The following is a 43072-nucleotide window of genomic DNA, read 5'->3' on the forward strand; positions in this document are numbered from 1 at the left end:
GGAATTGAAAGATGAGCTGCTGATTCAATTCTTTATAAACGGCATTCAAATCAATTTTTGTATCAAAGCCTATCGTGTCAAGCATCGTTGTGTCCTGAACATATTCATCAAGGTCGTGTCTCGGCACGTCGTGAAGCGGATACTTCAGAATGAGAGGCTCCTCTTCTTTTCCTTTTTTCATTTTCAGAATCAGGTTTTTTCTTTTATCTTTAAGGTTTCTGCCGCATTCAGCCGGAATGCAAAACCTTTCAGATGTAAGCTGCCGTCAGATTCGAGCTCCATTTCATCAATCCGCGTGACGAACTTTTTCTGCAGCAGCTTTAAGGAGAAATTCCCTTTCTTCGTCGTGTAAGGGAAAAAGTACATATGATGAGCCTCATCTTTATAAGAAGACAGTTCAATAGGTTCAAGGCTGGATTTTAACCGTTTTTTACTGATATCACTGTCATCATTGATAAAGGAGACATAGAAATCCAGACATCCTTTGCCGTCCGTATGGTCAGATAGCAGATCCGTGCTCATGACAGCATGGTACTCTCCGCCCTCTCCGGCCAACCGTTTCAGAGGGACGGAAAGTTCCGCTTTTGTTTTACGATTTATAATCTGAAGAGAAGGCTCTTCCCCTGCAGTGACATTTTCACAGGATATCGTAATGCTGAATGTCTCTTCCTTTATGTTAAGATGTTTTAACTTGTATCTGACAGGATTTTCTATACCCATAAAATAAGTCTACTCCTCTGTTTCAATTAAACATATCCAATCACAATCATCATTTTGTTACTTTCAGTGAAAGGTTCTCCTTCACCGTCCGGTAGAATTGATATTGCAGTCCGTTCGCTTCTGCCGTCACCTTTTCACCGTCTTCTCTGTTTAACATGACACGTTCATAATCGTTATAAATGACATACATAATATAACCGCCAAGTCCGACTTTTTCAATGTCACTTAACGGGATTTCAAGGACGTACCGCCCGTCTCCCAGTGACTGAACCGGAAACTGGTGGTGTACTTTCATGTTATCTCTGTGCTGAAACTGAATATATTGGGCATTATTTCTGTCCTGTCCGAACAAGCGGAACGTAACGGTGAATTTATGATCGGCGAACACCGCGCTTTCCGTTTCTCCGTGCATGCGAAGTTCGACCAGTTTATTTTCTTCATCCGTCAGCGGGCTTTCTAAATAAGCCAGTCCGTCTTTCGTCACGATGTTTTTATCGGGCTCTTTTTTGGACCAGCGGAACAGCTTTTCGACCTCATCATACCGTTTTTGAGTCAGCAGACGGTAGGCTGTTTTATGAATCGGATGAAAAAATGTCTCGGAAATATCGTATTTCGTCTTCTTTAACACATTCAGAATTTCATTGAATTTATTGTAGTAGGCTTCTTTGTTTTCGCTTTTCAGGAAGTGCATCCGATCGAAAAGCCGCGTAATGGAATCGAATTCGATCAGGCGGTTCATCGCCATCTTCTCTTTTTCAGTATCTAATTTTTTGTTCAGAATATACTTCATTACGGCTATGTTCGTGTCGGTTTTTTCCATTATATTGGTCTGCTTTGTCAGCGACTCATTATTGTCCATTCTGTTCAGATAATAGACCGGTTCGGTTGACGTTGAAATATCTCCGCACGCCAAAAGAACATCCATAAAAAATTGCTTATCTTCAGCAAATTTCATTTCCGGATATCTGATATCATTATCTTTTAGAAATTGTAAGTTCATCATTCTTGCCCGCGGGCCCAGATGATAGAAAATATGCCGGATTGAAAAAGGCGATACCTTCGCTCTGTTCAGCGAAGACTCATGTTTCCCGATCGTTTTTTGACCGTTCACCTGCATTTCGATCGTTTTTCCGACCGCATAATTTACATGATCTCTTTCAAGCATGTCGAATAAGATTTTAACTCCGTTCGGCGCAAACCAATCATCCGCATCCAAAAATGTAATGTACTTCGCATTTGCCAGCTCAATTCCCAAGTTTCTCGGATAAGCCGGAGTTCCCGTGTTGTCTTTCAAAAAGACGACTGTAATATTTTCATACAATTCGGCGTACTCAGTCAGGATGTTTCTGGAATCATCAGTAGAGCAATCATCGACCAGAATTAAAGAAATATGCTGAAAGCCGATGTTTTGAAGGATCACTGAATCAACTGTTTTCCTTACATATTCTTCTGCATTATAAACAGGAACGACTACCGCTACCTTTTTCTCTTCCGCCAATGCTTCTTTGTTTAAAATGGTATATTCGCGTTCTTCTACGGACGGCTTGGACTCTTTTTTATTCAACTTAAAAAAGTTACTAAGATTCATCTTTAAATTCTCCTCTTATTGTCTAGCTTTTTTTCAAAAGCGCATAACAAATATAGCGAAAATAACCTTATATTACAAGAAGTACTCCCTATCCGGAGGGAGTACTTCTTTATCATCTGTATATCCGAATGTTTCAATTACACCCCGGCAATTTCTTTTTTAATCTGTGTGGTGGAAATGCCTTCGGTTCTAGGGAGATAGATGACTTCGCATTGATCTTTAAGGAAATCGAATTTGCCTTCCCAATCGTCTCCCATTACGAACACGTCGATGTTGTGATCTGCTACGTCACGTACTTTTTGATCCCAGCTGTTTTCCGGAATGACTTCGTCGACATAACGGATCGTTTCCAGAATCAGCTTTCTGTGTTCATAGCTGTGGTAGGCCTTTTTTTGTTTTTGCAGGTTAAACTCGTCTGTTGAGATGGCAACAACTAGGTAATCTCCAAGCTGCTTTGCGCGCTCAAGCAGTTTAATATGACCCCAATGCAGTAAATCAAACGTTCCGTAAGTAATGACCTTCTTCATGAAACAAAAGCTCCTTTCTATCATCATACGTATAACAAGCAACTGCCCTGAAATGCTGCGCAGCTGTATCCTTAATCACTAAAGTGCCAATTTCGTACTCATGGAACCTCATTATATCACATAGCCCTGAAAAGGTTAAGCCAATGTAAAACGAAGTTAAATTCCACTTATTAACAAATGTTATTACAATAGGAGTTTAGCAGGGTTTTTGCGCGGTTGATTAAAGAAATTGTTATCTTATTTATATTTTTGTAAAACTATTGTTAAGTTTATCTGAAGGTATTATGTTAAAATAAAGCTTAGCCTAAGTCACGAAAAAATGAAAGAAAATCCCGTACAAAAAGGAGGACGGCAGATGCAGACTGAAATGGTGCACAACCTTTCTTATGTTAATGGAAATTTACAGGAGTTTATTTCATATTTAGACACTTATTATATCGCACAGAAGCAAGGAGCCGTCATTGCGACGGTCAACCCTGAGATCGGATATGCTGCGGCGAAAGACAAAGGTTATCATCAAGTCATTTCTTCCGCGGATTTCGTCCTGCCGGATGGTATCGGCGTCGTGTTAATGTCACGTTTGACGCAGCACCCGCTGAAATCAAGAATTGCGGGATTCGATGTGTTTCTGTCGCTGCTCGGTCTCGCAAACCGGCAGTCTAAAAAAATATTTTTATACGGAGCTAAGCAAGACGTGCTTGACGCCGTTTTGAACCGGATCGGCAAAGAGTATCCGAATATTGAGGTTGTCGGAGTCAGCAACGGTTATGAAGCGGATAAACGCTTCGTCGCCAAACAGATTTCCCGGGCGAAACCCGATCTCGTGTTTGTCGCCTTAGGATATCCCCATCAGGAACAATTTATTTATGAATACAAACATCTTTTCCCTCAGGCTGTATCGATCGGTTTGGGCGGAAGCTTTGATGTGTTCAGCGGAACGGTGAAACGCGCCCCTGAATGGATGATCAAAACGAATCTGGAATGGCTGTACAGACTGGTGACGAATCCGTGGAGATGGAAAAGGATGCTGAACATTCCGAAGTATGCTTTTACCGTTTTGAGAAATAATAAATCAAATAAAAGCCTGTATTCCAAGCAGGCAGAAGATCAAACGAAACAGCTTTAAACAAATAAAACAGCAAAAGAGATTGGTAATCTATGAACTTGCGATCTTTATTCGCCGCTTTTTATTCTATATATCTGTCTGTTCTCGGCGTTTTGTTCAAGCCTGTAAAGCCCAAGAACCATCTGACCCTGCTGGTATCTTTTGAAGAGAATGCACAGGCTCTCATCCGCTCTTACAAAGCGCACGCTGAATCGCTTTCTTATGAAATGACGGTTTTGTATACGAGACACGCCGTCAGTCTGAAAAAAGAGCTGGAAGGTCTCGGCTCTTTTTATCTGAACGAAAAACATCCGCTGCATCTTTTGAAGGCGGTTTTGATCCTTTTTAAGAGCAAAGCGGTGATAACGGATAACTATTTCCTCATGACAAGCGTATTAAACCGCCGGCCGCAAACGACATGCATTCAGGTATGGCATGCGAACGGCTCTTTGAAAAAGTTCGGCCTTGAGGATGTGACGAATCAAAACCGTCCGGCATCAGATATCAGCCGTTTTAAAAAAGTGTACCGCTCGTTTGACTTTGTCACCGTCGGTTCAGACGCGATGGCTGACGTTTTTAAAAAGTCGTTCGGCATACGGGACGGCCAGCTGTTAAAAACGGGTGTCCCCCTGACTGACGTGTATTATGAAGAACACAAGCCCGAACTGAAGCACAAATGGCCGAAAAAAATCATCCTGTACGCACCGACATTCAGGGATTATGATATGCAGTCCTTTCGGCTGCCATTCACCGAAGAACAGCTCACAAACGCGTTAAACGGAGAGTATATGCTGCTTGTAAAGCTTCATCCTGCCGTTTTGCATCATATTTCGGCTTCGTTTGAAAGCGAATTGATCAAGAACGTGTCTGACATGCGTCTTCATGATCTCTTGAAAGCGGCTGATATTTTAATTACGGATTACTCTTCCGTGCCTTTTGAATTCGCGCTCTTAAATAAACCGATTTTCTTTTTCACGTATGATCTGGAGGAATATGATCGAAAACGCGGTTTAATCGACAATTATACTTCCGTCATTCCCGGAAAAGCTTGTCATGACAGCGAAGCTCTTCTGGAGGAAATGACGAAAAAGCCATTTCGTGCAGAAGAAATGAAGCGGTTCTCGGACAAATGGAATATGTATTCAGATGGGAATTCGAGTGAAGCGTTATTAAAATTTGCGGAAACAAAAATGAAAAATTGCGCTGAAGCACCTGCCTGAATCTGAGGCGGGTGTTTTTTGCATGAAGAAAGGGCTGAAGCATACACTTCAGCCCTTTTTTTATACTTTCATATACACGGGAACATCATAGTAAAGCGTATAGTCATCCAGCAGTGAGTATAAGCTGTACATGCGGTTTACCTGCTTATACGCCCAGCCGATGTCTGTCGCATACTGATGAGCCGCGACTGGAGACCATCTCATTTTATACAGCGTATCCTGCTCGTATGAAGGATTGTGAATATAAGACGCACCGATAAATTGGGCTCCGCCGATAATCGCGGCTTCCGGAGTAAACCAGCCTTGCTTATACGCGTATTGTGCACCGTAGTAATTCGGGTTGCTGTCATAAGCCCCGATGCCGTACATGTTGTAAACCTTTTTACCATTATACATAATGCCGTTCGCAAGCTCTGACGTGCCATTGCCCGTTTCAAGCAAAGCATGCGAAATCAAATACACTTCATTGATGCTGTATTTGCCGGCGGCTGTAATAAAGGCCTGGCCTTTTCCTGTCAGTATTCCTTTATTGACCAGCACTTTTTGATTCAGTTCCGATGCGTTCAGTCCGGCTGTCTGAGAGAGCTTCAGAAATTGAAAGTAATACTTGCTGTCTTGTGCGAAGTGAGCCGGATTGACGTACTGCCCGACTTCGTCACTGCTGGCGTTTCTCCAGCCCATGCTGAGTTTGGCCCAGCCGTTTGTCTGGCCTGTGATGCTGACTTTATCGCCTTTTTTCAACTGCCCGATAATATTGCCGGAGCTGACTTCCGGAGTTGACCGGACGTTCAGGACGTCGGCTGTGACCGTTCCGGAGGCCGTATTGATGTACGTAAGCGATGCATAAGCCGCGGCATCAGTCTGCGGGCTGACCGTCATTTGTTTTTTGACCATATCTGCCAGCGAGATGTTGTAATTGGTATTCATGATTTGCGGTCCGTTTTTATTTTCAGAATAGCCATCGTCCATCCGTACAGCTTTTTCAGCTTTTGGGAGGCGGCGTCCGCTGACTGCGCTCCCGTGAATTGATCGCGAATGCGGAGTTCATAAACCGGATGGCTTTCACTCGTATAGCCGGCCTGTAATTGTTTGGCGCTGAAAAAGCTCATGCTTTTATTTAAAACGGTTTTACTGCTGAATGTTTCGGTTTTGATGACGTACTGTGCAGAGCCGGTTTTCCCCGTCTCCTTCACAGTGCCGGCCGCTTTGTTTTGCTTGAAAAAAGCAGTCACGCGGTCAATGTCTTCCTTCTTAAGCAGCGGTGCCGTTTCAATTCTGAATTGTGTATACGCCGCTTCACCTGTTTTCTGTGCGGAGGCGGATACTTTTTTCCCTTTGAAAAAATCCAGCGATTGATTGATCTTTGCCGTATCAAGCAGTGATTCGGTTGTGACTTGGTACGTTGTGTCCGTCTGCTTGGATATCGTTTTTGAAATGGCAGTCAGTTTATATCCCGCCAGCAGATTCAATCCTTTTTTTATCTTCGACTGGTCTGCCGTCTGCTGAGAAAGCAGCTGATATTTGTTTTCTGCTGTTTTTCCCGCCGCTGTTCTTGCCGTCTTTACATGCTGCTGGCGGAAAAACGCCTCCGTTTGATCTGCCTTTGCAGCGGTAAGCTGCCCTGCCGTGATCCGGTAAACGGACACTGATGCTGTCTTTTTGACAGGCGATGCGTCGCAATGCCATTTTTTCTTTTTAAAGAAAGCTTGCACGCTTTGCAGCTGCTTAGCCGTCAGTCCGCTCATCACGGCCGTGTAATTATTTTTCTTGCCGGCTTTTTGATAGCTTCCGCTGACGCCCGTATTCTTCTTGATTTGGGTGATAGCATTTTGTACGGCGCTTACTCCGTTAAAATATCCTGACTGCACATTATACACAGTTGCTGTTTTGCTTTGGGCATACTTTTGAACGTTCCCTTTGACGCCCGTTTTCTGCTGCAGCTGTTTCACTAAACCTGCCGCATTATTTGCATTTGAAATGTCAGAGGCTGTCACGGTGATATTCGGACTGGCCTTTGCCGTGACTTTCAGCGACGATTGCAATCCTGTTTCCTTTTGAAAATCAGTTTGAATCTGAGCGGCTTTTTGATCGCCGGAGATTGTTCCCGATTGGATCTGAAACCGGGCTGTTTCCCGTTTGATCTGACGGTATGACGCTTTCACGCCCGTCTGCTTCGTCAACCCTTGCGAGAGCGCTTTTGCATCTACATCGGCCGCCATCTCAGAAGTCACGACCTGCATATACGGCTGTTTTGTCCCCGCCGGCTTGACGGCGCCGGTCACGCCCGTTTTTTTCGTCAGTTCGGCAAGAAGATTTTTCGGCTGCCGCTCGTCTGACAGAACGCCTGATGTGACGGTCACGTAAGGCTGTTTGCTTCCGCTTGCGCTGTAAGTGCCGGCCACGCCCGTCTGCTTTGTAAAATCTTTCAGCACGGTTTTCGCATCCGTTTCATCGTGTAAGCCTGAAGCTGAGATTTGATAAGTGAGCGGCGCATTTCCGGCTTTCTTTGCGTCAGCCTGCCACCCCGTATCCTTTTTCAATTTCGCTGCCGCTTGAAGCGCCTCGTTCTCAGAAGCAAATTGCTGCTTCGTTTCCAGCTCGTAAACGGAGTAGTCGCTGTATGCGGCATCGGCGTGCTGTGTAACGGTGCTAAAGACAAGGAAAACGGCGGACAATAACATAGGTGCAACAAATCTCTTTTTCATTCCTTCTCCTCTTTCTGATTCAATTGGTTTCTATCAAACTAGTTTATTTATCGGCCGGCCTTCTTCATTTTTACAGAGAGAAATCACCCAGTTTTCCAAATAAAAAAAACTTAATCCCAGAGCTGGGATTAAGTTTGGTTTTATATATGAGAAACGATGATCGTGCAATCTCCGTTTATCGTAAAGTCAGGCATCTGATCCGGCAGTATGAAATGCGCGCCTTTTTCAAGCTTGGCGGACTTGCCTTCAAAGATAATGGAGCCGCTTCCTTCTGTGACGCTGCACAGCATAAACGGAGCGTCCTGGGTCATTTCCGCCGTCCCGCTGATATCCCATTTGTATACAGAAAAATATTCTCCCTGCACAAAGGTTTTAATGGTGACGCCTTTTCTCGTTTCAGTTGATTCATCCAAAAATCCGTCCACATGAGGAACGGTGGCGGCGTTGACGGCATCGCGGATATGCAGCTCACGCGCCCCGCCGTTTTGATCTGTACGCCCGTAATCATATATCCGGTAGGCGGCGTCTGAATTCTGCTGTATTTCCAGCACGAGCGCCCCGGCGCAAATGGCATGGATGGTTCCGCTCGGCACATAATAAAAATCGCCGGGTTTGATCTTCACGCGGCGCAGCAGGCCTTCCCAGTCACCGCTGTTAATCATGGTGACAAGTTCCGCTTTCGAACGGGCCGTATGGCCGTATATGATTTCCGCATTTTCTTTACAGTCAATAATGTACCAGCACTCAGATTTCCCCGTTTCGCCCTGTCCATGCTCCTCGGCGTCATAATCGTCAGGGTGGACTTTAACGGACAGATGATGTTTGACGTCCAGTATTTTCGTCAGCAGCGGAAACCGGTCCCCTTCCGTTCCGCCGAATAATTCTCTATGCTGATCCCACAGTTCCATCAAGGTTTTCCCTTGATACGGACCGCTTTTGACCGTGCTCATTCCGTGCGGATGGGCTGATATCGCCCAGCATTCGCCGGTTGTTTCTGAAGGTATGTCATATCCGAATCGTTCGCGTAATAACGTGCCGCCCCATATTTTTTCTTTACATACAGGCTGTAGAAAAATCGGCTCTTGCGTCATGTTCGTTCCCCTCCCCTTAAAAAGCGGCTCATATCCCATTCCCCCTGTGTCTTTTTTAAAACACGGAGGGAGCCGCGGTTTAAACAATATGTATAAAATGGCTGACCTGCTCATTATACCATTCGGATGGGGCGGAATGCTCAGTCATTTCCTATTCCAGAATAAAATGCCTTGTTTGTCGCAAATTAAAATAACTGATGGAAAGGGGGGAACATTATGACGATACATGCGGAGCTCGGCAAAAACCTTGAAGCGCTGAAAAAACGGATCGGCCAAAGCGATGACATGATGTTTTATTCGTTTACGTACGGAAACGGCAAATGTGACGCCTGTCTTATATATATAGACGGACTGACCGAGAATCAATTGCTTGCGGAATATATTATTTCGCCCGTGCAGGCGGCCGCCCTGCATCAAGAGGAACCGGCTGAAATACCGCCGTCATCCATCTCTTTCGGCTATCGTCACACCCGGCTTTCTTCACTTAAGGACGCGGAGGCAGACATTTTTTCCGGCAAATCGGTTTTGCTGGCGGAGGGATGGGAGGAAGCCCTTTCGTTTGAGACGGAAACATTTAAAATGCGTGATATTGAAGAACCGGCTTCAGAAGTGCTTGAACGGGGGCCGAGGATAGGTTTTGTCGAAAAGCTCCGAACGAACACGGCGCTTTTGCGCGAGCAGTCCGGTGATCCCAACCTCCAGATCAAAGAGATCACACTCGGCGAACGGACAAAAAAGCGGATCGCCGTTGCTTACATTCGGGATATTGCGCCTGATGATGTTGTAAAAGAAGTGATGAAAAGACTGGATTCGATCACCATTGATGACATTCCGGAATCAGGAACGATCGAGCAGCTTATTGAAGATAACACGTATTCCATTTTCCCGACCGTCTTGACGACCGAACGGCCCGACCGGGTTATGGGCGCTCTTTTGGAAGGAAGGGTCTCCATTCTTGTAGACGGAACGCCTTTTACCCTTTTGGTGCCGGCTACCATTGATGAATTTATCCACTCACCTGACGATTATAATCAGCGGTGGGTTCCGGTTAACTTTCTCAGGCTGCTTCGGTATACATGCATTTTAATCACGATTTATTTACCCGGCCTTTACATATCGCTCGTTACGTTTCACACGGGGCTTTTACCGACGAGAATGGCGGTGACGATTGCCGGAAGCAGATTGAATGTTCCGTTTCCCCCTTTTGTTGAAGCGTTTATTATGATTTTTACGATTGAGATGATCAGAGAAGCCGGACTCAGGCTGCCGAAGCCGATCGGACAGACGATCGGCCTGATCGGGGGCGTGGTGATCGGGCAGGCCGCCGTTCAGGCGAACATCGTCAGCGCGATGATGGTCATTATCGTATCCGTTACGGCATTGGCTTCTTTTACGGCGCCCTCCTATGCGTTCAATTTTCCGCTGAGACTCATCCGTATTTTTTCGATGATTTTGTCGGCGATATTAGGTTTATACGGACTGATCATGTGTTATCTGCTTGTCGTCGGCCATCTGATGCGCCTGAAAAGCTTCGGCCAGGACTATCTTATTCCGATCATGGCGCAGCCGGGACAGGACTTAAAAGATACGATCGTCAGACTGCCGACGCCTCTTTTGAAAAAACGGCCGACCAGAAAAGAGACGAAAGATAAAATCAAGCAAAGGTGATCACCATGAAAAACCGGAAGACAAGCTGTCGTTTATGCAGACACTTCTCATGGTAAGCGGAACAATGATCGGAGCGGGCGTGTTAACACTGCCGCGCTCCGCCGCAGCAGCGGACAGTCCGAGCGGATGGATCATTATTCTTGTGCAGAGTCTCGTGTTTATCGGCATCGTCCTGCTCTTTATGCCGTTTTTGCAGAAAAACAGCGGGGAAACCATTTATGAGCTGAATCAAAGCATCCTGGGCCGCGCCATCGGTTCTCTTCTGAATTTATTCATCAGCTGTTATTTTGTCGTCACCGTCTGTTTTCAAGCCCGTTTTCTCGGTGAGGTCATCAATTACTTTTTACTGAAAAATACGCCGATGGGTGTCGTCATATTCATCTTTCTGGCGGTCGGCATCTACCATGTGACCGGCGGGGTCTATCCCATTTCAAAACTCTATGCCTATCTGTTCCCGATTGCGATCGTCATTCTGATTGTGCTGCTCATATTCAGCCTGAGACTGTTTAAGCTGGATTTCGTCCGCCCGGTCATGGAAGGAGGCTACAAAAGCTTTTTTGAGCTGTTTCCGCGGACCCTTCTGTATTTTTCAGGACTTGAGGTGATTCTTTATCTGGTGCCGTTTATGAAAAATCCGAAGCAGGCGAAAAAGGCTGCCGTCTTCGGCATCGCAGGCGCAGGCTTATTTTACAGCTTTACGCTGCTTGTCGTAATTGGCTGTATGTCGATCGCTGAAGCCAAAACGGTGACATATCCGACCATTTCCCTGATTCACGCCTTGGAAATCCGCGGTATTTTCATCGAAAGGTTTGATATCTTTCTTTTAATTACGTGGACATGCCAGCAGTTCACCTGTATGCTCGGTTCTTTTAAAGGAGCGCATCTCGGATTAAACACCATTTTCAAACTGAAAATAAAACAATGCCTGGCTGCTGGGGGGCTTATTGGCAGTGACATTCGGCCTTTCAATGTACCCCGATGATATCAACAGTGTGTTTGCATTCGCGAATATTCTCGGATATGCGTTTTTTGCCGTCATTATGATTCCTTTTCTCATCTGGTTTGTCAGCTGGATGAAAAAAATAGCCGGGAGGAAACAGACGTCATGACACATTTCGTAAAATGGGCGGCGGCGCTTTTCATACTGATGACGCTTTCAGGGTGCTGGGACGCGAAGGAAGTCGAAAAGCTGTCTTTCGCCCGGGGGCTGGCGATAGACGAGACGAGTGACCGCCGATATAAATTAACCTATCAAAACCTGCTGCCCCAAAGTGAAAACAGCCAGGCTTCCGGCCGGCCCGTGTTTGTCAATGTGACGTCGCGGGGGGATACCATTCTTGAAGCCGTCAGTGAAGTCGCTTTAAAAGATCCGCCCGTTTACAGCGATCATTTAAAAGTGCTGATATTCAGCGACAAATTGCTGGCCGACCAAAATATACTGCAGATGATGAATCATTTTATCCGCGATGATGAATTAAGGCGGAGCAGCTATCTCTTCGCGGCAAGAGGCAAAGCGTCCGATATTCTGACGGAGCCGACGCCGAATCAGCAGCAGCCCATGCCCGCGGAAAAGCTGATCGACCTTACGAACAACGGCGGCTACAACGGGAAGATTTTAAAACCGCTCCGAATCGGGAGAGCTTCGATTTACTGCCATAATAAACTCAGTTTTCTCATTCAGGCCGTCAGCAATCAAAAAGGAAAACGGTGTATGACGGAGCGGCCATTATCAAAAACGGAAAACAAAACAGATTGGCGGGCTTTCTGTCATCATACGAAGTACAGAGCCTGAATTGGCTGATGGGGACGATACGGGGCGGCGTGCTGCCCGCTTTGGATAAAGGGGGGCATCCGATTACCTTCGAGATCAAAAAATCAACATCCTCCATCACCCCCCTGCTGAAAAACGGGAAGCTGTCATTTCATGTAGCGGTGAAAACAAAAGGCCTTTTGTCAGAGGATCAATATGCCGGAGAAGATTCATTCGATCAGCACTATTTAAACGGGCTGGAAAAGGTTTTCGAAAAAAAACTGAAAAGCGATATGAAAGAAGTCATCGATAAGCTGCAGAATCAATATGAAACGGACCCTGTATTCTTTTCTGACAGAGTCCGCATTCAATATCCCGACTATTGGAAGAAAGTGAAGCACCGCTGGGATGAGACCTTCTCCGAAGCGGCCTTTGACTATGATGTTTCCATTCAGATTACCAACTTCGGAACGATGGGACGGTAGCCTTCAGCGTGTTTTTTCGACACGAAGGAGAATTTGATAAATCCTGCTTTGTTCGGGCAGCTGTGTCACCGGAAATTGCATCGATTGCGCCATTCGTGTGATTTCCTGTAAAAACAGCTGCACCCGCTCATCCACGTGAACATACGTATAGGACTGCTTTTTCACGTCAAATGTCTCTTCCGGAAAGAGCGTGCGCACCGTCTGCGGCGTAAAAAACCGCAAGTGGGTGCGGTCGAGAATGCCGGCGTCTCTGTATGTCCAGTCACCGAGCAGAAGCGGGAACAGCGCTTCGGCGTGGGAAATATTCGGAATGCTGCAAACAATTGATCCGGCAGGCGACAAATAGGATGAGTACGTTTCAATGACGCGCCACGGGTCTTTTAAGTGCTCAAGGATGTCCGCGAAAATGATGCAATCAAAAAAGCCTTCCGGATAAGGCAGCTTCACTTTTTCGACATCTTCCTGCAGCACCGCTTCATAATGACCTTTTGCCGCTTGCGCCGCCAGCGGGTGCAGTTCTATTCCGTACAGTTCGCAAGGCTGTCTGTTTTGAAGTTCCAGCCCCGTAGCTCCCGCACCGCAGCCGACATCAAGTATCCGTTTCGCCTCCCGGGGAACGAGCTCCGCAATTTCCGGTCTCGGATGAGTAAAGTACGTAAAATCAGTGCCCCATTTTTCCGTAAAACGCTGGCGGTTCTCCGAATATAACTGATTGATATTGATATCCTGATTAGCCGTAAACGTCGCATGCCCGTGGTGATGCACAAAGGCATCGAGAGCGATGTGCAGGCTGTAGCCTTTTTGCAGGGCGCGCAGACATAGGTCATCATCTTCAAAAGAACCGTATCCGAATTGCTCATCGAACGGGCCGATGTCTTCAATGACGCTTCTTTTCACCAGAAGACAGAAGCCGACAAGGCGCAGCACCCGCTTTGTATGATGCTTTTCCCGGGCGCAATACGCCTCCGCGAATGACTCCAGCTCATCAAGCGATTGATACGCGTCATGGATCATTTGCGCGCCGCTGACATAGTTGCTGACGGGCCCGACCATACCGGTTTTTTCAGATTGATACAGCACCCTCAGCATGGAGGTGAGCCAATTTTTCGTGACCATCGTATCGTTGTTCAGAAACAGCAGATTTTCTCCCCCTGCCGCTTCGATTCCCTGGTTGCACCCCTTGGCGAACCCGAGGTTTTTTTCATTAAGGACGACTTTGACGTCAGGCAGATTTGATATGTATTCTCTCGTTCCGTCTGAGGAACCGTTGTCAACTATAATCAGTTCAATCTTATCTTTGTCGGTGTATCGTTCAATGCTGGCCAGACATTGTTTCGTCAGCTCAAGTTCATTATATGTAAGGATAATAATACTCGTTTTCACCGGCATCCCCGCCTTTATCGTGACTTTATACAACGTATGACATATCCCCGTCATTTATGTGACCGGGCACCCGCTCGGCATCCGTTTTGAGGGGCCGGTGAATAACCGCCCCCCTAAAACTGAATATTACGGATGAACTGTCCGCCGATTTGATTCTGATCCCGAGCCTCCGTTACGGCTTTTCAGATCCTGCTCAATTTCTTCAAGGCTTTTCCCCTTCGTCTCGGTCACTTTAAACCGGACGAACAGGAATGCCAGTATCCCGATCGCGGCATAAATGAGAAATAAATAGCTGATGCCGACTGCTTCCATTAACATCGGATAGGTTAATGAGACAATCAATGTTCCGGCATGCAGCATCAAAGTGGAGACACCCGTCCCGATACCCCGGACATGCAGCGGGAATAATTCAGGAAGCATGACCCACACGGCAGGCCCCCAGCTGACCGCAAACACAATGATAAACAGGCCTAAACAAATCACCGTTGTCCATGATGCGGCTGCTGAATGTTCAAAGAAAAGATTGACCGCGGCCAATACGAGCAGACTGATGACCATGCCCGCATTTCCAGCCAGCAGCAGCGGCTTCCGGCCGATCTTATCAATGACTTTAATAGCCGCAAGCGTCATGATGACATTGACGGCGCCGATTCCGACCGTTCCCAATATAGACGCGGAATTGCCGAACCCGACACTGGTAAATGTTTTCGGTGCGTAATAAATAATTGTATTTGTCCCGATGAATTGCTGCAAAAAGGCAAGTCCGAGGCCGGCAATCAGCGCGGGTCTCACCCACGGCTCAAACAATTCTTTCAAGCCGCCTTCGTTTTCCTTTTCCGCTTCTTTCATCTGATCAATCTCATCATCAATATTCTTCGTTCCCCGCAATGATGAAAGGATTTCTCTTGCTTTCTCTTCTTTGCCGATCGTAAACAGCCAGCGCGGGCTTTCCGGCATAAATAAGATTCCGATCAGCAGAATGACTGACGGCACAACCGCAAGTCCAAGCATCCAGCGCCAAGCGCCTGCATCGGCAAATATATAGTTCACGATATAAGAAACGAGGATTCCGACCGTAATCATCAGCTGATTCAGCGAAGAAAGCGCCCCCCGTTTATGCTTCGGAGCCAGCTCCGATAAATAGAGCGGGACGATCGTTGTAGATGTTCCGACAGCCAGTCCGAGAATAATCCGGAAAAGAACCATCACCCCTGTATTCGGGGCAAAAGCGACTCCTAAACCGCCTATACAAAACAGCAGCGCCGCTCCCATGATGGCCTTCCGCCTGCCGAACCGGTCGGTCAGTTTGCCGGCGAATCCCGATCCGAGAATCGCCCCCGCCAATAACGAACTGACGACGAGGCCTTCTGTAAAGGCGTTCAGTCCCAGTTCTTTTTTCATAAACAAAATAGCTCCGGAAATGACCCCGGTATCATATCCGTATAACGCGCCGCCGAGTGCGCCGAAAAAATAGAGCCATTTATTCGAGTGTATGCTTTTCATGTTATATAGACTCCCTTCATCCAACGCTGTATCCGCGCGGAATTGTTCTACTGCTTCTTTTGCCTGTTTCCGATTGTTTCAAACCTTCCGCACCGTTAATATCCATTATTTTACTGATTATTTTTTACAAAGCGCCGAAACATTTCCCGCTTCCTGCCGTCCAATATAATGTGAACCTGATGCAAAAATAACAGTAGATGTTGTCGAAATAGAGAGAAAGATTTAGAATTTTCTCATTTGCAGAGTTGCTCCAAGTCAACAATTATGGTACGCTTCACAAAGAATAGAAACGAGAGGTAATGATATGGAAGAACGATCTCAACGCAGAAAAAAGAAAAGACGCCTCAGAAAATGGGTGAAATTTGTACTGGTATTCGCCGCTTTCTTATTGGTGATCGCCGGTTCCGTCGGCACCTACGCATTTGTGAAATTGAATAATGCAACCAAAGAAGCGCACGTCAGCCTTGACCGCGGCGACCAGTCCGTAAAACGGATCAAAGAATTTGACCCGAAGAAGGATTCTTTCACCGTATTGCTTTTAGGAATAGACGCCCGTGACAATAAGGGCGAATCAGTAGATGACGCAAGAAGTGACGCCAATGTGCTCGTCACCTTCAACCGGAAAAAGAAAACAGCGACGATGCTCAGCATTCCGCGGGATTCCTATGTCAACATTCCGGGTCACGGCTATGACAAATTCGCGCACGCACATGCTTACGGCGGTTATAATTTAACTTATAAAACAGTAGAAAACATGTTTGATATTCCGGTAGATTATGTGGTTGAGAGCAACTTCGACGCGTTCCGCGATGTCGTCAATGAGTTGAACGGCGTTACGGTAAATGTGAAAAGCCAGAAAATTGCCGATCGTATTAAAGTCGATACAAAAGGAAAAGTCGTGCTGAAGCCGGGCGTCCAGACGCTTGACGGTGAGCAGGCACTGGCTTATGTAAGAACACGCAAAGCGGACACCGATCTGATGCGCGGACAAAGACAGATGGAAGTGCTGAGCGCCATTATTAAAAATCTAAATCGTTAAGCTCGATCCCATCTTATGACGATATCGTCGACAGCTTAGGGAAAAACTTGAAAATGAACTTATCTCTTAATGACGCCATCGGTCTGTTCCCGTTTATCACATCGCTGAAATCGGTGAATTCTTTGCAGCTGACAGGTTCAGACAGCTACATTTACACTCCTCAGTACGGCAAAAATATTTATTACTTCAAGCTGAATGAGGAAAACCTTCAAGAAGTAAAAACGAAATTAAAAAATGATTTAGACGCGTAAGATGTCACGGCGGGATTAGCAAATCCCGCCGTTTTTCTGTTGAAAAAAGGACATGAAGGTATAGCCTTTTAACTGACGGCTTTCTGCTGATTTCGCACAAAGCTGAACATACTACATGAAGCAGCTTTATTTTTAAGGAGGGCATCCATACATATGAAATTGATAGCCATTGACTTAGACGGCACATTACTGAATTCGGACAGTGTGATTTCTCCGGAAAACAGAGCGGCTTTACAAAGAGCGGATGAAGCGGGCATTCTCGTGGCCATCTGCACGGGCAGAGCCACGTTTGATGTAAAAGCGCTCTTAAAGGATTTGGATATTCCGATCATTGCTGCAAACGGCGGGACAGTCCATGACAAAGGATACCGCCTCGTCAGCCGCCTCTTAATGGATCAGCAGGCCGGAAAGGATATCGCCGCTTATTTAACGGACAAAGACATTTACTTTGAGGTCTATACAGATGATCATCTGCTGTCCCCGTTTGACGGCGAGTCCAAACTGCAGGCAGAACTGGACATTCTGAAAAGCGCCAATCCCAAGGAAGATATTCAGACATTATGGGAGGGCGCAAAGACGCAGTTCAAACAATTCGGCATTAAACCCGTACAGGATATACAGGCGATTTTTAACGGAGACGAACATGTTTACAAGCTTCTTTGTTTCTCTTTTGATATGGAAAAACTGAGAAACGCCAAAGAAGAAATTACACATCATCCGAAATTATCCCAGACATCTTCCGGAAAACACATTATCGAAATCCTCCCTGCCGGTTCCGGAAAGGGACGTGCTCTGACGGAGCTTGCCTCACTGTACGGAATTGAAAAACAGGATATTTACGCCATCGGCGACAGCCCGAATGATTTCTCCATGTTTGAAGCGGCGGGAAACCGCATCGCCATGGGCAATGCGATTGATGAACTGAAAGAAAAAAGCACGTATATTACAAAAAGCAACGATGAAAACGGCGTCGCATATTTCATCAACCGGCTTCTCGACAACAGGAAATAAAAGGTAAAAGCCAGGTCTTTCACGGCCTGGCTTTTCACGTTTCCCAAAAAAGAAATTTCCAAAATTGAAAATAAATTGTAAGATAAAGAAAAAGGAGTTTCATGATGTCGAATGCAATCGCTATTATAGGATTTTTAGCTTTTCTCTGCGCAGTCGGATACGGAATGTTTCATCTCATATGCAAAGCGGCAAAAAAGAAAAACATTTTTCAAAAAAGCTGTTTTGGCCTCTTCTCATCGGCGGATTTATCCTGCTTCTGACCGGTGCCTCCCTCGCAGAGCCGGACGCCTCGGCCGTGAAGGCAGAGGAGAAATACAGCACCCTTGATACCGCTTATCAAAAATTGACGAAGGAACACCAGGCGCTTGAGAAAAAATATGAAAGCATCAGTGCCGCGGCCGAAAAGGAGAAATCCGAAGCTGAAGCTGGCAACGAAGAAAAACTCAGCAAACTCAGCCAAGAGATAAGCAAGCTGAAAAAAACAAACAAATCACTCAAACAAGACAATGAGAAATTAAAAAATTCACACAAAAAGCTCGAAAAGACCGCTGAAACGCTTCAGTCAGAAAATAAAACTTTAAAGCGGCAGAAAGCAGAAACAAAATCCGAAAACGCGGAAACGGCGCAAAACAACGCCCCTTCCTCCGGCGGACATGCCGAAACGAAAGCAGCCGGCACCTCACAGGGATGCGACATTAAAGGCAGCCGGAACGGCATTTATCACACACCGGGAAGTACATACTATGACCGGACGACAGATCCCGCGGAAATGTTCTGTTCTGTAGAGGATGCGGTGGCGGCCGGATACAGAGCGCCGAAACGGTAAAAGAAAAAGACGTCAGAGACACTCTCTGACGTCTTTTTTTACGGAAGCCGGATGCCGCCCGCATATTTGTCCTTCCAATAAGCGCTTGTGTTCATATTTGTTATGGTAACGCCTGCGGACACGGTGACATGAATCACTTGTCCGTTCCCGATATAAATGGCCGGATTCAGGCTTTCCGCTTTAAAGAAGACCAGATCGCCGGGCTTCAGATCTTGTTTATCGACCGGAACGCCCGCCTGCATCTGCTTGTCGGCATAACGCGGCAGGCTGATTCCTTTCGCTTTTTGATAGATGTATTGAACAAATCCCGCCGTATCAAAGCCGGTTTCCGGTGAAACGCCGCCTTTCAGATAAGAAATTCCGATATGATCGGCCGCTGTGGACACAACGGGATTGTCTTTAGAAATGGCTAAATTGCTGAATCGGCGCACCCCTGTGAAATGTTTTTTCCAATAATCTTCCGCCAAGTAAGAAATGGTGACTTTTTCGGAGCGGCTTGCTTGGATGAACCTTCCCTCTCCCGCATAAATGCCCGCATGGGAAATTCCTTTTTTATACGTGTCGCTGAAATAAATCACGTCCCCGGGCTTTATGTCGCTCAGTTTGATTTTCTCACCGACCAGCCACTGCTGTTCCGCAGATCTCGGCAGGTAAATGTGAAGCTTGTTTTCAAAAACATATTGGACCAGCCCCGAACAGTCGAATCCCGCTTCAGGCGTGCTTCCGCCGAATACATACGGAATGTCGAGGTAACGGGCTGCCTCCTGAACGATCGGATCATCAGCCAGTTCCGGATCTTTTGTCATCCGCTTTGCGCCAAGATATAAATTCATCCAATAACTGCTTTTTTGAAAGCGTGTGACGGTTACGCCTTCTGACGGAGAACTGTGTATCATCTCTCCGTTTCCGATATACAGACCGTCATGGACAGGCGTATTTTGTGTTGAATCCGACTTTTTGAAAAACACAAGATCTCCCGGTAAAAGGTCATTTTCTTTGACGGCGGCTCCGACTTTCCATTGATCACTGACCGTTCTCGGCAGATGGATGTTCTGCCTGCTGAAAAGATAATGCATCAATCCGGACGGATCAAAACCGTCCTCAGGCTCTTCGCCTCCGTAAACATATTTATTTCCGACAAGTTTTTGCGCGTCTGAAACGATCAGGACAGAAACTTGAGAATCCGCTTCGGCAATTTCCGTTCTCGTTACTGCAGGTGCCACAAGACAAATCATAAGGCCGGCAAGGATGTACTTCCTCCAGCTTGTGAGCATGTTTTCTATTCACTCTCCTCATTTTTAGTAGTTTTTACATCGGTAACTTTTAACAAATGTTTAGGAGAGCACAAAAAAAAGAATGCCCGATATGGGCATTCTTTACTGGATTCGGAACAAACAATATGCCGGCAAGCGGAATCATGCGCTTATTTTGCGCCCGCTGTGTCCTCTTGCTGAATTTTTTTGCATTTCCGTGTCAATTTTTTGTTTTTCCTGATCTGTGAGCTGATCATTGTATTTAAACGCAGACATAAACATAAATACCATAATGATCGCGGCAAACGGCCATCCCGCTTTAATGATTTTCATTTGTTTTTCACTCCGCTTTCTTTTTTAAGATATCGCTGTGATCCACATCAAACGTTAATTTTCCATCCTTGACGCTCCACTTGAAATTCGATTCTTTCGTCAGTTCACGTACGATCGTTTTATGATTGATGCTGCCTTTTTTAACCGGTGCAGGCGTTGCTTCATGAATGTTCATCGGCGTGACTTCAAAGCGTCCCGTGCCGTTTTTCTGCAGATGATATTGAACAAGCGCCGTGTCTCTCGTTCTTGTCCACCCCTGGTCGAATACGAAGTTGCCCAGGCTGTAGAAAATAACGGTGCCGTGGTACATTTCGATCGGTTCCAGCACGTGCGGATGGTGTCCCACGATAATATCCGCTCCGGCATCTGACATTGCTCTTGCCAATTGGCGCTGTCTGTCATTCGGATCATTATCGTATTCCTGTCCCCAGTGTGTTTGAACAATGACAAGATCTGCTTTCTTTTTGGCTTTAGAAATCATCGGAATAAACAGCTCTGGATCGGCCGGAAGCACACCCGGCGCATTTCGTTTAGCTGCAAAGCCTTTTCCGGAAACATCAGTGAAACCCAGTGTTGCGATTTTGATTCCGTTTACATCTTGATAAGAAATGTTCTGCTCGGCTTCCTTCAGCGTGAGGCCCGCTCCGACAAGTTCAAGATTTTGCTTTGAAAACTCTTCAACCGTATCCCGCATTCCTTGAGGGCCGTAATCCATCGCATGGTTGTTGGCTGCCGTGAGAACGGTGAAATTCATGTCCTTCAATACTTTTACGGCATCTTTGTTTGACTGAAGGTGGATATTTTTTTCTGCTTCTTTGTAGTTCTTTTTATATGTAACCGGGTTTTCAAAGTTCCCCGACACATAGTCGGATGCTTCGAAGAATGGCTTTGCGTAACGGAAGACACTCTCCGTGCCTTTATGCTTTGTCACTTTCTCGACATTCCGGCCCATCATAATATCTCCGACGAATGAAGCTGATACAAGGTCATCGGCATTTCTTTTCACACTCGGCGTTTCCGCCTTCCCTGTCAGGATGCAGACGAACATCAGGCAAAAGACGATCGGCAGCGCGATAAAAACGTGAAGATTGGTCTTCTTTTTCTGCTGTTTGGTCAGCTTCAGCAGTTTTTCTTGAAAGCTTAATTGTTTTTTCATCGTTTGACACACCTTACATTAGATTAAGTAGTAAGCAAACATAATGGCAAAAGTTGCGCCGCTTAAGAACAGCGTGCTGGCGAATGTAATCGTTAATCCCTGTTTCTGAATGGTATTGGCGATCAGACCCGGTACGATGATACCGATTCCGCGGAATTCTGATATCTCAAACGGTACGATCGGGTAAAGAAAATCAAGGGCGATTTTTAAGCAGATTCCCGTTATCAGCATAGCTGCGAATTTTCTGCGTCCGTACAAAATCATAAATCTGGATAAACCGTATTTGACGATCACGTATGTAAGAAGACTCACTAACAATACGAGTAAAATAAAGACCGGCTGGTTAAAAACGAGCCCTAAATAACCCGGCACGACTAAACCGGCAGGTACGATACCTGTTTTTTCCGCGAAAATTAAACTGATTAACACGCCTAAAATAAGTGAAATGTATAAATCTGATCCGAACATTTATCCTTTTCCTCCTAGCTAACGAGCTGTTTCACCTTATACTCTTGGATTTTTTCAATTAATGGTTCCGCTGAACCGTGGATATTGCCGACGCCATATATGACACGGTTTTGCATTCTTGTTTTCAGCACGTCCATGATTTCGTCTGTTGATTTATATTCCAGATCGTGCAGTGTATCGGCAGGAATCTTGCCTTCTTCATAAGCTCTGACGATCGGTTCCGTCGTTTCGCCGATGAGTATGAGTTCCTTCGTTTTAATGTACGGAAGCACGTCGTTTGCGAACTGAATCGTTCTGTCCACACGGTCGGCGCGGCAGTTCATGATGACGATCGGTTCATCTGTCGGGTAGCCGATTTCCTTTACACGTTTCCATATATTTAAAGTAGAAGATGCATCATTTGCGGCAAAGCCGTTTACGAAATGACCGGGCTCCTTCGTGCTGAGCAGCGGCAGGATTCTCATGGCGCCAGGATCAGGCGGCGCGTTCAGCATTCCTTTAAACGCCGTTTCTTCATCTATCCCAAGAGCCTGGGCAACGCCGAGCGCCAGGGAAGCGTTATCAGGAAAGACCATATATTCAAATTTTCGAAGGTATTCATCTGTAATTTTAGAGTTATCCGCAATAATGACTTCGGTATTCCGCTCTGCGGCTTTTTCTTTAAAGAAGTCTGTGTATTCACTGTCTGTAATGACAAGGTGACCGTTATACGGTATCGTCGCGGTAAAAGCTTCAGCTATTTCATCAAGCGTCGGCCCCATGACATCCATATGGTCTTCAAGCACATTCACGATGACGCCGATGTTGGCTTGAAGGAGTTCTTCCTGAAAGATAATCTGATAATCCGGGTTAACCGCCATACATTCACTGACAATGGCATTGGCGCCCCGTTCTACGGTTTCCTTCATTACTTCTTTTTGCTCGCCGATATTCGGGCCCTGCGGTTTCCGTTTGATCGGTTTCTCCTCAGGTGTATCCCAATAGATCATCCTTGCATCTGTTCCCGTCGTTTTTCCGACTGTTTTGTAGCCCGCCTCCATCAGTATTCCGGTCGTCAGCCTCGTTACGGTTGACTTTCCGCGGATACCATTAATATTGACGCGTACTGGCAGAGCATCGATATTCTTCTGATGCCGCCTTTTTTCAATGATTCCGATGATTAGTACGGCAGCACAGGCTATAATGAGTAACCACATTGATTTTTGACATCTCCTTCTGTATTGATAAATTCATTCATCAGTATATAGCTTCACTATGAATTCTCAATCGGCATTATGTAACATAATCTTCCCGCTTTCACTGAGCCAAACTTCTCTATTAGTGACGCTATTCTTCCTATGATCGAATTGCTTTTTTTGGGAATAGGCAGGACTTCAACCTTACTTCAATTTTCCAAAAGAAAAATGAATGCGTTTACATTTCCGCACAGAAATTCATTTGGACCAATGGGACTATACGCGTTCCGGAAGAAAAAGATGTAATGATAATCCATCTTTTACAGCCTGTTATATCAGCGTTTTCCGCACTGCGCATACATTTCGGGACTCTATGTCCGCTGTTTGCAGACTGCCTGTTTTGTTAAGGATAAGGTCTTAAAGTCATTCATTTTTCCCCCGTATCCTGCTTTCAGTCCCATTCCAAAATAACTAGCAGAATGACTGGTACGTGACAGAAAAAGACGGGTCCGGAGTGTTTACAAGAAATATACATTTTGTATGCGGAAAGCCTATCTCCTTTTAAAGCATTTACAGGACATTTATCACTCTTTTGAAATAATTTTAATAAATCTTTATATTCGTTCAAGAAAAGTTCATCCATAATTGTGAAGTTCTTGGTAAAACATCGAGAAACTCCTCTATTTTATAAAATGCATAAAAAAGGAATACCCGCTGAAAACTACAGATAACCGGGAAAGGAGGCGGTCTGATGTCTGCGGATAAACAAAACAAACGGATTCCCGGCGATTTTGAATCGGCTGTACGGGAAATGCAGGAGCTGATGTGTGTTTGCGGCGATTTTAAAATACGAAGGATCAAACTGCAGGACCGTCATACCGCTTTCTTTTATATTGAACAAATGATAGAAGAACAGAAGCTGAATGAGTTTCTGTTAAGCGACACCCTGCAGAACGGTCCGCTTGAGGAAACGATGAATGCCGTCAGCAGTGCGGAAACGGATGAAACCAGAAAACTCATTGACGGGATTTTGGCAGGCCAGGTTGTTTTTCTCAGCGATGCATCAAGGAAAGCGAAGCTGTTTTCCGTCGGGCAGAATCCGCTGCGTTCCATTATGGAACCCGAATCTGAAAGTATCGTCCGCGGCGCCCATGACGGGTTTGTGGAAAGTTTGGAAACGAACATTCATCAGCTGCGGTTTCACATACAGGACCGCCATCTCTCCGTTCATTATATGGATATCGGGGAAAGAGCCAAATCAAAGGTTGCGGTTATCTTTGTTGAGAATATCGCCAATCCGGAGATTGTGGAGGAAGTGAAGCGGCGCCTGTCATACCTGCGTATAGACAGCGTGCTTGCGCCCGGAGTTATCGAGGAGTCGATAGAAGATAATTCGTTTTCCATTTTTCCGCAGATCGTTCATACGGAACGGCCGGATAAAGCAAAAGCATGCGTGATGGAAGGCTGTGTGCTGATCATGATGGATGGGAGCCCGTCGGCCTTGATTGCCCCGATCACGTTCTTTTCTTTTTTTCAATCGCCGGATGACTACAGCACGAGGTGGATTTCCGCCAGTTTTTTGAGAGTGCTGAGATTTTCCGCCTTTATGATCGCGATTACGCTGCCCGCTTTTTATATCGCGCTGATTGCGTTTCATTTTGAAGTCATTCCCAACGATCTGATTATCACCATGAAAAATTCGATAGTTGATATTCCCTTCCCTCCGCTGATAGAAGCCATGATTATGGAGATTACCATTGAACTGATCCGCGAAGCCGGTATCAGGCTGCCGAAACCGATCAGTCAGACGATCGGCATTGTCGGCGGTCTCGTGATCGGTGACGCGGTCGTTCAGGCGGGACTCATTTCTAATATGATGATTATCGTCGTAGCCGTTACGGCTGTTTCTTCTTTTGTGCTTCCTTCATATGAAATGAGCACGTCCATTCGAACGCTCAGATTTCCGCTTATGTTTCTGGCATCCTCGTTCGGTTTTATCGGCATCGGACTCGGCTTCGGACTTATTCTGATGAACCTGTGCAAGCTTGAATCACTCGGCGTTCCTTATTTATCATCTCTGACGCCGTTTCATTTCAGTGACTTGAAGGATGCATTTATCCGACTGCCGGCTTGGTTTATTAAAAGAAGGCCTTTTTATTTGAGACCGCAAGACTCAAAGCAGATGAAACACGTTCGGGGGTGGAGAAAAGATGAAGCCTAAAAAAATAAGCCGGCTTCAAGGCGTGTTCTTCATTAATCAGACGCAGATCAGCATCGGCATTTTGGCGCTGCCCCATTTACTGATGATGAAATCGGGAAGCAGCGGGTGGATTTCCATTCTGCTTACCGGATTGCTCGTCCAGCTTACATTCAGCCTGTATATGATATTATTCCACCGGTTTCCGAAGCTGAACCTGTATGAAATGCTGGAGGAGGTGTTCGGAACACTTGCCGGCAAAGGGGTGCAGGTGCTGTATATTTTATATTTCGCGTTTCTCTGCACGCTCATTCTTTCTGTATTTACACGGATATTGGATATCTGGGTGCTCCCTCAGACTCCGAATTGGGTGATCAGCTTAATGCTGATCCTCGGTTCTGTCTATATCGCCCAAGCCCCGCTGAATGCGATCGCGAGGTTCAGCTTTATTTTAACGCCGTTTTTGCTGCTGATCTCTCTGCCGCTTTTATACACGCTGGGAAAAGCCGATATCACATACATTATGCCGATTTTTCACGGAACCGCAAAAGACATGCTGACCGGGGTGCAGCAAACACTTGTCAGCATTACCGGCTTTCAGGCGGCGCTTGTGATCGGGCCCCTTATCAACTGCACCGTCAGCCAGCGCTACAAAATACTGACGATCTCAAACGGCTTGATTATCCTTTATTACCTGTATATCACTCTTACTTGCTTTGTCACCATCAGCCCCGAAGAAATAAAAATGATCCCGGAGCCTGTGCTGTACCTGTTAAAAACCGTTTCATTCAGAATTATCGAACGGACGGATCTGCTCTTTTTGACGTTTTGGTTCGTGACCGTCTTTTCAACGCTGGCCAACGTGTTTTACTTGGCAAGCACCGGCATCGCCAAGCTGTTCAATCAAAAAGATCACAGCCGGTTTGTTTATCCGCCGGCCCTGCTCGTCTTCCTTCTGTCTATTTGGGCCACAAGCACAGATAAAACGATACAGCAGCTGGATCAGTTTTTCCGCATTTCCGATATTGTGTTTGTGTATTTGTTTCCGTTGTTTATGGTATTGATTGTCCTTGTACGCAAAAAGGGTGTCCGCCATGCGCATTAAAAAAGCGGTTCTTATCAGTCTCATGTGCGCAAGCCTGACACTTGCCGGCTGCTGGGATCAAAATTTGCTGAAAGATATTTCTCTCGTGCTGACCGCAAGCCTTGATGTTGATCAGGACGGTAAAATAAAATCGCCATCACCTATCGGAAGGTTCAGTCCTCCCAGGCGGAACAGGAAACGGGCGGCTCATTCATTACGACGGTGCTCAGCGCTTCCGGGCACACCATCCGTGAAGCGCGGTTTCAATTGGATAAGCTTGTCGACCAGCGCATTGACACGTCCAAGCAAAGAGTCTTATTAATCGGTGAGAAAATGGCGGAAAAACCGCTTTTTCCTTATCTCGATGTCTTTTACAGAGATCCGAAAAGTCCGCTTCTCGCTCATCCGGCGGTTGTAAAAGACGGCGAGGCGATTGAAGTGCTGAAGCTGATCGTCCGGCAGAAATTGATCGTCAGCAAGTATTTAACGAATTTATTAACAAGCGCTAATGCGGAATCAAATATCAGCATGGAAAATTTGCAATCCATCCGTTCAAGCATGCTGACGGCTGATAAGGATTTCGCCCTTCCTTATTTATCGATTAACGGACAGACGATAAAGGTAGAGGGTTCTGCCCTGTTCAGCGGCCAGCGGAAAGTGACTGAGGTGCTCGGTCAGGATTCGACCCTCCTGACCCTTTTAAGCGGGCAATTTAATAAATCGGCTAATATTAATCTGAAGCTGTGGGACAAATACAAAATGGATATTGAAAATTATCTTTCTCTCGGCATCACGGATGCCACGCGAAAGATTGTATTTATAGATACAGATCCGCAGCATATAAAAGTGAAAATCCGTTTAAAGCTGAACGCACGCGTCTTGGAATATCCGAAGGACAAGCTGAATTCTTATACGGCAATCAACCAAATGAACAAACAAGCATCAGCAAATTTGAACAGCCAGGCCAGATCGGTGATCAGCCATATTCAGGAGCACAACTCGGATATCCTCGGCATCGGCCGGAAATATCAAACCCATTATTATGAGCGGGGCAAGCGGCTCAATTGGCGTGAGGTCTATCCTTCCATCGAAATCGTCCCTGATATCAAAGTGAATATCTCGCAAATCGGCATCGTGAACTAAAAGAGACCCCGGTCTCTTTTTTTGTTGCCAACCGAAATGATTCGTGTTACTCTTTTTGTGTAAACGGTTACATAAATGAAGGAGGAGTGTTTGTTGGCAACGATTAAAGATGTCGCAGGCGCTGCCGGCGTCTCTGTTGCCACGGTCTCGCGTGTCCTCAATGACAACGGCTACGTGCATGAAGATACACGAACGAAGGTCATGCTTGCCATGGAGAAGCTGAATTATTATCCGAATGAAGTTGCCCGCTCTCTTTATAAAAGAGAATCCAGACTGGTCGGGCTTTTGCTTCCGGATATTACGAACCCCTTTTTCCCGCAGCTTGCCCGCGGCGCTGAAGACGAGCTGCAGCGGGAAGGATACCGGCTGATCATCGGCAACAGCGATGAAGAATTGGAAAAAGAACTCGACTACCTGCAAACATTTAAACAAAATCAAGTTGCCGGTATTTTGGCGGCCACCCATTACCCCGACCTTCCCGAATACAGCGGCAGCCTTTACCCGGTCGTATTTCTGGACCGGACAAAAGAAGGCGCCCCATCCGTATTCAGTGACGGGCGGGCAGGCGGAAAACGGGCGGCTGAGGAAATGCTTCGCGGCAAAAGCAAAAGCATCACGCTTGTCAAAGGCCCGGGCCACCTCCCGACCGCTCAGGAACGTTTTAACGGCGCACTTGATGTGCTGCAAAAAGCGGGCGCGCAGTTCAATGTCATCTCCGCCGCTTCATTTTCCATCAAGGATGCCGCCGTTTTAGCAGAAGAATTGTTTGCAGTATACCCGGAAACCGACGGAGTCATTGCCAGCAACGATATTGCGGCGGCTGCCGTCCTCCATGAGGCGCTGCGGCTCGGCAAAAAAAGTTCCGGAGGAGATTCAGATCATCGGATACGACGATATTCCGCAGAGCAGGCTTTTGTTTCCGCCGCTTTCAACCATCCGCCAGCCTGCATATGAGATGGGAAAACAAGCGGCAAACCTGCTGCTGCAATTGATAAAGAAAGAGCCGCCGAATGAGACGGCCATTCAAATGCCCGTGACTTATATAAGAAGACAAACGACGAGAAAGGATGATCACCATGAGTGAAATTTGTGTTATCGGAAGCTGTTCTATGGATCTGGTCGTCACATCCGAACGGCGTCCGAAAGCCGGGGAAACCGTACTGGGCACAGACTTTCAAACCGTGCCCGGGGGAAAAGGCGCAAACCAGGCCGTAGCCGCTTCCCGCCTTGGCGCGAACGTATATATGGTAGGAAAAGCTGGAAGTGACAGCTACGGAAAAGCGATTATTGAAAACCTGAAGGCAAACGGTGTCAATACGGACTATATGGAAACGGTTACACACAAAAAAAGCGGAACGGCTCATATTGTGCTCGCAGAAGGAGACAACAGCATCGTCGTCGTAAAAGGCGCAAACGATGACATCTCCCCCGATTATGCCAAAAGTGCGCTGGCAAAACTTCCCGGCATTGATATCGTGCTGATCCAGCAGGAGATTCCTGAAGAAACCGTTGAAGAAGTGTGCAGCTACTGCCGCGCGCAGCAAATTCCGGTTATCCTGAATCCCGCGCCGGCCCGCCCGCTGAAAAAATCAACGATTGAGAATGCCGCATATCTTACGCCGAACGAACATGAAGCATCCATTTTATTTCCTGACCGGACGAAAGAAGAAGCGCTCGCCGGCTATCCCGGCAAACTGTTCATTACCGAAGGAAAACAAGGCGTACGCTACTCAGACGGCACCGCGGAACGGCTTGTTCCCGCCTTCCCTGCAGAAGCGGTCGACACGACGGGAGCCGGCGATACCTTTAATGCGGCACTTGCCGTCGCACTCGCGGAAGGACGGGACATTGAGCAAGCGCTCCTGTTCGCCAACCGCGCTGCCTCCCTGTCCGTGCAGCACTTCGGCGCCCAAGGCGGGATGCCGGCCAGAAAAGAAGTTGAGGAGCTGCTGTCATGAAAAACACGGAATGTTAAACAGCCACATTGCCAAAGTATTAGCCGATCTCGGGCATACAGACCTCATCGCAATCGCCGATGCGGGTCTCCCCGTCCCTGACGGCGTCCCTAAAATTGATTTGTCTTTAACGGCGGGCGTTCCCGCCTTTCGGGATGTGACCAGCCTGGTAGCCGGGGAGATGGCAGTTGAAAAGGTGATGGCCGCCTCTGACATCAAAGACGTAAATCCCGAGAATGCAAGTTTCATAGAAAGCCATTTCTCAACGCAGACGATCGAGTACATGTCCCACGCGGAATTCAAACGGCTCACACAGAAAGCAAAAGCCGTCATCCGAACGGGTGAAATGACACCATACGCCAACTGCATCCTGCAGGCGGGTGTGATTTTCTAGAAAGAAGGGATCCAGCATGCACATCGGCATGACAGACATTCATAAAGCATTCGGCAAAAACCAAGTGCTCTCCGGCGTCTCATTTGAGCTTCTGCCGGGAGAAATCCACGCTTTAATGGGAGAAAACGGAGCGGGCAAATCGACGTTAATGAATCTGCTCACCGGGCTCTACCGGCTCGACAAGGGAAACATTACGATAAACGGAACAAATATGAGCTTCTCCAATCCAAAGGAAGCCGAAAAGCACGGAATCGCCTTTATCCATCAGGAACTGAATATATGGCCGGACATGACGGTGCTTGAAAACCTTTTTATCGGCAAAGAGCTGACGACGGCGTTCGGCGTTTTGGAAACGAAGAAAATGAAAGCGCTAGCAAAATCACAGCTTGAAAAACTGGGAGTCTCTCTTCCTCTTGACCGGGAAGCCGGACAATGTTCCGTCGGCCAGCAGCAGATGATTGAGATTGCCAAAGCGCTGATGACAAACGCCGAAGTCATTATTATGGACGAACCGACCGCGGCGCTGACCGAACGGGAAATCAGCAAACTGTTTGACGTGATGACGGCGTTAAAGCGGGACGGCGTATCCATTGTCTATATTTCGCACCGAATGGAAGAGATATTTTCGATTTGCGACCGGATCACCATTATGCGGGACGGCCTCACTGTCGATACGGCGCATATGAAAGATACTCATTTTGATGAAGTGGTCAAAAAATGGTCGGGCGGGAGCTGACCGATCGGTATCCGACCCGCACGCCGTCACTCGGCGATAAGGTTCTCGAAGTGAAAAACGCCTCAAAAAAGGAAGCTTTTCACAGATCAGTTTCCATGTGAGCGCCGGAGAAATCCTCGGCGTTTCCGGCTTAATGGGTGCCGGACGGACAGAAATCATGAGAGCGCTGTTCGGAATTGACCGGCTCGATTCCGGAGAGATCTGGATTTCCGGCCGAAAAACCGGCATTCGGGGTCCGTACGATGCCATCCGCAAGGGACTCGGCCTGATTACGGAGAACCGCAAAGATGAAGGGCTGCTGCTGGATACGTCCATTCGTGAAAATATCTCATTGCCGAACCTGACCAGCTTCTCTCCGAAAGGCATCATTGACCGAAAACGCGAGGCGGAGTTCGTTGAGCTGCTCATCAAGCGTCTGACCATTAAGACTGCATCTCCGGAAACCGCCGCCCGGCATTTATCAGGAGGAAATCAGCAAAAAGTCGTCATCGCCAAATGGATCGGAATCGGCCCGAAAGTCCTCATCCTTGATGAACCGACAAGAGGCGTCGACGTAGGCGCGAAAAGGGAAATCTATTCATTAATGAATGAACTGACCGATCGCGGAGTCGCCATCATCATGGTGTCTTCCGAGCTGCCGGAAATTCTCGGTATGAGTGACAGAATCATCGTCGTCCACGAAGGGCGCATCAGCGGAGAAATCAATACGGCAGACGCAACACAAGAACACATCATGACACTTGCCACGGGAGGGCAGCGGTATGAAAACTGAACCAATGACATCAACTGAACAAAAGCGATTTTCCATTCACACCTTCACGCAAAAACTCGGTCCGTTTCTCGGCTTACTGATTCTTGTGCTGATCGTTTCCGTTTTAAACCCGAGTTTTCTTGAACCCCTCAATATTCTCAATCTTCTTCGGCAGGTTGCGATTAACGCTCTGATTGCATTCGGAATGACGTTTATCATTTTAACGGGAGGCATTGATCTCTCTGTCGGAGCCATCCTCGCCTTATCGAGCGCATTGGTCGCAGGTATGATGGTATCAGGCATCGACCCGATCTTAGCCGTCATCATCGGCTGCGTGATCGGCGCCGTACTCGGCATGATAAACGGATTATTAATCACAAAAGGAAAAATGGCGCCGTTCATCGCCACTTTGGCGACAATGACCGTCTTTCGCGGACTGACCCTCGTCTATACGGACGGAAATCCGATTACGGGGCTCGGTACAAATTACGCATTTCAATTATTCGGGCGCGGTTATTTTCTCGGCATCCCCGTACCTGCCATTACGATGCTGATTGCATTTGCGGCCCTGTGGGTTCTTCTGCACAAAACACCGTTCGGCCGCCGGACATACGCCATCGGCGGCAATGAGAAAGCGGCGCTGATATCGGGAATCAAAGTGCCCCGCATCAAGATCATGATCTATTCTCTGACAGGTTTATTATCGGCGCTGGCGGGAGCGATTCTGACATCACGCTTAAATTCCGCACAGCCGACGGCCGGGGAATCATACGAGCTGGACGCCATCGCAGCGGTCGTTCTCGGCGGAACGAGCCTGTCCGGCGGCCGAGGGCGCATCATCGGGACGCTGATCGGGGTTTTGATTATCGGTACACTGAACAACGGCTTGAACCTTCTCGGCGTATCATCTTTTTATCAGCTCGTCGTCAAAGGAATCGTCATTTTAATCGCGGTGCTGCTGGACCGCAAAAAATCGGCATAGTAGGAGGACCATTATGAAGAAAGCCATCATCACGATCGCGGCATTATCACTGTTTTTGCTGTCCGCCTGTTCACTTGAACCGCCGCAATGGGCAAAACCGTCAAACACAAAACATAAAAAAGAATTCACTATCGGGCTCTCCGTCTCCACATTAAACAATCCGTTCTTCGTTTCATTAAAAGAAGGCGTTGTAAAGGAAGCCAAAAAACGGGGCATGAAGGTCATTATTGTCGATGCCCAAAATGATTCATCTAAACAGTCAAATGACGTAGAAGATTTGATCCAGCAGGGAGTCGATGCGCTGCTGATCAATCCGACCGATTCATCAGCGATTTCAACAGCCGTCGAATCGGCAAATTCCCTCGGCATTCCCGTCATTGCGCTTGATCGTTCAGCCGAACACGGCAAAGTCGAAACGCTTGTCGCCTCTGACAATGTCAAAGGAGGAGAAATGGCGGCTGACTACCTCGCCGATCAGCTCGGAAAAGGCGCCAAAGTGGCTGAATTGCAAGGGGTGCCGGGCGCATCCGCGACACGGGAACGCGGAACGGGCTTTCATCATATTGCCGACAAAAATCTGGATGTCGTAACGAAGCAAGCGGCAGATTTTGACCGTACAAAAGGATTGACCGTCATGGAAAACCTGCTGCAGGGACATCCGGATATCAAAGCCGTGTTCGCCCATAATGATGAAATGGCACTCGGGGCGCTCGAAGCGATTAACAGCTCGGGCAAACACATTTTGGTCGTCGGTTTCGACGGAAACAAAGATGCGATTTCTTCCATTAAAAACGGGAAGCTGACAGCCACGATCGCCCAGCAGCCGGAGCTGATCGGAAAACTGGCGGCCGAAGCGGCGGAGCAGGTGCTCAAAGGAGAAAAAGTCAAAAAAACCATTTCCGCTCCATTGAAACTTCAAACACAAAAATAATCGGCCGATGTTTAGACTTCCGGTAAAACGTGAAAGGATGAAGTAAAAGGAGAGATACAGATGAAGAAAACAGCCAAAGCGGCATCCATTCTGACCCTTGCAGCGGGAATATCAGCGGCTTCAGCTGCCGGAATAACGCCTCTTCCGGAGACACACGCGCAAGAAGCGGTCAAAATTGACGATCTGTACAGCTACCCGCTTGACTCTTATCTCGTTTCCGCGGAAGCATTGAACGTCAGAACAAAAGCATCAGCAGCCAGTCCGAGAGCTGATACCCTTCATTTAGGCGACAGCTTAAAGATCGTTTCATTCCAGAACGCTGACTGGGCAAAAGTACATTATAAAAACGGAAAAACAGGATTTGTATCTACTCATTATATTGTTAAAGAAGCAACAACCGTAAAAACGACGGCAAAAACAAAAGTATATACAGACAAACAAGCGGTCAAAGCTTCCCTTGCCAAAAACACGAGCGTTTCTTTCCTCGGATGGAAAAAGACAGCCGGCGGCGGCATTGATTTCGGCTGGGCGCTTGTCGATTACGGGGGCGCAACGGGATATATCAGCACAAAAGATCTGCAAAAACTGACATAATATCAAAACGGATTTCGCAAATTCAGCGCGAAATCCGTTTTTTCTTTCTGGAGCAGTCAGAAACGTCTAAGGTTCGAAATATTTCTCAGGAAATATTGTCGGATGAAGATGAATGTATACGACTCTAAAATGGCTTCTTTATGTAATCCGCCAGGCGTTTGGCATTGTCACGGATAGCCGCAGCATCGGCGCTGCTTACCCCGTACATCGCGAAAGCCGGCAAATAGGTCATTCCCGTAAAATTAGCCATTGCCTGAAACGGCCTTAAGAGCTCGCTCAGTGAAAAATGGTTAGACCCGCCTGCCTGATATGCATCCTCCCCGGCACCTACAGAAACAGCCAGCAGCAATTCTTTGCCGTGCAGCGCCTTTCCTTTGGAACCGTAAGCCCAGCCATACGCCAGCACATGATCCATCCATGTTTTTAAAAGCGGAGGCGCACTGTACCAGTACAGCGGGAATTGAAATACGATCCGGTCATACTGTTCACACAGCTGCCGTTCCTTTTCCCCATCTATTTTCCCGTCCGGATATTCTTTATAAAGCTCACGGACCGTGATGTCATCATGATTTTTTAATTCTTCTGTCCACGCCTTATTGACCGCTGAGTTGTCCATGTCAGGATGAACCGCTAATACCAATACTTTCACAGCTACCACACCTTTCCCTTTTGACTGTATTTTACCTAATCTTTGCCGGTTCAGCCAAATAAAAAGAAAGCCCCCGATAAAAATGAGGCTTTCTTTTTATTTTATTCCGGGCTTCCTTCAGTTGTTTCGATATCCTTCGCAAAATTCGGATTATCTAAATTTGCGTTGAAAAAGTCCGCCGTATTCGGAAGCTTGAGGTTCATATTCATTTTTTGAGAAATGGTCACTTTACAATCTTTAATGACATAGTCAAACACGTGTCCCCCGGAATTGCGTCCTTCATCAATGAAGTGCAGGTGATATCCGGAAACAGCGATGCCGTTTGCGTAACCCGGCGTCCAGAAGCCGGCGATTGTACCCTGAATGTCGTCAAAGTTGAACACAGGCTGTGTTTTCACCGCTTCGATCATCGGAACGTACGGTTTCTCCTGGCGTTCTACCGTTCTTGTCTGCACCTTTTTAAATACGCCGTCTAAACGGATCGCATAAAATAAGTTTTTACTAGGCAGAAGGCTGGCGATTTCCTGCTCGAATTCTTCACGGGTCATTTCGCCGTCGATCGTATGCGTCATGTCCGGGGTGAAAAATGTGAATGAGCAGAATGGTGACAGGTCTCCGCCTTTAACAGGCGTAGCCGTTCCGTCGCCGCGCAGACGGTAAAATTCGCCGTCAAATCCGATTAATTCGCCGTCCAGTTTGTTGAACGTGCCGATTCCGAAATCACCGAACTTCGGAATGTCAGCCATATCAAAATCTCCGTCATATACTCCGTCCAGCAGAGATGTCATGGTGGATACTTGATAGATCTGATCCTCAGGTGAGCCTTTTTCTCCGCGGCTCATCATATGGATGTCGCTTGCGTTTTTCATATTCCCTTCACTCCTTTTAAATTGGGCTGTTTTAGAAAACAGGTCATGGTGCGCAGAGTGCTAGAGAGCTTTTGCTTTCATTTTTCTTTGAATTGCTTCGGAAGCATGTCGCTTGATAAATGGACATTGTCACTGTAATCGACAGGAATGTCAATGATGACAGGGCCTTCTGTGTTCAAGCCTTTTTGCAGCACGTCTGCCAGCTGTTCCGGTGACTCAACGCGCAAGCCGGTGGCGCCGAAGCTTTCTGCATATTTTACGATGTCAATGTTTCCGAAATCTACGCATGATGTACGGTTATATTTTTTCATCTGCTGGAATGCGACCATATCATATGTGCTGTCATTCCATACAAGGTGAACGATCGGCGCTTTTAAGCGGACTGCCGTTTCCAATTCCATTGCAGAGAACAAGAATCCTCCGTCTCCTGAAACGGATACGACTTTTTCACCCGGATTCACCAAAGTGGCGGCAATCGCCCAAGGAAGCGCTACGCCCAATGTCTGCATGCCGTTGCTGATCAACAGTTTCAGCGGCTCATAAGCGCGGAAGTAGCGGGACATCCAGATCGCGTGAGAACCGATATCGCAAGTGACGGTTACGTCGTCATCAATTGCATTGCGCAGTTCTTGGACGATTTGCAGAGGATGCACTCTGTCGGATTTATGATCGCTTGGCGCCTTCTCGCTGTCTGTGAGCATCTGTTTTAACTCGCTCAGCACTTCTTTTTCACGGCTGCCCATATCAAATGTCACAGCGTCGTGTTCAATTTGTTTAACCGTAGCGGCGATATCGCCTAATAATTCTAATTCCGGCTGATAGGCATGATCGATATCGGCCTGGATTTCGTCAAGATGGATAATAGCACGGTCACCGTTTACGTTCCAGAACTTCGGATCGTATTCAATCGGATCATAACCGATCGTTAATACGACATCCGCCTGTTCAAGCAGAAGATCACCCGGCTGGTTGCGGAACAGTCCGATCCGGCCGAAATATTGGTCTTCCAGCTCTCTGGACAATGTGCCGGCCCCTTGGTACGTTTCTACGAAAGGCAGTTTTGTTTTGGCTAGCAGTTTGCGGATTTGTTTTACCGCTTCCGGTCTTCCGCCTTTCATGCCGACTAACAGAACGGGAAGTTTCGCCGTCTGGATTTTCGCGATAGCCGCGCTGACCGCTTCTTCCGGTGCAGGGCCTTGTTTCGGCGCCGGCACGCTGCGTACGTTTTTCACATTTGTGATTTCATTCACAACATCCTGCGGAAAGCTCACAAAAGCCGCGCCTGCCTGACCTGCTGACGCTGCCCTGAAGGCGTTTGTTACCGCTTCTGGTATATTCCCTGTTTCCTGTACTTCTACACTGTATTTTGTAATCGGCTGAAATAGCGCCGCATTGTCCAATGATTGGTGTGTCCGTTTTAACCGGTCTGCGCGAATTACGTTACCCGCCAGCGCCACTACCGGATCACCTTCTGTATTAGCCGTTAACAAGCCGGTCGCCAAGTTGGATGCCCCCGGGCCTGAAGTAACGAGACAAACGCCTGGTTTTCCAGTCAGTCTTCCGACAGCCGCAGCCATAAATGCAGCGTTCTGTTCGTGACGGCATAAAACCAGTTCAGGTCCTTTATCTTTTAACGCATCAAATACTGCATCAATTTTTGCACCCGGAATGCCAAAAACATGTGTGACACCTTGCTCCACTAAGCAATCAACAACAAGCTCCGCCCCCCGATTTTTTTCAGAGGTTTTTAGTTCATTTGTTGCTTTTGCCAACACCCTCACTCCTTATTATGCATATTAAATATAAAATTTTAAGTAATTTGTGATATTATTCACTATACACTCTTTGGAAATTGACCTCCAATATCAATTCGCCGTATGATTAATATGTTTCACGAATAATTAACAAAGAGAAAGGAATGGATAAGGATGGAGCTTCGCCATCTTCAATACTTTATTGCCGTTGCCGAAGAACTTCATTTCGGCAAAGCTGCGCTTCGGTTAAATATGACACAGCCGCCTCTCAGCCAGCAGATCAAACAGCTTGAGAAGGAAGTCGGCGTGACCTTATTAAAGCGCACGAAACGGGTTGTAGAGCTTTCAGCTGCCGGAGAAAGTTTTTTAAAACACAGCCGAAACGCGATCGAAGAAATAGACAAAGCGATTGAAATGGCGCAGAGAACGGCGCGGGGAGAGCTCGGCCGCCTTGTCGTCGGTTTTGTCGGCTCGGCCACATATGAATTTCTGCCGCCGATCATTCGGGAATTCCGCGAAAAATTCCCCTCCGTCAAGCTTGATCTGCGTGAAATTTCTTCTTTCAGACAGCAGGAAGAACTTCTGAAGGGGAACATTGATATCGGCATCCTTCATCCGCCTTTACAGCATTCCGCGTTACATATGGAAAAGGTGCAGAGCAGTCCGTGCATTCTGGCTTTGCCGAAGCAGCACCCGCTTACCGCTAAACAGACAATCGACATTCAGGATTTAAAAAATGAACCGATTATCACACTATCGAAAGAAACATGGCCGACTTTATACCTAGAGTTTGTAAACTACTGCGAGCAGGCGGGCTTCAAACCGAAAATCGTTCAGGAAGCGACGGAGTATCAAATGGTGATTGGATTGGTTAGTGCCGGTATCGGTGTAACCTTCGTGCCTTCTTCTGCTAAAAAGCTGTTTAATCTCGAAGTCGCCTACCGCGGCATTAATCAGGTGCAGCTCACTGCCGAATGGGTCATTGCCTACCGCAAGGATAATCAAAATCCGATTCTGAAACATTTTCTGGATATTATGAATAAACGCCAGGCTTTATTGCAGGCGGATAAGGAAAATGCATAAAAAAAGAGGGCCGCCGAAAGCAGCCTCTTTTTTTGTGCTTTTATGGATTTTTACTAAATTGGTAGAAACGCTCAGTACACCTTACGACCTGTACCCGTATACATACAGTACAACTGATCAGGAGGGATAAAAATAACGGGGCGGCAATGACCCATCTAAAAGGAGGCAGAACACATTACACATATTACCGTCATTTTGACCCTGATTTCTTTCTTTGTGACCATTATTTTTATATTTTGGAGACCCGGGGGATTAAATGAAGCCGTTCCGGCGTCGCTGGGCGCCATTCTCGTTTTGTTATGCGGAACCGTTTCCTTTCATGATTTGGGGGATATAGGGTCAAAAGTCACCGGAGCATCAATAACCATTATCTCCACAATGATTATGGCGATCGCGCTGGAAAGCTTCGGTTTTTTAACTGGGCGGCGGCCAAACTGCTTCACCGCGCCAAGGGATCGGGCATCCGGCTTTTTTGGCTGACCAACCTGCTCTGTTTTTCAATGACGCTCTTTCTGAATAATGACGGGAGCGTATTAATCACCACTCCTATTTTACTATTGGTCTTACAATATCTCGGACTTAAAAGACATCAGAAAACACCGTATTTAATAAGCGGCGTATTAATTGCGACGGCGGCAAGCACCCCGATCGGCGTCAGTAATATCGTCAATTTAATTTCTCTCAAAATGATAGGCATGGACCTTTATTTGTACACCAATATGATGTTTATCCCCGGTACGCTGGGACTGGTGTTTATGGCCCTTCTGCTGTTTGCCGTTTTTTACCGCCGTTTGCCGAAACAGCTCCCCGATATTCCGGTTCATTTTGACTCGCTGGAACACAAACGATATCATCCGCTTCAGCCTCCGCCGGACTTGAGCCAAAACAGCCGTACGAACATCATGTTTTGTGTTTTGGTATTTGTATTGTTCGTCCGGATCAGTCTGTTTGCAGCTTCTTACAACGGCATATCCGTTTCGCTCGTGGCTGTCATCAGTTCAGTCATCCTGCTTTGCTGGAGATGGTTTTATTTAAAAATCGGACCGGCAGACTTATTAAGAAAAGCGCCTTGGCATATCTTTATTTTTGCCTTCACGATGTACATTATCATCTACGGACTGCATAATATCGGACTGACGGCGCTGCTTGTTCAGTCTATTGAGCCTTATGTCTCACAAAGCATTGCCCACGCCGCAACTATTATGGGCATTGCTACATCCGTCCTCTCTAATTTGTTCAATAACCATCCCGCCTTAATGATCAGCACTTTGACATTAACTGAAATGTCCATCGACCCATTAACCGTAAAAATCATTTATCTGGCTAATATTATCGGCAGTGATATCGGATCATTGCTTCTGCCGATCGGGACATTAGCCACGCTGATCTGGATGCATATCATCAGACAGCACGGCGAAAAAGTTTCTTGGTCAGAATATATCAAAACGACCATTGTCGTTGTCCCTCTCACCGTCGTGTTTACCATTACCGTCTTATATGTTTGGATCAGTTGGATTTACCTTTAGCTCCGATGAAAAAAACTGCCTGCTGTATAAGAGAGGCAGTTTTATCATTTATGGCAGGTGCATGGTTTTTAAATGATTCAATTTCCAAAAAACAGTATCGCCGTCTGCATTGGTCAATTCAAGAATATTATCTGAGACATCCTGTAACAGCCCCACTTTATTCGGTATATCTCCTAAATCCAGAATAATCAGCTTCCCGATATATCTTTTTAATTGCTCCTCAAAATTCCGGACAAGGGGCACATTAGCGGGAACAACCGGCAGCTCTGAACTGTTTAATGTATACGGCGTCTGCTCATCGGAATAGGGTGTCAGCCATTTCAAATGATGCATCGAGATGAAAAGAGTCTTATAAACCGGAGAGAAGAAAACAAAATAATCATTTAAAACACTTGTCACATACCCATGGATGGAACGGTCTCCCGTAACAAATATTTCTGTAAATCTGCCTTTTATATGCTGGAGGGTATTCCGGTAAGAAAATGAATGTTCCTGTTTTTCGGGATGCGGACTTTTTTTTCTTGCGTACGGCTCTTTATTCTCTTCGTCCGGGAGCGTCAATGTCATCCTCTGAAGATGCAGCAGCGGAATATAAAGAAACGTCCGGCCGTCATGAATCACAATGATATCCTGACCGATATCCAAAAGAGTTCCTGAAAATGTCGTATTCCCCGATATCTCAATATCGACTTGTTTATCCAGAAATCTGCTTAATCCAGCCATTTCATTCCCCCCTCTCCCGCGTTTACGGACAATCTTTCCAATCATTTACGGCCGTGTTTCCACCGATAATCTATTGTCCTTAATACAGTGGCGTAGCTATAAGAGTTCTCTTCCTCCCGTTTTGAGGATCGAACGGATCTTGATGATCTTTTCGACTTTTTAGAGGAAGTACGCTGCTCTTCGCGTGATTCTTCTTCATGTGACTTTTCTTCTTCGGCGCTCTCTTTCTCACCTTTATTCTCGTCGTCTTTATTCTCCTCTTTTTTAGCTGCTCCTTTTGCCCCTTCGCTGATGCTCTTGATATGAAAAGGATAGATCCGCAGCACTTCTTTATCTTTCACAAGAGTGTAGTGGCCGTCGGAATTATCCACAAGTATACCTTCAACGGCTTCAGGACCTCCGCGGTTGATGGATACCCATTTGTGGATCAGGCGTTTAAATATGCCGTGAAAATCATCAGCCATTTCAAATTCCGGGCGCTCCTCCTCTTGGCCGTCCTCTTCTTGTTCCGCGCTGATGCTTTTGACATGGTCGGCGTTAAAATATACGATTCCGTCATCTTCCGTTTCCAGCACGAGAAAATCATCCCCTGTTTCGTAAAGCTTTCCTCTTTTCGATTCGGGACCTCCCTGATTCAATTGCACCGTGCGATTGGTCATCCGGCTGATCAGGTCTTGAAAATCATCAGCTTTTTCACATTCTGCCGCTTCGGCCGGCGATACGGTTTCACTCGTATTTTCCGTCACACTTTTCACGTGTTTCCATTGATAATAAACGATTTTATTATCAACCTGAAGAGCGATATAATCCGATTGAATGTCTGCTAATCTCCCTGTCTTGGACTCCGGACCTCCCCGGTAGACAGTAATTACTTTTCCTTCCATTGCATGCAAAAAGTTGTCATCAGACCGATGCCGCTTCGTATTGCGTTTCATCTATTGTCCTCCTAGTCATTTTTCTCATAATGTAAAAAGCATAATGCATATATACGTATCACGATTATTTTCGGGAACTGATTCACCAGCCTATTTGTAAAAAATCTTTCTTCATTTCCAAATCAGATATTCCACCGCTCTAACTCACTGCTGATGAAGGCGGACCGCTCCTTAATGTATTCGCAAATCACATCAGGCTCCCGGTCAAAGCAATCAATCTCCTCTTTCTTATAAGGATCCTTTGCGACATGCGGCCTGATCTGCTCATACAGTGACATGACCTTCGGCTTCATATGTTCAATGGTAAACCGGGTCTGAAGCGTTTCTTCCAAAAGCCGTTTGTACGCTTTGCGGAAATACGGTTCATCCAGAAGCCTTGCAGTCAAGGTATTAAACCCTTGTATTCTGACATAATCGGCGTCCATCCGATCACCGTGAATGTCTCTTCCCCACGTCGCATCGTAATCCCACGGAATGACTTCAAAAAGTCCCGTTTCATGATTCCGGTACAAAGCGTAATTATGAACAAATCCATCGTAGTTTGAGGTAAACACGATGCCCGCAAGCCACCGCAAATACTTATCGGCGTCCAAGTGTTTGACGATCTCCCCCTTGAACTCTGACTTCGGCACGGTATTAATTTTATAGATCATGTCCTGCAAGTATAAATCGTCTTCTTTCGTTCCCGTTTTCTTTTCATAACCAAGTTCGAGCGATGTTTTCGTATCCCGCTCCAGATCACTGACGAGGGAGAAATTGGCGTCGTCATCAACCGCGTAAAAAACAGCCCCTTCCGCCAAATTCCGTTTCGCCAGAAAATATTCATCCACTGACTCCAGCTCAAGATACACCCCCTCATGTCTGCCATTGATTTGCAGGGTTACGAAATTCGCCTTTGGTGACAGCGTCCCAAGCTCCGCGAAGAAATCGAGAGACAGCTTATTCCTCATCATCGACGGATCTTTGTATTCAGCGTTTAAATGTATCTCTTTCGCCCTGCGAAATGTTTTCGGCGAATAAAAAGCGATGTGATACGATTTTTTCTTGAAATCTCTTATATGAGAGCCGCGGTACGCCAGATCAATGTCAAGCCGTTTTTGATTCACTCTCAGCACCGCGGGCACCGGATCATCATCCCAAATGTCTTTTTTCAGCTCCATTAAGTCTTTCGGGTGAATAAACAGCTGGTACAGAGGCAATGTTGATTGGTCTTTCATCAGTAACCCTCCCTGTATTAATTTAGGCTGTGCTTTTTATATAAAACTCAGCGAATCACACATACACTTTTTTCATTCATGCGTACTATGTGGTAGTAAGGATCGCATCCTTAAAACATATATCATGAGGAGGTTTCAAAATGGGCCACTATTCCCATTCTGATATCGAAGAAGCAGTAAAGTCCGCAAGCACCGAGGGATTGGAAGATTATTTGTACCAAGAACCAAAAAGCAGTAAGAAGAGAAAATCTCGCAGCCATAAAAAATCGTGCCGCTCTCACAAAAAATCTCG

General features: G+C 46.6%; 30 protein-coding genes and 10 pseudogenes (1 of these 40 running past the window's edge). 21 read left to right on the forward strand and 19 right to left on the reverse strand.

Going from position 1 to position 43072, the window contains the following annotated elements; translation table 11 throughout:
- The 4 genes from D368_RS16800 to tagD form a co-directional block, all read right to left on the reverse strand.
- A protein-coding gene (locus D368_RS16800; protein ID WP_486129281.1) for a CDP-glycerol glycerophosphotransferase family protein crosses the window boundary here: on the reverse strand, positions 1-181 show its 5' end (the start). 1454 nt of this gene lie to the left of the window's left edge; the window shows 181 of its 1635 coding nt (coding positions 1-181); it begins with the start codon at positions 179-181; its stop codon lies off the left edge, out of view.
- An 8-nt stretch (positions 182-189) separates the two neighbouring features.
- On the reverse strand, positions 190-720 hold the full coding sequence (locus tag D368_RS20305) for a hypothetical protein (protein ID WP_486129282.1): 531 nt from the start codon (positions 718-720) through the stop codon (positions 190-192).
- A 49-nt stretch (positions 721-769) separates the two neighbouring features.
- Entirely contained in the window at positions 770-2308 is a 1539-nt protein-coding gene (locus tag D368_RS16805) for a glycosyltransferase family 2 protein (RefSeq protein WP_025853548.1), read from the reverse strand.
- 137 nt (positions 2309-2445) lie between these two features.
- Complete coding sequence (tagD, locus tag D368_RS16810; protein ID WP_003151361.1) at positions 2446-2835, reverse strand: glycerol-3-phosphate cytidylyltransferase; 390 nt, start codon at positions 2833-2835, stop codon at positions 2446-2448.
- A 355-nt stretch (positions 2836-3190) separates the two neighbouring features.
- Here tagD and D368_RS16815 point away from each other — a divergent pair, with 355 nt between their 5' ends.
- A complete protein-coding gene (locus tag D368_RS16815; protein ID WP_128574998.1) occupies positions 3191-3961 on the forward strand; it encodes a WecB/TagA/CpsF family glycosyltransferase in 771 nt (256 codons plus the stop codon).
- Between the two features lie 32 nt (positions 3962-3993).
- Positions 3994-5160 (forward strand): CDP-glycerol--glycerophosphate glycerophosphotransferase, encoded by a 1167-nt coding sequence (locus D368_RS16820; protein WP_025853551.1) that lies wholly within the window; start codon positions 3994-3996, stop codon positions 5158-5160.
- 60 nt (positions 5161-5220) lie between these two features.
- On the opposite strand, the pseudogene D368_RS16825 reads toward D368_RS16820, so the two are convergent.
- Positions 5221-7865 (reverse strand): annotated as a pseudogene (locus tag D368_RS16825) (N-acetylglucosaminidase).
- A 140-nt stretch (positions 7866-8005) separates the two neighbouring features.
- A complete protein-coding gene (gene manA, locus D368_RS16830) occupies positions 8006-8956 on the reverse strand; it encodes a mannose-6-phosphate isomerase, class I (protein ID WP_101563122.1) in 951 nt (316 codons plus the stop codon).
- Between the two features lie 216 nt (positions 8957-9172).
- Here manA and gerBA point away from each other — a divergent pair, with 216 nt between their 5' ends.
- The 3 genes and pseudogenes from gerBA to D368_RS16845 all read left to right on the forward strand — a co-directional run bounded on the left by gerBA (position 9173) and on the right by D368_RS16845 (position 12859).
- Positions 9173-10624, forward strand: coding sequence for a spore germination protein GerBA (gene gerBA / locus D368_RS16835; protein WP_071392381.1), 1452 nt, complete (start codon positions 9173-9175; stop codon positions 10622-10624).
- A 34-nt stretch (positions 10625-10658) separates the two neighbouring features.
- Positions 10659-11733 (forward strand): annotated as a pseudogene (locus D368_RS16840) (GerAB/ArcD/ProY family transporter).
- Positions 11730-12859, forward strand: a pseudogene (locus D368_RS16845) (Ger(x)C family spore germination protein). The pseudogenes D368_RS16840 and D368_RS16845 overlap by 4 nt, the downstream one beginning before the upstream one ends.
- A 3-nt stretch (positions 12860-12862) precedes the next feature.
- Here D368_RS16845 and D368_RS16850 read toward each other — a convergent pair.
- Together D368_RS16850 and D368_RS16855 are read right to left on the reverse strand one after the other, a co-directional pair.
- Positions 12863-14275 carry a glycosyltransferase gene (locus D368_RS16850; RefSeq protein WP_128574999.1) on the reverse strand — a complete coding sequence of 471 codons (1413 nt, stop codon included), beginning with the start codon at positions 14273-14275 and terminating at the stop codon, positions 12863-12865.
- A gap of 93 nt (positions 14276-14368) precedes the next feature.
- Positions 14369-15745 (reverse strand): sugar porter family MFS transporter, encoded by a 1377-nt coding sequence (locus D368_RS16855; protein ID WP_025853557.1) that lies wholly within the window; start codon positions 15743-15745, stop codon positions 14369-14371.
- 304 nt (positions 15746-16049) lie between these two features.
- On the opposite strand from D368_RS16855, the pseudogene D368_RS16860 reads away from it, so the two are divergent.
- From D368_RS16860 to D368_RS16870, 3 genes and pseudogenes are all read left to right on the forward strand, one after another.
- Positions 16050-17035 (forward strand): annotated as a pseudogene (locus D368_RS16860) (LCP family protein).
- Positions 17036-17188: 153 nt separating this feature from the next.
- Positions 17189-18046, forward strand: a complete 858-nt coding sequence (locus D368_RS16865) for a Cof-type HAD-IIB family hydrolase (RefSeq protein WP_039253610.1) — start codon at positions 17189-17191, stop codon at positions 18044-18046.
- A 104-nt stretch (positions 18047-18150) separates the two neighbouring features.
- Positions 18151-18872: pseudogene (locus tag D368_RS16870) on the forward strand (sunset domain-containing protein).
- A 38-nt stretch (positions 18873-18910) separates the two neighbouring features.
- On the opposite strand, the gene D368_RS16875 reads toward D368_RS16870, so the two are convergent.
- The 5 genes from D368_RS16875 to pgsB form a co-directional block, all read right to left on the reverse strand.
- Positions 18911-20146 (reverse strand): C40 family peptidase, encoded by a 1236-nt coding sequence (locus tag D368_RS16875; RefSeq protein WP_025853559.1) that lies wholly within the window; start codon positions 20144-20146, stop codon positions 18911-18913.
- 141 nt (positions 20147-20287) lie between these two features.
- Positions 20288-20458, reverse strand: a complete 171-nt coding sequence (gene edmS, locus D368_RS20310; protein WP_486129283.1) for an extrachromosomal elements maintenance protein EdmS — start codon at positions 20456-20458, stop codon at positions 20288-20290.
- A gap of 7 nt (positions 20459-20465) precedes the next feature.
- Complete coding sequence (locus D368_RS16880) at positions 20466-21614, reverse strand: CapA family protein (RefSeq protein ID WP_017418784.1); 1149 nt, start codon at positions 21612-21614, stop codon at positions 20466-20468.
- An 18-nt stretch (positions 21615-21632) separates the two neighbouring features.
- A complete protein-coding gene (gene pgsC / locus D368_RS16885; protein WP_003151340.1) occupies positions 21633-22082 on the reverse strand; it encodes a poly-gamma-glutamate biosynthesis protein PgsC in 450 nt (149 codons plus the stop codon).
- A gap of 14 nt (positions 22083-22096) precedes the next feature.
- A complete protein-coding gene (gene pgsB / locus D368_RS16890; RefSeq protein WP_003151337.1) occupies positions 22097-23278 on the reverse strand; it encodes a poly-gamma-glutamate synthase PgsB in 1182 nt (393 codons plus the stop codon).
- 730 nt (positions 23279-24008) lie between these two features.
- Between pgsB and D368_RS16900 the strand changes: the two genes are divergently transcribed.
- The 10 genes and pseudogenes from D368_RS16900 to D368_RS16945 all read left to right on the forward strand — a co-directional run bounded on the left by D368_RS16900 (position 24009) and on the right by D368_RS16945 (position 34024).
- Positions 24009-25478 carry a spore germination protein gene (locus tag D368_RS16900; protein ID WP_128575000.1) on the forward strand — a complete coding sequence of 490 codons (1470 nt, stop codon included), beginning with the start codon at positions 24009-24011 and terminating at the stop codon, positions 25476-25478.
- The gene (locus tag D368_RS16905; RefSeq protein WP_071392385.1) at positions 25468-26559 is read left to right on the forward strand and encodes a GerAB/ArcD/ProY family transporter; all 1092 of its coding nucleotides are present in this window, start codon (positions 25468-25470) and stop codon (positions 26557-26559) included. Before D368_RS16900 ends, D368_RS16905 begins: the two co-directional genes overlap by 11 nt.
- A pseudogene (locus tag D368_RS16910) lies at positions 26549-27681 on the forward strand (Ger(x)C family spore germination protein). The gene D368_RS16905 and the pseudogene D368_RS16910 overlap by 11 nt, the downstream one beginning before the upstream one ends.
- A 93-nt stretch (positions 27682-27774) precedes the next feature.
- Positions 27775-28765, forward strand: a pseudogene (locus D368_RS16915) (LacI family DNA-binding transcriptional regulator).
- Positions 28758-29639, forward strand: a complete 882-nt coding sequence (rbsK, locus tag D368_RS16920) for a ribokinase (protein WP_071392388.1) — start codon at positions 28758-28760, stop codon at positions 29637-29639. Before D368_RS16915 ends, rbsK begins: the two are co-directional and overlap by 8 nt.
- Before the next feature lie 10 nt (positions 29640-29649).
- Positions 29650-30030, forward strand: coding sequence for a D-ribose pyranase (gene rbsD / locus D368_RS16925; protein ID WP_128575001.1), 381 nt, complete (start codon positions 29650-29652; stop codon positions 30028-30030).
- A 16-nt stretch (positions 30031-30046) separates the two neighbouring features.
- A pseudogene (locus tag D368_RS16930) lies at positions 30047-31538 on the forward strand (sugar ABC transporter ATP-binding protein).
- A complete protein-coding gene (rbsC, locus tag D368_RS16935) occupies positions 31528-32499 on the forward strand; it encodes a ribose ABC transporter permease RbsC (RefSeq protein WP_071392391.1) in 972 nt (323 codons plus the stop codon). Before D368_RS16930 ends, rbsC begins: the two are co-directional and overlap by 11 nt.
- A 13-nt stretch (positions 32500-32512) precedes the next feature.
- Positions 32513-33430, forward strand: coding sequence for a ribose ABC transporter substrate-binding protein RbsB (gene rbsB, locus D368_RS16940; RefSeq protein ID WP_101562506.1), 918 nt, complete (start codon positions 32513-32515; stop codon positions 33428-33430).
- 60 nt (positions 33431-33490) lie between these two features.
- Positions 33491-34024 (forward strand): SH3 domain-containing protein, encoded by a 534-nt coding sequence (locus tag D368_RS16945; RefSeq protein ID WP_024085887.1) that lies wholly within the window; start codon positions 33491-33493, stop codon positions 34022-34024.
- Between the two features lie 124 nt (positions 34025-34148).
- On the opposite strand, the gene D368_RS16950 is transcribed toward D368_RS16945, so the two are convergent.
- The 3 genes and pseudogenes from D368_RS16950 to alsS form a co-directional block, all read right to left on the reverse strand.
- On the reverse strand, positions 34149-34673 hold the full coding sequence (locus tag D368_RS16950; protein ID WP_003151320.1) for an NAD(P)H-dependent oxidoreductase: 525 nt from the start codon (positions 34671-34673) through the stop codon (positions 34149-34151).
- Positions 34674-34774: 101 nt separating this feature from the next.
- Positions 34775-35542 (reverse strand): acetolactate decarboxylase, encoded by a 768-nt coding sequence (budA, locus tag D368_RS16955; protein ID WP_003151318.1) that lies wholly within the window; start codon positions 35540-35542, stop codon positions 34775-34777.
- Between the two features lie 60 nt (positions 35543-35602).
- Positions 35603-37314, reverse strand: a pseudogene (gene alsS, locus D368_RS16960) (acetolactate synthase AlsS).
- Between the two features lie 156 nt (positions 37315-37470).
- Here alsS and alsR point away from each other — a divergent pair.
- Entirely contained in the window at positions 37471-38379 is a 909-nt protein-coding gene (alsR, locus tag D368_RS16965; protein WP_007407528.1) for an acetoin biosynthesis transcriptional regulator AlsR, read from the forward strand.
- Between the two features lie 195 nt (positions 38380-38574).
- A pseudogene (locus D368_RS16970) lies at positions 38575-39905 on the forward strand (arsenic transporter).
- 48 nt (positions 39906-39953) lie between these two features.
- Here the strand turns inward: D368_RS16970 and D368_RS16975 are convergent.
- The 3 genes from D368_RS16975 to D368_RS16985 all read right to left on the reverse strand — a co-directional run bounded on the left by D368_RS16975 (position 39954) and on the right by D368_RS16985 (position 42780).
- Positions 39954-40628 carry a hypothetical protein gene (locus D368_RS16975; RefSeq protein ID WP_007407530.1) on the reverse strand — a complete coding sequence of 225 codons (675 nt, stop codon included), beginning with the start codon at positions 40626-40628 and terminating at the stop codon, positions 39954-39956.
- 41 nt (positions 40629-40669) lie between these two features.
- Positions 40670-41563 (reverse strand): spore coat protein, encoded by an 894-nt coding sequence (locus tag D368_RS16980; RefSeq protein WP_128575003.1) that lies wholly within the window; start codon positions 41561-41563, stop codon positions 40670-40672.
- 122 nt (positions 41564-41685) lie between these two features.
- Positions 41686-42780 (reverse strand): CotH kinase family protein, encoded by a 1095-nt coding sequence (locus D368_RS16985; RefSeq protein ID WP_071392393.1) that lies wholly within the window; start codon positions 42778-42780, stop codon positions 41686-41688.
- Between the two features lie 140 nt (positions 42781-42920).
- Here D368_RS16985 and D368_RS16990 point away from each other — a divergent pair.
- Positions 42921-43072: CotG/ExsB N-terminal domain-containing protein (locus D368_RS16990; RefSeq protein WP_486129284.1), on the forward strand; the 152-nt coding region annotated here is incomplete at its 3' end.

This window comes from Paenibacillus lentimorbus NRRL B-30488 (assembly GCF_000411595.1).
Classification (GTDB): Bacteria; Bacillota; Bacilli; order Bacillales; family Bacillaceae; genus Bacillus; species Bacillus velezensis.

Bases quoted from the DNA above. Each gene is read 5' to 3' on its own strand.
- D368_RS20305 (WP_486129282.1), bottom strand. From the start codon at position 720: ATGGGTATAGAAAATCCTGTCAGATACAAGTTAAAACATCTTAACATA.
- D368_RS16805 (WP_025853548.1), bottom strand. From the start codon at position 2,308: ATGAATCTTAGTAACTTTTTTAAGTTGAATAAAAAAGAGTCCAAGCCG.
- tagD (WP_003151361.1), bottom strand. From the start codon at position 2,835: ATGAAGAAGGTCATTACTTACGGAACGTTTGATTTACTGCATTGGGGT.
- D368_RS16815 (WP_128574998.1), top strand. From the start codon at position 3,191: ATGCAGACTGAAATGGTGCACAACCTTTCTTATGTTAATGGAAATTTA.
- D368_RS16820 (WP_025853551.1), top strand. From the start codon at position 3,994: ATGAACTTGCGATCTTTATTCGCCGCTTTTTATTCTATATATCTGTCT.
- manA (WP_101563122.1), bottom strand. From the start codon at position 8,956: ATGACGCAAGAGCCGATTTTTCTACAGCCTGTATGTAAAGAAAAAATA.
- gerBA (WP_071392381.1), top strand. From the start codon at position 9,173: ATGACGATACATGCGGAGCTCGGCAAAAACCTTGAAGCGCTGAAAAAA.
- D368_RS16855 (WP_025853557.1), bottom strand. From the start codon at position 15,745: ATGAAAAGCATACACTCGAATAAATGGCTCTATTTTTTCGGCGCACTC.
- D368_RS16865 (WP_039253610.1), top strand. From the start codon at position 17,189: ATGAAATTGATAGCCATTGACTTAGACGGCACATTACTGAATTCGGAC.
- D368_RS16875 (WP_025853559.1), bottom strand. From the start codon at position 20,146: ATGCTCACAAGCTGGAGGAAGTACATCCTTGCCGGCCTTATGATTTGT.
- edmS (WP_486129283.1), bottom strand. From the start codon at position 20,458: ATGAAAATCATTAAAGCGGGATGGCCGTTTGCCGCGATCATTATGGTA.
- D368_RS16880 (WP_017418784.1), bottom strand. From the start codon at position 21,614: ATGAAAAAACAATTAAGCTTTCAAGAAAAACTGCTGAAGCTGACCAAA.
- pgsC (WP_003151340.1), bottom strand. From the start codon at position 22,082: ATGTTCGGATCAGATTTATACATTTCACTTATTTTAGGCGTGTTAATC.
- pgsB (WP_003151337.1), bottom strand. From the start codon at position 23,278: ATGTGGTTACTCATTATAGCCTGTGCTGCCGTACTAATCATCGGAATC.
- D368_RS16900 (WP_128575000.1), top strand. From the start codon at position 24,009: ATGTCTGCGGATAAACAAAACAAACGGATTCCCGGCGATTTTGAATCG.
- D368_RS16905 (WP_071392385.1), top strand. From the start codon at position 25,468: ATGAAGCCTAAAAAAATAAGCCGGCTTCAAGGCGTGTTCTTCATTAAT.
- rbsK (WP_071392388.1), top strand. From the start codon at position 28,758: ATGAGTGAAATTTGTGTTATCGGAAGCTGTTCTATGGATCTGGTCGTC.
- rbsD (WP_128575001.1), top strand. From the start codon at position 29,650: ATGTTAAACAGCCACATTGCCAAAGTATTAGCCGATCTCGGGCATACA.
- rbsC (WP_071392391.1), top strand. From the start codon at position 31,528: ATGAAAACTGAACCAATGACATCAACTGAACAAAAGCGATTTTCCATT.
- rbsB (WP_101562506.1), top strand. From the start codon at position 32,513: ATGAAGAAAGCCATCATCACGATCGCGGCATTATCACTGTTTTTGCTG.
- D368_RS16945 (WP_024085887.1), top strand. From the start codon at position 33,491: ATGAAGAAAACAGCCAAAGCGGCATCCATTCTGACCCTTGCAGCGGGA.
- budA (WP_003151318.1), bottom strand. From the start codon at position 35,542: ATGAAAAACGCAAGCGACATCCATATGATGAGCCGCGGAGAAAAAGGC.
- alsR (WP_007407528.1), top strand. From the start codon at position 37,471: ATGGAGCTTCGCCATCTTCAATACTTTATTGCCGTTGCCGAAGAACTT.
- D368_RS16975 (WP_007407530.1), bottom strand. From the start codon at position 40,628: ATGGCTGGATTAAGCAGATTTCTGGATAAACAAGTCGATATTGAGATA.
- D368_RS16980 (WP_128575003.1), bottom strand. From the start codon at position 41,563: ATGAAACGCAATACGAAGCGGCATCGGTCTGATGACAACTTTTTGCAT.
- D368_RS16985 (WP_071392393.1), bottom strand. From the start codon at position 42,780: ATGAAAGACCAATCAACATTGCCTCTGTACCAGCTGTTTATTCACCCG.